Annotated in this window: 50 protein-coding genes, 2 tRNA genes, 3 rRNA genes and 1 other RNA gene (2 of these 56 running past the window's edge); 5 read left to right on the plus strand and 51 right to left on the minus strand. The window is 34.9% G+C overall.

The annotated features are described in order from the left end of the window. From ftsH to gltB, 47 genes are all read right to left on the minus strand, one after another. Positions 1–872, minus strand: the start of a protein-coding gene (ftsH, locus tag ssp1_RS10950) for an ATP-dependent zinc metalloprotease FtsH (RefSeq protein WP_002451745.1). It extends 1,186 nt beyond the left edge of the window; only the first 872 of its 2,058 coding nucleotides appear in the window; its start codon is at positions 870–872; its stop codon lies beyond the left edge, outside the window. A gap of 264 nt (positions 873–1,136) precedes the next feature. Further along, on the minus strand, positions 1,137–1,673 hold the full coding sequence (hpt, locus tag ssp1_RS10955) for a hypoxanthine phosphoribosyltransferase (RefSeq protein ID WP_002451744.1): 537 nt from the start codon (positions 1,671–1,673) through the stop codon (positions 1,137–1,139). Positions 1,674–1,676: 3 nt separating this feature from the next. Then, the gene (tilS, locus tag ssp1_RS10960; RefSeq protein WP_075778444.1) at positions 1,677–2,975 is read right to left on the minus strand and encodes a tRNA lysidine(34) synthetase TilS; all 1,299 of its coding nucleotides are present in this window, start codon (positions 2,973–2,975) and stop codon (positions 1,677–1,679) included. Between the two features lie 165 nt (positions 2,976–3,140). Then, positions 3,141–3,548, minus strand: coding sequence for a S1 domain-containing RNA-binding protein (locus ssp1_RS10965; RefSeq protein ID WP_002451742.1), 408 nt, complete (start codon positions 3,546–3,548; stop codon positions 3,141–3,143). 102 nt (positions 3,549–3,650) lie between these two features. Further along, a complete protein-coding gene (divIC, locus tag ssp1_RS10970) occupies positions 3,651–4,049 on the minus strand; it encodes a cell division protein DivIC (protein ID WP_002451741.1) in 399 nt (132 codons plus the stop codon). 20 nt (positions 4,050–4,069) lie between these two features. Further along, on the minus strand, positions 4,070–4,336 hold the full coding sequence (locus tag ssp1_RS10975; protein WP_002451740.1) for an RNA-binding S4 domain-containing protein: 267 nt from the start codon (positions 4,334–4,336) through the stop codon (positions 4,070–4,072). Then, on the minus strand, positions 4,333–5,523 hold the full coding sequence (locus ssp1_RS10980; RefSeq protein WP_075778445.1) for a MazG nucleotide pyrophosphohydrolase domain-containing protein: 1,191 nt from the start codon (positions 5,521–5,523) through the stop codon (positions 4,333–4,335). The genes ssp1_RS10975 and ssp1_RS10980 overlap by 4 nt, the downstream gene beginning before the upstream one ends. Beyond that, positions 5,520–7,049, minus strand: a complete 1,530-nt coding sequence (locus ssp1_RS10985) for a polysaccharide biosynthesis protein (protein WP_002451738.1) — start codon at positions 7,047–7,049, stop codon at positions 5,520–5,522. The genes ssp1_RS10980 and ssp1_RS10985 overlap by 4 nt, the downstream gene beginning before the upstream one ends. Next, positions 7,039–10,548, minus strand: a complete 3,510-nt coding sequence (gene mfd / locus ssp1_RS10990; protein WP_075778446.1) for a transcription-repair coupling factor — start codon at positions 10,546–10,548, stop codon at positions 7,039–7,041. The genes ssp1_RS10985 and mfd overlap by 11 nt, the downstream gene beginning before the upstream one ends. Continuing rightward, positions 10,545–11,117, minus strand: coding sequence for an aminoacyl-tRNA hydrolase (gene pth, locus ssp1_RS10995; RefSeq protein ID WP_002451736.1), 573 nt, complete (start codon positions 11,115–11,117; stop codon positions 10,545–10,547). Before pth ends, mfd begins: the two co-directional genes overlap by 4 nt. Before the next feature lie 236 nt (positions 11,118–11,353). Further along, positions 11,354–12,016, minus strand: a complete 663-nt coding sequence (locus ssp1_RS11000; protein ID WP_049425336.1) for a 50S ribosomal protein L25/general stress protein Ctc — start codon at positions 12,014–12,016, stop codon at positions 11,354–11,356. Positions 12,017–12,168: 152 nt separating this feature from the next. Further along, a complete protein-coding gene (locus tag ssp1_RS11005; protein ID WP_002451734.1) occupies positions 12,169–13,134 on the minus strand; it encodes a ribose-phosphate diphosphokinase in 966 nt (321 codons plus the stop codon). 103 nt (positions 13,135–13,237) lie between these two features. Then, a complete protein-coding gene (gene glmU, locus ssp1_RS11010) occupies positions 13,238–14,602 on the minus strand; it encodes a bifunctional UDP-N-acetylglucosamine diphosphorylase/glucosamine-1-phosphate N-acetyltransferase GlmU (RefSeq protein WP_075778447.1) in 1,365 nt (454 codons plus the stop codon). Between the two features lie 309 nt (positions 14,603–14,911). Further along, on the minus strand, positions 14,912–15,223 hold the full coding sequence (spoVG, locus tag ssp1_RS11015) for a septation regulator SpoVG (protein WP_002451732.1): 312 nt from the start codon (positions 15,221–15,223) through the stop codon (positions 14,912–14,914). 72 nt (positions 15,224–15,295) lie between these two features. Next, positions 15,296–15,670, minus strand: coding sequence for a RidA family protein (locus ssp1_RS11020; RefSeq protein WP_002451731.1), 375 nt, complete (start codon positions 15,668–15,670; stop codon positions 15,296–15,298). A 16-nt stretch (positions 15,671–15,686) separates the two neighbouring features. Beyond that, complete coding sequence (purR, locus tag ssp1_RS11025; RefSeq protein WP_002451730.1) at positions 15,687–16,511, minus strand: pur operon repressor; 825 nt, start codon at positions 16,509–16,511, stop codon at positions 15,687–15,689. Positions 16,512–16,525: 14 nt separating this feature from the next. After that, positions 16,526–17,374: a 4-(cytidine 5'-diphospho)-2-C-methyl-D-erythritol kinase gene (ispE, locus tag ssp1_RS11030; RefSeq protein WP_075778448.1), complete on the minus strand. Its 849-nt coding sequence runs from the start codon at positions 17,372–17,374 to the stop codon at positions 16,526–16,528. A gap of 300 nt (positions 17,375–17,674) precedes the next feature. Beyond that, positions 17,675–17,938, minus strand: a complete 264-nt coding sequence (gene veg, locus ssp1_RS11035) for a biofilm formation stimulator Veg (RefSeq protein ID WP_002451728.1) — start codon at positions 17,936–17,938, stop codon at positions 17,675–17,677. A gap of 99 nt (positions 17,939–18,037) precedes the next feature. After that, positions 18,038–18,928 (minus strand): 16S rRNA (adenine(1518)-N(6)/adenine(1519)-N(6))-dimethyltransferase RsmA, encoded by an 891-nt coding sequence (rsmA, locus tag ssp1_RS11040; protein ID WP_075778449.1) that lies wholly within the window; start codon positions 18,926–18,928, stop codon positions 18,038–18,040. 4 nt (positions 18,929–18,932) lie between these two features. Then, the gene (gene rnmV, locus ssp1_RS11045; protein ID WP_002451726.1) at positions 18,933–19,481 is read right to left on the minus strand and encodes a ribonuclease M5; all 549 of its coding nucleotides are present in this window, start codon (positions 19,479–19,481) and stop codon (positions 18,933–18,935) included. Positions 19,482–19,624: 143 nt separating this feature from the next. Beyond that, positions 19,625–20,401: a TatD family hydrolase gene (locus ssp1_RS11050; RefSeq protein ID WP_002451725.1), complete on the minus strand. Its 777-nt coding sequence runs from the start codon at positions 20,399–20,401 to the stop codon at positions 19,625–19,627. A 27-nt stretch (positions 20,402–20,428) separates the two neighbouring features. Then, on the minus strand, positions 20,429–22,399 hold the full coding sequence (gene metG, locus ssp1_RS11055; protein ID WP_075778450.1) for a methionine--tRNA ligase: 1,971 nt from the start codon (positions 22,397–22,399) through the stop codon (positions 20,429–20,431). A gap of 229 nt (positions 22,400–22,628) precedes the next feature. Beyond that, complete coding sequence (gene rsmI / locus ssp1_RS11060; RefSeq protein ID WP_049425329.1) at positions 22,629–23,468, minus strand: 16S rRNA (cytidine(1402)-2'-O)-methyltransferase; 840 nt, start codon at positions 23,466–23,468, stop codon at positions 22,629–22,631. A gap of 1 nt (position 23,469) precedes the next feature. Continuing rightward, on the minus strand, positions 23,470–23,718 hold the full coding sequence (locus ssp1_RS11065) for a GIY-YIG nuclease family protein (protein WP_002451722.1): 249 nt from the start codon (positions 23,716–23,718) through the stop codon (positions 23,470–23,472). Next, on the minus strand, positions 23,711–24,436 hold the full coding sequence (locus ssp1_RS11070) for a tRNA1(Val) (adenine(37)-N6)-methyltransferase (protein WP_075778451.1): 726 nt from the start codon (positions 24,434–24,436) through the stop codon (positions 23,711–23,713). The genes ssp1_RS11065 and ssp1_RS11070 overlap by 8 nt, the downstream gene beginning before the upstream one ends. Positions 24,437–24,532: 96 nt before the next feature. After that, positions 24,533–24,880 carry a DNA replication initiation control protein YabA gene (gene yabA, locus ssp1_RS11075; RefSeq protein WP_049425327.1) on the minus strand — a complete coding sequence of 116 codons (348 nt, stop codon included), beginning with the start codon at positions 24,878–24,880 and terminating at the stop codon, positions 24,533–24,535. Between the two features lie 16 nt (positions 24,881–24,896). Continuing rightward, positions 24,897–25,700 (minus strand): PSP1 domain-containing protein, encoded by an 804-nt coding sequence (locus ssp1_RS11080; protein WP_075778452.1) that lies wholly within the window; start codon positions 25,698–25,700, stop codon positions 24,897–24,899. Next, positions 25,701–26,627 carry a DNA polymerase III subunit gene (locus ssp1_RS11085; RefSeq protein ID WP_075778453.1) on the minus strand — a complete coding sequence of 309 codons (927 nt, stop codon included), beginning with the start codon at positions 26,625–26,627 and terminating at the stop codon, positions 25,701–25,703. A 125-nt stretch (positions 26,628–26,752) separates the two neighbouring features. Continuing rightward, positions 26,753–27,082 carry a cyclic-di-AMP receptor gene (locus tag ssp1_RS11090; RefSeq protein WP_002451717.1) on the minus strand — a complete coding sequence of 110 codons (330 nt, stop codon included), beginning with the start codon at positions 27,080–27,082 and terminating at the stop codon, positions 26,753–26,755. Between the two features lie 34 nt (positions 27,083–27,116). Continuing rightward, positions 27,117–27,728 (minus strand): dTMP kinase, encoded by a 612-nt coding sequence (tmk, locus tag ssp1_RS11095; RefSeq protein WP_002451716.1) that lies wholly within the window; start codon positions 27,726–27,728, stop codon positions 27,117–27,119. A 2-nt stretch (positions 27,729–27,730) separates the two neighbouring features. After that, entirely contained in the window at positions 27,731–29,068 is a 1,338-nt protein-coding gene (locus ssp1_RS11100) for an Orn/Lys/Arg family decarboxylase (RefSeq protein WP_075778454.1), read from the minus strand. Positions 29,069–29,112: 44 nt separating this feature from the next. Next, positions 29,113–29,640 (minus strand): GNAT family N-acetyltransferase, encoded by a 528-nt coding sequence (locus tag ssp1_RS11105; RefSeq protein ID WP_075778455.1) that lies wholly within the window; start codon positions 29,638–29,640, stop codon positions 29,113–29,115. Between the two features lie 557 nt (positions 29,641–30,197). Further along, a 5S ribosomal RNA gene (gene rrf, locus ssp1_RS11110) occupies positions 30,198–30,312 on the minus strand. Positions 30,313–30,382: 70 nt separating this feature from the next. Beyond that, positions 30,383–33,304, minus strand: a 23S ribosomal RNA gene (locus ssp1_RS11115). Positions 33,305–33,470: 166 nt separating this feature from the next. Beyond that, a tRNA-Ile gene (locus tag ssp1_RS11120) sits at positions 33,471–33,547 on the minus strand. A 95-nt stretch (positions 33,548–33,642) separates the two neighbouring features. After that, positions 33,643–35,195: ribosomal RNA gene (locus ssp1_RS11125) — 16S ribosomal RNA — on the minus strand. The 16S, 23S and 5S rRNA genes sit together here with 1 tRNA gene alongside, the layout of an rRNA operon. A 472-nt stretch (positions 35,196–35,667) precedes the next feature. After that, a complete protein-coding gene (gene recR, locus ssp1_RS11130; protein WP_002466890.1) occupies positions 35,668–36,264 on the minus strand; it encodes a recombination mediator RecR in 597 nt (198 codons plus the stop codon). A 4-nt stretch (positions 36,265–36,268) separates the two neighbouring features. Next, entirely contained in the window at positions 36,269–36,586 is a 318-nt protein-coding gene (locus tag ssp1_RS11135; RefSeq protein WP_002451946.1) for a YbaB/EbfC family nucleoid-associated protein, read from the minus strand. Between the two features lie 89 nt (positions 36,587–36,675). After that, positions 36,676–38,376 (minus strand): DNA polymerase III subunit gamma/tau, encoded by a 1,701-nt coding sequence (gene dnaX / locus ssp1_RS11140; protein ID WP_107536074.1) that lies wholly within the window; start codon positions 38,374–38,376, stop codon positions 36,676–36,678. A gap of 70 nt (positions 38,377–38,446) precedes the next feature. Further along, positions 38,447–38,977, minus strand: coding sequence for a GNAT family N-acetyltransferase (locus ssp1_RS11145; RefSeq protein ID WP_049425478.1), 531 nt, complete (start codon positions 38,975–38,977; stop codon positions 38,447–38,449). Between the two features lie 157 nt (positions 38,978–39,134). Then, an RNA gene (gene ffs / locus ssp1_RS11150) (signal recognition particle sRNA large type) lies at positions 39,135–39,404 on the minus strand. 91 nt (positions 39,405–39,495) lie between these two features. Then, positions 39,496–40,230 (minus strand): trehalose operon repressor, encoded by a 735-nt coding sequence (gene treR, locus ssp1_RS11155; RefSeq protein ID WP_075778039.1) that lies wholly within the window; start codon positions 40,228–40,230, stop codon positions 39,496–39,498. A gap of 25 nt (positions 40,231–40,255) precedes the next feature. Beyond that, a complete protein-coding gene (treC, locus tag ssp1_RS11160; RefSeq protein ID WP_075778040.1) occupies positions 40,256–41,893 on the minus strand; it encodes an alpha,alpha-phosphotrehalase in 1,638 nt (545 codons plus the stop codon). A gap of 75 nt (positions 41,894–41,968) precedes the next feature. After that, complete coding sequence (gene treP / locus ssp1_RS11165; RefSeq protein ID WP_075778041.1) at positions 41,969–43,405, minus strand: PTS system trehalose-specific EIIBC component; 1,437 nt, start codon at positions 43,403–43,405, stop codon at positions 41,969–41,971. Between the two features lie 280 nt (positions 43,406–43,685). Further along, positions 43,686–43,778, minus strand: a tRNA-Ser gene (locus tag ssp1_RS11170). A gap of 52 nt (positions 43,779–43,830) precedes the next feature. Beyond that, entirely contained in the window at positions 43,831–45,294 is a 1,464-nt protein-coding gene (locus tag ssp1_RS11175; protein ID WP_049425207.1) for a glutamate synthase subunit beta, read from the minus strand. Between the two features lie 15 nt (positions 45,295–45,309). Continuing rightward, the gene (gene gltB / locus ssp1_RS11180; protein WP_107536075.1) at positions 45,310–49,806 is read right to left on the minus strand and encodes a glutamate synthase large subunit; all 4,497 of its coding nucleotides are present in this window, start codon (positions 49,804–49,806) and stop codon (positions 45,310–45,312) included. Positions 49,807–50,006: 200 nt separating this feature from the next. On the opposite strand from gltB, the gene gltC reads away from it, so the two are divergent. The 3 genes from gltC to ssp1_RS11195 all read left to right on the plus strand — a co-directional run bounded on the left by gltC (position 50,007) and on the right by ssp1_RS11195 (position 52,875). Beyond that, positions 50,007–50,882 (plus strand): glutamate biosynthesis transcriptional regulator GltC, encoded by an 876-nt coding sequence (gltC, locus tag ssp1_RS11185; RefSeq protein WP_037552498.1) that lies wholly within the window; start codon positions 50,007–50,009, stop codon positions 50,880–50,882. A 119-nt stretch (positions 50,883–51,001) separates the two neighbouring features. Further along, positions 51,002–52,114, plus strand: a complete 1,113-nt coding sequence (locus ssp1_RS11190) for a YibE/F family protein (protein ID WP_107536076.1) — start codon at positions 51,002–51,004, stop codon at positions 52,112–52,114. Beyond that, on the plus strand, positions 52,111–52,875 hold the full coding sequence (locus tag ssp1_RS11195; protein ID WP_002451936.1) for a YibE/F family protein: 765 nt from the start codon (positions 52,111–52,113) through the stop codon (positions 52,873–52,875). The genes ssp1_RS11190 and ssp1_RS11195 overlap by 4 nt, the downstream gene beginning before the upstream one ends. 50 nt (positions 52,876–52,925) lie before the next feature. Here the strand turns inward: ssp1_RS11195 and ssp1_RS11200 are convergent, their stop codons facing one another. Both ssp1_RS11200 and ssp1_RS11205 read right to left on the minus strand, forming a co-directional pair. Further along, entirely contained in the window at positions 52,926–53,390 is a 465-nt protein-coding gene (locus tag ssp1_RS11200) for a GNAT family N-acetyltransferase (protein ID WP_002451935.1), read from the minus strand. An 11-nt stretch (positions 53,391–53,401) separates the two neighbouring features. Continuing rightward, entirely contained in the window at positions 53,402–53,788 is a 387-nt protein-coding gene (locus tag ssp1_RS11205; protein WP_075778950.1) for an NUDIX domain-containing protein, read from the minus strand. Positions 53,789–53,980: 192 nt separating this feature from the next. On the opposite strand from ssp1_RS11205, the gene ssp1_RS11210 reads away from it, so the two are divergent. Further along, positions 53,981–54,250 carry a hypothetical protein gene (locus ssp1_RS11210; protein ID WP_002451933.1) on the plus strand — a complete coding sequence of 90 codons (270 nt, stop codon included), beginning with the start codon at positions 53,981–53,983 and terminating at the stop codon, positions 54,248–54,250. Between the two features lie 291 nt (positions 54,251–54,541). Further along, the gene (locus tag ssp1_RS11215) at positions 54,542–56,038 is read left to right on the plus strand and encodes a glycosyltransferase (RefSeq protein WP_075778951.1); all 1,497 of its coding nucleotides are present in this window, start codon (positions 54,542–54,544) and stop codon (positions 56,036–56,038) included. 46 nt (positions 56,039–56,084) lie between these two features. Here ssp1_RS11215 and ssp1_RS11220 read toward each other — a convergent pair whose 3' ends face one another. Beyond that, positions 56,085–57,014, minus strand: coding sequence for an NAD-dependent epimerase/dehydratase family protein (locus ssp1_RS11220; protein ID WP_107536077.1), 930 nt, complete (start codon positions 57,012–57,014; stop codon positions 56,085–56,087). A 153-nt stretch (positions 57,015–57,167) separates the two neighbouring features. Beyond that, a protein-coding gene (locus ssp1_RS11225; protein WP_075778953.1) for a LysM peptidoglycan-binding domain-containing protein crosses the window boundary here: on the minus strand, positions 57,168–57,671 show its 3' portion. It continues 495 nt past the right edge of the window; the window shows 504 of its 999 coding nt (coding positions 496–999); the start codon falls outside the window, past its right edge; the stop codon is at positions 57,168–57,170.

Raw genomic sequence — 57,671 nt, forward strand, 5'->3', positions numbered from 1 at the left:
AATTGGTTCAATGTTTGTTCACGTTCGTCGTGTCCACCACCGACACCAGCACCACGTTGACGACCTACTGCGTCAATTTCATCTATGAAAATAATACATGGAGCATTTTTCTTAGCATTTTCAAATAAATCACGTACACGGCTAGCACCAACACCAACAAACATCTCAACAAAGTCTGAACCACTAATTGAGAAGAATGGTGCACCAGCTTCACCTGCAACTGCACGTGCAAGTAATGTTTTACCAGTACCTGGAGGACCTACAAGTAAAACACCTTTCGGAATTCTAGATCCCATTTGCTTGAATTTCTTGTTATCTTTTAAGAAATCTACTATTTCAACAAGTTCTTGTTTCTCTTCATCTGCGCCTGCAACATCTGAGAAACGAACACGGCGTTTACTACTATCGTACATTTTAGCTTTGGATTTACCAAAGTTCATCATACGACCACCGCCGCCTCCACCTTGGGCTTGGCTAAGGAAGAAAATAAATAATAAAGCAATGATTAAAACAGGAATTAATGTTGTTAAGATACTAACAAATACACTTTGTTCTTCTTCTTCTTTAACTGTAAATTTCAATCCATCTTGTTTCTTAGCTGTATCAGTGATTTTTTGCAAATCTTTTTCATTATTAAATAATATTGTTGATGAATAATCTTCACCATTTTTTGTTTTACCACTTACCATGTATACATTTTGCTCAGGTTGGATTTCTAATGATTTTAAATCGCCTTTATCCAATTTATTAACAAATTGCGTATATGTAAGCTGTTTTGGCATATTTCCATTACCATTTAAGAAAGAAAACAGGCCAAATATGATAACGCCTATAATTGCGATAACTAGCACATTGCGAAACGCTTTCTGCATGTGACATTTCCTCCTACTTCCAATAATAAAACTAACAAAAATTGTAACACAATACATCTTTAGCAGGCTACTATTTCAACTTTAGTATTGGTTTAACAATTTTAGTCAATTTCCACTATAGAGATTTTTATTTTTCTTAATATCGTGACTGCAAAATATCTCATTCAATTATATTTTTACGATTTAAATCGAGTCTACACTACATTGTTGTTGAATCATAGCAAAATACATCGCGTCCAATGTATCGATTAAATTCGATTTATCTTATGAATACACTTCCGGTTTTAACGTGCCAATATAAGGTAAGTTTCTGTAATGCTCACCATAATCTAATCCATATCCGACTACGAACTCATCTGGAATTTTTTTACCAACGTATTTAGCTTCAATATCAGCTTTTCTACGATTTGGTTTGTCTAATAAAGTAACAATTTCTAATGAGTTGACTTTACGAGATTCTAATAGTTCAGTGATAGATTTTAATGTAGTACCAGTTTCTAAAATGTCTTCTATGATGAGTACATCTTTATTTTCAATTGATGAACCTAAATCTTTAATAATTTGAACTTCCCCAGTAGATTCGGTACCACCGTGGTAACTCGAAACATCCATAAAATCGATTGATAAGTGTGTATCAATGCGCTTAATTAAGTCAGCCATAAACATAACTGACCCTTTTAAGATACCAACACAAACAAGTGGTTTACCTTGGTAATCTTTAGTTAACTGTTGTCCTAAATCCTTACAAATCGCTTGAATCTCTTCTTCACTTAATACGATACTTTTTATATCCTCGTGCATTTGTTATTCATCTCCAATATTTCTAATATTTATATAATGTTTATAGTCTTTATTCATAAACAATTGACCTACAGCAATTATTTTACCTTCTGCATTGATAACAACTGGTAAACGATTTCGTTCAATAGCATCGATTTTTTTATCAATTAACAATCGACTTACTTTTTTATGTTTGCCAGTATAACCATTTAATAAAAAACGATCGCCATTTTGACGTTGTCTTATTGTTAATGGGAACTGATTGAATGGAAAGTCAGGTTGTATTTCAATCTCATAATCACCAAAACGATATGTATGAGGTACTTCGATGACTTGTGTTGAATTCACGTCGCACATTTCTGTATTAGCCATTATTATTAATGTATCATATGCAATTTGAATTATCCATTTATCTGTTATATCAATTATGAATTGTGATTTTTGACTTGAAATTTGATTAAACCATGATTGATACATTTTATCAGATATCGCTTTAGACAATGCTATCTTTTCAAATAATTGATCAAGTACATGTACCTTCACGTTATCTGTTAATCGATTAAATTGGTCTCTTGGAATCACTATTTTATCTAGATTCTCTGAGACTCGTACTACTTCTTTGATAAAGTGATGCGCCGATTTTCTAAGTGTAGCTAATTCTTGATCATGCCATGATTTTAATTTTAATAAGTGTGCTACGTCTAGTTGTTGATTATCCATTACTGCTGGTATGATACGATTTCTTATATCATTTCTGACGTATACATTGTTATGATTAGATACATCTTCAAAAAATGGAACGTTATATTGATTTTGATAAGATTTGATTGTAGCTTTTGAGATGTCTAGCATCGGACGAACAAGTTGATAACTGACGCGTTGAGAAGTATAAGCAATGCCTAAATGGCTACGTGTGAATCTACCTGTAAATAATCTATAAAAGATGGTTTCAATTTGATCATCTCGATGGTGTGCAGTTAGTAGCACACTGGCCCCAAGTTGTTTCATAATATAATCAAACCACTCGTATCTGTATTGGCGAGATATGTTTTGAATACTGTTCCCCGCTTCAACCGTTTCAGATAAATCTAGTCGTTTGATATAATACTCGATTCCATGTTCTTCACAATATGTTTTAAAAAATGCCTCTTCTTCTATGGATGCTTGTCTTAACCCGTGATTGATATGAATACATGTCAATTTACTATATGTATGTTGATATTCATTTAATAAAAGATGCAGTAAACACATACTATCTATACCTGTTGATACCGCTAAAACAATATGATCCTGTTTGGACCACCCTGTAGCATTAAGTTCCATCTTACCTCTCACCTCCAAGCATTTAAATAACCTATCATCAATACATTGTTACAATAAAAATAGACTGCTCCTTCATCAAGAAACAGTCTTAGGTTGTCTGTTATTCAAAGTAATTAGCAATACAAAAGCTATGTTAAGTTATTGCAACAGACTTGGTTTATGAAATTAACGTCTTGAACCTTTACCACCACGTCTAGATTCAGTTTGACGTTTAATAGAAGTTAATTTATCTTCACTATCTTTTAAGAAGTTACTTAATTTCTTTTCAAAGTCTTCGCCTTTTGGAGCTGGTTTACTTTGATGTGATTTATTATTGTGCTGTGGTTTACGTTGTGGACGGTCTTTCGCCTTTTTGATTGAAAGGCTAATTTTGCCATCATCCGCGATTGAAAGTACTTTAACCTCTACTTCATCACCTAAAGATAAATGATCTTCCACATTTTCAACATAGTTGTCAGCCACTTCACTAATATGGACTAAGCCACTTTTTCCTTCAGGTAACTCAACGAATGCACCGAATTTTTTAATACCAGTGACTTTACCTTTAAGCTTATTTCCTACTTCGATTGACATATTCTAAATAAATCCTCCCGATTTCATTCGATTTTAACTTTATTATATTCCTGTTGAAGCAATTTCACAATGCTATAATGCGATTATTTTATTTCTCTTTAATTAATTATTCTCATCTGAAGATTTAGCCTTAGAGGATTTATTATCATTTGGCAATCTGAAAATCACTTCACCTTTATTACTTAAATAATAATCATCTCGTGCCACTTTTTCGATATAATCTTTATCATTCAAATTATTTAGTTTTTCTTTCAATGCGATTTCTTCGTCTTGTTGTTTTTGAAACTGCTCTTCTTTATGTTTTCGCTCCACTGCATCTTTTTCGTTGCTGTGTTTTTGGAAGACAAGCATAATGCATAATAAAATGATAATCGCAAGCATGATACCACCAAACAATGCGATTCTTCGACGTACAACACGCATCATTTTACGTTGTCGTTGTTTTTTTTGGTTCTCTTTCGATGTATATTGATTACCGATATTTTCAACTTTATTATTCATAGCTTGTCACCTCACTTTGTCTATTCAGATTCATTAATACGTTCTTCTTTGACTAATTCATACATACCTTTAGCATTTTCTTTAGATGCATGTTCATTTAATCCTGTTACATTAACGGTTACAAGTTTTTGGCCGAAACGAATAACGAGTTCATCTCCAACTTTAACATCTGTACCTGCTTTTGCTACATTACCATTAATCGTAATACGTCCTTGGTCACTAATTTCCTTAGCTAATGTACGACGTTTAATTAATCTAGACACTTTTAAAAATTTATCTAATCTCATTGATGAGTCTCTCCTTGCTCTAAAAATTGTTTAAGAGCCACTTCGTCAAAATCTTTATTTTTTGTTTTATCATACAATGACATGAAATGGTCTGCAAATACTTTCTCGAATTTCACACGAGGTTTTTTACCTTCATTAGATTTAGCAGTTGACCAAATTGTTTTTAAATCCTCTATGGATTCTGCAGATTCATCACTAAATATATGTGGATGACGACGAATCATTTTAGCATTTAAACTTGCGACTACTTCTTTTATATCAAAATAGCCTTCCTTTTTGCCGATACTAGTATGCAATAATACCTGTAAAAGTATGTCTCCTAATTCTTCCACCATGTGCCAATCGTCTTCATTATCGATAGCCTCAAACAGTTCAAATGTTTCTTCTAACAGATAACGTTTTAATGTTTGATGTGTTTGAACTTTATCCCAAGGACAACCTTTTTCATCATCAACAAGTAAATCAATCGTTTGTTCAGCAAAGTTAAAGTCATTATATAGTGATTCATCTGCTACAATTTTAGGCACAAAGACACTTGTTAAATTGTTGAACGTAGTGTCAAAATGATCTAACTCGAATAAAGGACATTCAGTTACTTGTGCATCACCACTACGTGCACCTGTAACAATTTTGACCATATGATCATCGGGATAGCGTTCCATTAACGTCAACTTGATATCTGCTGCTACCATTGCACTATATACTTGAGTTATCAACGTATTAGTGCGAACATTTAGTTTCGATTCTTCTAACGCGGTACCATCTAGTAATGTGAAACCATCGTTAGGTTCTACTGCAACCGCTTCGAATACATCATCAATGAAACTTTTCCCACCTAATACCTTCACTTCTATATCATCATTCTGAGCATGATACGCCATTAACTTAGCAGTGGTCGTTTCAGCGACACGAGGATGCCCTGGCACAGCGTATACAATATTCGATTGTTGTGCTTTATTAATCAACTGTTCGACAATGTTATCGTAAACAGCATCAAACTGCTCATTCGCTTCGTATATATCATCAAAGCTCTCAAAATCAATTTCATCTTTAAGTGACTCAATGACAGGGTGCTCGAGCGTTCGTGCATATATTTTGTCTTGCTTTTGAATAAATCGATATATACCTAAAGGCAAATCATCGATATCATAGTTTCCTAAACCAATAATCGTAATTGTATGCGTCATGAACGACTTCCTTTCTTAAAGTGATATAACTTGTCTCCTAAAGGTAAAAATTTCAATTCCCTATAACTTAGGACATTAAAAATACCGACGTATATCATAAATACACTTACACCAACTATGGCACTAATTAATAAAGAAATTAATCCAATTAAACGTCCACTAGACGGTAAGATAGTCATCATCAGTTGAACAATAACTGACATTATAAACAACCCGCCCACTAATTTTATAATAAATTTACTCATTTGATTAAAATGATAAGATTTCAAGACGGCATGGTGAAGTATACTCGCAAAGATAATTAACGATAATACTGTACTTATACTAGCGCCTAAAATGTGAAGTTGATAAATGAAAACTATGTTGAATATTGCCTTAGATAATAAACCAACTATAAAACCAATCACTATCGGTTTAATTTGATTGAGTACTTGCAATAATGCAATATCCATCATAATCAATGATACACCAATAACCGTTAACATATAAACGCATAACGTTACTGTCTCACTATCAGTCTTGAAAAACACTTTATTCATAAGAGGTAAGACATTTATCAAACCTATACCTGCGGCTGAACTAATCAATATAGTTATTTTTAATGAAGCGTTAGCATATCTATTCATTTGAATCGATTGCTTATTTTGAATAGCTTCGGTTAATAAAGGAATTAAGACAAAACTAAACGTTGTTGTTACAATTAATCCCATTTGAATAAAGGAAGCCCCTCTATCATATACACCTTTTTGTTTGATAGCCGATTCAAAAGGTAGTCCTGTCATTTTCAAAGTACGGATGACAGTAAAACTATCTGCGACTTGCCACAAAATAACAATCAACTGACTTAAAGCAAAAATAAGAATAGCAATCAGTAACTGGGTCCATTGAATTTTTGCTACTTTAGCATTCCATTTTAATTTAAACGGACGTTTAGATACCAAATATAGCGTTGAGCCTAAAAAGCCGATTGAAGAAGCAATGATTGATAATGAGCCAGCTTGATATATAGTCCATTGTTGTGTCAAAAATAGGAAAATAGCCACCATAATAAATCCTACTCGAATCAATTGTTCTATAACCTGGGAAATAGCTGGTACGTTCATATCCTGTCTGGACTGAAAATATCCTCTTAATACACCTAACACACCTACAAATACGAAACTAAAGCTAGCCATTCTAATCATAGGTGCTAAATGTCCATCACCCATTAAGCGTGAAATAATGCCTGCACACCCAAATACAATCAAACATATGCCTAAGCCTACACTTTGTATAATAAGTAGCACTTTAGAGTAGTATTCTGAACGGTGGTCCATACCTAAGTTTTGCGTCACTGCACTTGGAATAGCATTCATAGATAAAATCAAACCTAAAGCTACAATAGGATAAACCTGTTGATACGCATACAGACCTTCATCTCCAAGTATATTTTGATAAGGCACTCTATAGATTGCACTTAATACTTTAACGATGACTAACGCAAGCGTTAATATCACTACACCATTAAATGCTGATTTATGTTTCATCTTTAATACTCATACTTTCTTCAATACATTTCACTAAGAATTTTAAGTTGTCTAGCCATTGTTTAGATTTAGTGAGCGTCACTTTCATTGCACCATTCTCTACGCCAACTTTCATCGTTCTTCCAAGTGGTTGTGTATTTTTAAATAACGCCTCTCCATCAATATCAGCAGTAGATGTCTCAGATAAGAAGATTTGAATTTGTTTACCCATATCTTTAATTTTTGTAATACCTGCATGCAGTGCATGGGTTTTAATTTCTACTATGTCTAATAAACGTTCAACTTCAGTTGGATAATCATTAAATCGATCTATTAATTCATCTTTAATATCCATGAGTTGTTCTTCTGATTCTACTTTACGTAATTTCTTATAAATTTCTATTTTAGCTTGTTCATTTTGAATATACTCCGCTGGTAAATAAGCATCTAAATTCAGTTCAACCTCTACGTCCGGTATATCTGGTGTTTCCTCTTTGATACCACGTTTCTCATTAACTGCTTCTTCAAGCATTTGAGAGTATAAATCGAAACCAACCGAATCGATAAATCCATGTTGTTGTTTCCCGAGTAAATTACCAGCACCTCTAATATTCAAATCGCGCATAGCTATTTTAAATCCTGAACCTAATTCGGTAAATTCTTTAATGGCTTGTAGTCTTTCTTCAGCTGTTTCGTTTAACACCTTATTTGCAGGATGAAGGAAATAAGCATATCCTATTCTACTTGAACGACCAACGCGACCACGTAGTTGATACAATTGACTTAAACCGAATCGATCCGCTTCTTCAATAATCAATGTATTCGCATTTGGTACATCGACACCAGTTTCAATAATTGTTGTAGTAACTAAGATGTCGTATTCATGATTAATGAAACTGAGCATTGTTTCTTCTAAATCTCGTTCAGTCATTTGCCCATGTGCCACTGCAATGTTGGCATCTGGCATTAACATTTGAAGTTGCTCTCTCTTTTCATAGATGGATTGAACTTTATTATATAAATAGAAGACTTGTCCATCTCGAGATAATTCACGTTCTAATGCTTCTTTTATAAAGTTGGTGTTTTGCTCTAAAACATAAGTTTGCACTGGGAAACGATTTTCAGGTGGTGTTTCGATAACTGATAGATCACGCACACCAAGCATACTCATATGCAATGTTCTTGGTATTGGCGTAGCTGTTAACGTTAACACATCTACATTATTTTTTAGCGTCTTAATTCTTTCTTTATGACGCACACCAAAACGTTGTTCTTCATCGACAATGAGTAAACCTAAATCTTTGTAATGGATATCTTTGCCTAATAACTTATGTGTTCCTACAACAATATCTACATAACCGGATTTAAGTCCTTCTTTAGTTTCTTTCACTTCTTTAGTTGAACGGAATCTACTAATCAATTGAATTTCAACAGGAAAATCTTGCATACGTTCAATTAATGTTTCGTAATGTTGTTGAGCTAGTATCGTAGTAGGTACAAGAAACGCGACCTGTTTACCTTCCATGACAGCTTTGAAAGCGGCACGAACAGCAACCTCAGTCTTACCATAACCGACATCCCCACATAACAAGCGATCCATTGGACGTTCGCGTTCCATGTCACCTTTTATTTCTTCTATGGATTTACTTTGGTCTGGCGTTAGCTCATATGGGAAATCCAATTCAAACGTAGACTGTTCTTCAGTGTCTGGACCAAATTGATAACCAACTGACATTTCTCTTTGTTTATATAAATCGATTAACTCATCTGCTATATCTTCAACACTTTGTTGAACTTTAGCTTTCGTCTTTTTCCATTCAGTGCCACCTAGTTTATTTAAACGAGGCGATTTGTCTTCGGAAGCCACATATTTTTGAACTTGATCCATTTGATCAACTGGAACGAACAATTGGTCTGTACCTTTGTACTGTAACTTAATATAGTCTCTATGTTGTTCTCCAACTTCTAAAGTTTCTACGCCTAGATATCGTCCTACACCATGATGAACATGAACCACATAGTCTCCAACATTTAAATCTTGGTATGACTTAATTTTTTCTGCATTCGACATTGTTTTAGTACGTTTACGTTGCTTTTTCTGCTTGGTCTTGAATAATTCTCTTTCTGTTATAACCACTAATTGCATATAAGGTAATTCAAAACCTTCAGACAGACTACCTTCGACAACAACTGCTTGACCACTTGTTGAAGCCTGATCAATATGTGTTACAACGGGTATATGCATTTCATTAAGCATAGATTGTATACGCTCAACCTTCGTCTCTGTTTCGACTAAGACTACTATCGCATAGTCATTATGGATAAATCTTTGGAACTCAGAACGCATGATGTCATATTGACCATAGAACTGTTGTACTGGTTTACAAGAGAATTTAATAATATGGTCTAATTCCACAGGCATAGAAGAAGTGAATAGCGTAAAATAAGCCACCGGTCGTTCATCTAATAAAGTTTCAAAGCCATCATATTGCATAAAACTTTGACCAATAAACCCATTACCACTTTCAATCAAGTTACTAATAAAATCATCAACTTCAGTCGTTAACGTTTCTTCTGTTTCTTTAATACGATTATATTCGTCAACAGCTATCACAACATCATTTGCAAAATAATCAATAATTGTTGATGGTTGATCATACATAAATGCCACCAAACGTCGTAATAATTGATGATCAAAGAACGTAGATTCAAAAAGTTTGAAACTTTCATATGTCTCTTTTAAGTCATTTCTCACAGATTTTTCAATTTTGGGTCTTGTATCTTCATAAGCGGCTTTTAATTGTGTTTGTAAATGACTAATCACTTCATCAGTTATAATATAGTCACTTGCTGTAGTAATATCTACTGATTCTAAGTTATCGTTAGAACGTTGTGTTTCCACATCGAAATCACGAATTGAATCTATTTCTGTATCAAATAATTCAATTCTAACAGGAGATCCAATTAAGGGATAAATATCTATAATGCCGCCTCTAAGCGAGAATTCACCAATGTGAGAAACAACACTTTCCCTACGATATCCCATATTAACTAATTTATTGAGAAAATCGTCAACATCAATATCATCACCGACATTCAATGTCATTTGATGATTGCGCCACATTTCTACTGGTGTTAACCACTTTTTCAATCCATTTAATGGAACAATAAATAACCCTTTTTCTCCATGAGCAAGAGCAGTTAGCGTTCTAACACGCTCGCTCATAAGTTGAGGGCTTTGTGTAGAAAATTCTTCGGTCATAATATCTTGAACTGGATATTTATAAATTTCTTCGCCGCTGACATATTGTAATATATCCGCTTCAATTTTATCAGCTTGATACAGATTATTAGTTACTAACAGCATTTGCTTTTGATCAGCTAAATATTTTTCAGCAATAATGGTTGCTTTTGCTGATGGTGATAGACCCGTAACTAAAATATTATCTTGGCCAAAAACCTGGTCTAATTCCTGAAAGCGTTTATCTTCTTTTACATAGTTAGAAATAACTTGTCTCAATTCACTTCACCATTATATTCATTCATCACATTGTCAAATCGAGATGTTTCTATAAATGATTCTACGGCATTAGCTGAATGTTCAATGACTTTCTCCATTGTAATCATTTCTTCTTTAGAAAAGCGTTGAAGTACATAATCAGGAACAGACATACCATTCGTTGGTCGACCAACACCAATACGAATTCTCTTAAATTGATCAGTGCCAAGCATTTTTATAATTGATTTCATACCATTATGACCACCTGCACTACCTTTTTGACGTAAACGTACTTGACCTTGTTCTAAATCTAAATCGTCATATAATACAATCAAATCATCTACATCAACATTGTAGTAATCCATTAATGGTGCAACAGCTTCACCTGACAAGTTCATCATTGTCATAGGTTCAATAAGCAGAACTTTGTCACCATTCATTCTTTCAATAGTATATGCGCCTTTGAATTTTTGTTTGTCTAATGTGAAACGATGTCGTTCTAGTATATAGTCAATGACTTCGAAGCCAATATTGTGTCTTGTTAATTCGAATCGTTTACCAATATTGCCAAGACCTACAATACATTTCATATGTCGTTACCTCCATGTTTATTCTTTATTTATTAAGTGACCTTTTTAATCTACATAATCATTGATCCAATTCATCTGTTAATCTAACGGATGCTTTACATCAAAATATCTTAGTCACAAATTTTATAATCATTCCCTATAATAACACAAAAAGCACTATGCTTATTAATATAAGCATAGTGCCCGTTAAGAAAGTTAAGAAACTTTATAAGACCTTATTCATTAAAATAATAATCTTATTCTTCTTCTTTATTTTCTTCTTCTTCGTCGTCTTTTTCTTCACCAACACGTTCAGGTTCTTCAGTAGCTGCTTCGCCTTCCATAGCTTCTACTTCTTCTTCAGTAGGCTCATCTGTTGGAGGTACTACAGTTACGATAGAATCTTCTGGTTCGTTTTCAATAGTGAAGTCACCAGATACTTTAATATCAGAAACTGAATAGCTATCGTTGATATTTAATTCAGTGATATCAACTTCAATTACTTCTGGGATATTATCTGGAGTTGCAGTAACTTCTAAGTTGAATAATGGTTGTTCAACTACGCCGCCTTCTTTAGCGCCTACTGCTTCACCAACTAATTGAACCGGTACTTCTACAGTACGTTCTTCAGTCATGTTGATAGCTAAGAAATCGATATGAGTGATTTGGTTTTTCAATGGATCATATTGGTAATCTGATACCATTACTTTGATTGATTTAGAACCAACACCTAATTCGATAACACCGTTACGTCCTACTTCACGGATAACTTTGATAAATTCAACTTCATCAACTTTAACTGAAGTATTTTTTGTTCCGTAACCATATACAACTGCAGGTACTTTACCAGCATTTCTTAATTGTTTAAGGTCAGAACGTGTTTGTTTACCTTGACGGATGATTGACTTTAATGAAGTCATTCTATTTCCACCTTTCATTTTTCGCTCTTTCACGAGCTCCTCACTTACCCATCAACATCATTCGTTGCTTGCAAGTGTTTATTTATTCGTATAATCACGAACGAATGTATTATACACGCTTATATCACTTTCGTCAAACTCATTTAACAATTTTAGTCAAATAATACACTTACTGATTCTCTTTCATAAACTCGGATAATGGCTTTACCGATTAAACCAGCAACTGAAAGTTCTTTAGTATTTGTAGGTTTGCGACTTTCTTCTAATTGAATTGAATTTGTTACGATTAGTTCTTTAATTGCTGAATTCTCAATACGTTCTTTAGCTGGACCTGATAATACAGGGTGTGTACAACATGCATATACTTCTTTAGCACCTTTGTCTTTTAATGCTTGTGCTGCTAACGTAATAGTACCAGCTGTATCAATAATATCATCAATAATGATGGCTGTTCTACCTTCAATATCGCCCACAATATTCATTACTTCGGCTACGTTTGGTTTTGGACGACGTTTATCAATAATTGCAATTGGAGTTTTTAAAATGTCTGCCAATTTACGTGCTCTTGTTACACCACCATGGTCAGGAGAAACAACAACACATTCTTCTGGGTTAATGGCAGGATCATTTTGGAAATGTTGCGCTAAAATAGGTACGCCCATTAAATGATCAATTGGAATATCAAAGAAACCTTGGATTTGAGGTGCATGTAAATCTAAAGCAATCATGCGATTTGCCCCTGCAGTTTCTATTAAATTGGCTACTAATTTAGCAGTAATCGGTTCACGACTACGTGCTTTTCTGTCTTGACGAGCATACCCATAATAAGGTACTACGATGTTAATATTTGCCGCTGATGCACGTTTACAAGCGTCAATCATAATAAGTAATTCCATTAGATGTAGATTAACTGGGTATGAAGTAGGTTGGATAATAAACACATCGCAACCACGAATACTTTCTTCAATATTGATTTGGATTTCTCCATCACTGAAACGCTTAACAGAACACTTACCTAATTCAATCCCTACATGATCTGCAACTTCCTGTGCTAAAGGTTCATTACCTTTGAGTGAAAAGATCTTTAGCGATGAATTCTTATATTCATTATTTAACATTTATAGTCCTCCAATTATTTACTTACACAACTACTATTATATAGAAAATTAAACTTGATTACTATGCCAAAGTCTAAATACTAATTTTACATATTCATTTCAGCTATTTATTTTTGTTGCTTAAATAACCATCTTTATTAACTTGTCTTGCTCGTGCCAGTGCTAAACTTTCATTTGGGATATCATCAGTGATTGTTGATCCTGCTGCTATAAGCGAATGATCTCCAACTGTTACCGGTGCAATTAAGTTTGTATTACATCCAATAAACGCATCTTTACCAATCACAGTTTTGAACTTATTTACACCATCATAGTTAACAGTAATAGAGCCACAACCAATATTTGTACGTTCGCCAATAACCGCATCACCAATATAACTTAAATGTGATACTTTAGCTCCGTCTTTAAGTTCAGCTTTTTTCACTTCTACAAAGTTGCCTACTTTAACCTCTGCACCTAGTTGAGACCCTGGTCTTAACTGTGCAAATGGACCAACATTCGTGTGCTCGCCCACTTCCGAATTGTTGATTACTGATTGTTTAATATGTGCATGAGATGCAATCACACTATTATTAATTTCTGAATACTGTCCAACTGTAACTTCTTCTCCAATTACAGTTGAACCATTAATTCTTACGCCAGGTTCAATGATTGTATCCATACCAATTTTTACATCTGGTCCAATAAATGTGCTATCTGGATCAATGATTGTCACACCATTTCTCATATGGAATAAATTAATACGTTTTTGTAACGCTTTTTCAGCTTGACTTAACATCACTCTATCATTCACACCCATAATCTCTTCGAAATCATCAGTGTGATATGTACTTGCTCTACCATTTTCATTAATAATTAAAGAAATCACATCTGGTAAATAATATTCTCCTTGTGCATTATCATTCTTAACTTGTTCTAACTTTTCAAATAAAATTTTGTTATCGAACGCAAAGATTCCAGAACTTATTTCAGTAATTGCCTTTTCTTCTGTGTTAGCATCTTTTTCTTCTACAATTCGTAATAAATGCCCTTCGCTATCTTTGACAATTCTGCCATAGCCTGTTGGATGGATTGCTGTAGCAGTTAGAACTGTTGCTTGAGACTGAGATGATTCATGTCTCTCGATTAAAGATGTAAGTGTTTCTGATGTAATAAGCGGTGTATCACCACACACAACTAGTGTTGTTCCCTCTTTATTTACTAAATGAGATTGTGCCATTTTTACTGCATGTGCTGTCCCAAGTTGCTCTTCTTGAAAACTATAAAGTGATTGATTACCTAATGTTTCTTTTACACTTTCAGCACCGTGACCAACAATTGTAATTAATTGGTTCACACCTGATTGTTGAACATTTTCAACCACATGTTCTATCATAGTTTTGCCAGCGATCTCATGTAGCACTTTGTATTTTTTTGATTTCATTCTAGTGCCTTTACCCGCTGCCAATATTATTGCATGTCTTTGCATGAATGCTAACCCTCCATTAAATATACACTTCGTTATTATTATAATTTAACCGCTATCACTCTTTCAACATATAACCTACCAAGTCATAAGCACCAATTCTTACGATTGTTCTACATTTTTAATATATCCATGATGACTCGATTTATATAGGTTCACTTTTATTACTTTTGACAAATTACTTTCAAAATTTAAGAAGTCAATTCAACATAATTCGAGGGGGGATTAGGGGCTCATTTAAAAGATGATGAAAATGTAAAAACAGAGTCAACACATTCTGTTATGTCGACTCTGCAATGTAATTTTTTATATTTAAGCTTCGTTAGATTCATCAGACTCGCCTGATGTAGCGTTTTTATCTGGAATCACTTCATCAGTTTCATCATATACTTTCATCACTGCATCTTGAATCTCTTGTCTCATTTCTGAGTTGATTGGATGCGCGATATCGCGGAATTCACCATCTGGTGTGCGTTTACTTGGCATTGCGACGAATAGACCTGAATTTCCTTCAATCACACGTAAATCGTGGATTACGAATGCCTCGTCTAGCGTGATAGAAACAAGTGCTTTCATTCTACCATCTGTATCTATTTTTCTAAGTCTTACATCTGTCACTTTCATGTAGTGAGCCCCCCTAGTATATCTTTGTTTTATTAGAAGCTTGACAATTGCTTAAAAGAAAAATTATATCCTTTATTTAACTTTACTAATCAATTCAATTTCTACTTTAACATCTTTAGGTAGTCGCGCTACTTCGACACAACTACGCGCTGGTTGATGTTTATCAAAATAATTTCCATATACCTCATTTATATATTGAAAATCATTCATATCAGAAATAAAAATAGTTGCTTTAACAACATTTTCTAAATCTGAACCTGCTTCTTTAAGTACCACAGATAAGTTTTCTAAAACTTGTTTAGTTTGATCTTTTACATCATCACTTACAATTTCCCCTTCTAAATTAAGTGGAATTTGACCTGATGTGTATACTAGACCATTTACTACTGTAGCATGTGAATAAGGTCCTAATGCTTCCGGTGCTTTGTTTGTGTTAATAATTTCCATGATGTGATTCGCTCCTTTAAGAAAATTTAGACAAGCTGTTGCCTGGCTCTACTTTAAATTTCTGATTATATTCATCGACATCTGATAGTCTTACCAAGGAAGTATAATCTTCTATTAATCTTTGCTTTACTTCTTTCGATTCTACAAGTACTGATACCCCTTTTACGTGTGCTTTAAACTCATTCATTAAATTCATAACACCGTTGATTGAGCCACCTGCTCTCATAAAATCATCAACAACGAGAACATTAGAATTCTCAGCTAATGTGCGTTTGGATAATACCATCGTTTCTATCTTTCGAGATGAACCTGAAACATAATTAATAGAAACCGTAGATCCTTCAGTTACTTTATTGTCTTTTCTAATAACCACTACAGGTAAATTTAATACGTTTGCAACTGCATTGGCAAGCGATATACCTTTAGTAGCAATCGTTACAACAGCATCTAATTGTTCATCCATATATATACTTGCTATCATCTTACCTACTTTGTTTAATAATGTAGGATTACCAACCAAGTCAGATAAGAATAAATATCCACCAGGCAGAAGTCTATCTTTTTCATCTAATAATGAGATAACTTCATTCACGACTTCTGTTGCTTCTTCTTTACTCATCATAGGTTTATACGTTACCCCACCGCTTGCGCCAGCAGTGGTAATGACCGTACCTAATGCTTCTTTTTGGAAAGTACTTTTAATAATTTGAACATCTTCGCTGATTGACGATTTCGCTTGTTGAAATTTATCTACAAAGAATGTTAATGGAATCAGTTTGTTTGGGTGATTCATCAAATATTGTGTCATAAACACAATCCGTTCACTTCTTTTATATCTCATTATTTCCAACCCTTCTATCCTAATAATCTAACTAAATATACTTCATTACAACAACCATTTACTGCGTTATAAATATTTTTAGCCTGACTTTCTTTTTGTGCCAATCCGTAAACTGTCGGACCACTACCACTCATTAATGCGCCATCTGCACCACATTGAATCATGTTTTCCTTAATCTTTCTGATTTCTGGATGCATCTCCATAGAAATCGGTTCTAATCTATTAGATAAACTTGAGCATAACTTCTTATAATCCGATCGTTTTAAAGCTTCTATACAATTTTGAGTAAATACTTCATGCGTGAAATTTAAATCCAAAGCTTTAAATACGTCCGGTGATGAGATACCTAAATTAGGCTTAGCTAAAACAACCCAAGCAGAAGGAGGCTTGTTCAAAAAAGTTACTTTTTCACCACGTCCTGTACAGTAAGCAGTCTTATTGTATATACAAAATGAAACATCTGTCCCAATTTGACTACCAAGTGCACATAATTCATCTAAAGATAAATTTAAACTGAATAAGCGATTCATACCTCTCATCGTAGCAGCAGCATCTGCTGAGCCACCTGCTAAACCAGCCGATACTGGAATATCTTTATCAATTGTAATCGTCACACCTTGTTTCAAATCATATACCTTTGTCATTAGTTCAGCAGCTTTATATGCTAAATTTTTATGATCGTCAGTTACAAAGTTGTGTTCGATTTCAACAACAATCTTCTTATCATCTCTTTTTTGAAAAGATAATCGATCGTTTAAATCTACAGTAGTCATTATCATTTCAATCTCGTGATATCCATCGTCTCTTTTAAAAAGTGTATCGAGCGTAAAATTTATTTTGGCAGGTGCCGTTTCATATATCATTTTTCCGCCCTCTCTTCGTAATCTTAATAAGATGATTTTAACATAAAGGGATAAAAGATTTGATAGATAATGTTCATTTTTTCACAAATAATTATATCATTCATTATTGGAATATAATAAAAAAGTATTAAATTACAGTATGTATGTTATTAATGTGTTTTTCCTATAGTTCTAAAATTTATTTATCACTTCAAAAGTATAAAAAAAGAGTATTGAACATGTTGCTCAATACTCACCTTAATATAATATAAAACTTAAATTGATAGAGTAGATACATCTACATCTATGTCATATGTCTTATTAGTGTGCAATTGCTTCTTGATGATTATCTTCTTCAAATGAAACTTGTACGTTCTCAGTTAACACATCAGTGTATGTATAAGATACTCTTTCGAAGTTATGCTTGTCTTGATCAAGTTCAACGACAAATACTGATGGGTATGTTTCTTTTAAAACACCAGAACGTTCGATTGTTTTCTTACGACCACCATTGGCTTTAAGTACAATACGATTTCCTAAATGACAATCAATAGAATTTTTGATGTCCAAAATTGATTTTGGCATATTGCTCCACCTCGCTACAAGTGTTATATTACCATGTTTATAGCGATTTTGTCAAATAAAACTAAAATTTTATCAAGGTAATTAGGGTTTGTCAACAATTTAATTTATTAATTCTGGGAAATTATTTAATTCTTTGTAAAGTTGAGCGAAATCTTGAATTGACAATGTTTCGCCTCTTCGTCTAGGGTCGATATTCGCTTTTTCTAACCAACTTAGTATACTCTCTTTATGTTGTTTTCCCTCTTTAAAGAAATTTTGATAATTATTATTAATAGTCTTTCGTCTTTGTGCAAATGCAGCTTTTGCTAATTTAAAGAATGCTTCTTCATCATCGATATCTACTAACGGTGTTGATCTTTGCATTAATTTAACCACTATAGAATCTACATTAGGTGGTGGCATAAATACGGTTTTAGGCACTGTTAGGACTTTACTTGTTTCAGTATAATACTGCGTCACAATCGATAACGAGCCATAAGCTTTTGTACCCACCTCTGCATTTAAACGCTCTCCAACTTCTTTTTGCATCATCACGACATAACCATCTATTGGTATGTCTTGTTGCATTAAATTGAGTAGTATAGGTGTCGTTATATAATATGGCAAATTAGCCACAACCATAATTTTATCGCAGTCTTTTAAGTGTTCATTTACTGCTGTAGCGATATCGGCTTTTAAAATATCTTCGTTAATAATTGTGACATTATCGTATGGTGCTAATGTGTCCTTTAATACTGGTATTAGTCGATGATCGATTTCAAATGACATTACTTTTTTAGCATGTTTAGCTAATTGTTCGGTTAACGAGCCCATACCTGGCCCTACTTCTATTATGGCTGTAGTTTCATCAATATCACTAGCATCGATGATCTTATTAATAATATTAACGTCTACTAGGAAGTTTTGTCCCAAACTTTTTTTGAAATCAAATCCATATTGGTCTAATAATGCTCTTGTACGAGATGGTGTAGCTATATCTTTATGCTCCATATCTTTATTCACTTCCCTTATTTTCATTTAATGCACGTCGTACATCTTCTTCTGTATATCCAAAGGCATTCAATTTTTTCAACAGTTGCTTACCATTAGAATGCCCAATATGTAATTTTCGACCTAGAATTTCTCGTCGTCTACGAGCATCATGCCCTATAATAAGTCCTAATTCGATTAATACATTTTTATCAATGGATTCTTCAGCTTCTTCAAAAGGGGAACTAACATGCATGAGAGCTTCTTTGATATCATCTACATGTGCATGTTCAACACCTATTTTCCCCCTTTTATTTTTAGCTTTTTCTCTGTCTATATATGCGTGTTTTACCCCAGGCACACGGTCTTTGATCGTATTTCTTATTTTGTCACCAGGAAAATCTGGATCGGTTAAGATAATAACGCCTCGTGTTTCTTGTGCCTGCTTGATAACTGCTATCACATCATCATCAACTGCACTACCATTCGTTTCTATTGTATCGCATTCAACCGCAGATTTAACACGTTGTGTATCATCCCTGCCTTCTACGACTATAAATTCATTTATTTTCATATTTTTAATTCCTTCTTCATTTTAATGAAAATCTTGATTCATCTTATTCTAACAAAATATCATAAATAACACTGCCTTCAGTCTTAATTTAATAAAAAATGAGAAAGATATCCAATTAAATGATACCTTTCTCAATCTAATATTTATGCTTGATTTAAATTAAATAGTCTCTCCGCATTTTCTGTTGTCTGACGACATACCTCTTCATAACTCATATCTCGTAATTCAGCAATTTGTTGTGCAACTAATGTTACACGTTGTGGTTCATTACGTTTGCCTCTATATGGATGTGGTGATAAATATGGTGCATCTGTTTCGACTAATAATCGGTCCATCGGTACATGCTTGGCAACTTCTTTAGGTTGTTTCGCATTTTTAAATGTGACTGGACCACCTAATGAAACGTAAAAGTTTAATTTATTGATGACAACATCAGCAATTTCTGGAGAGGCACTAAAGCTATGCATAATACCTCCAACTTCTTCCGCGTGTTCTTCCATCAGAATATCTATACAATCCTGTGTTGCTTCACGGTTGTGAATAATGATTGGTAATTGTACACGTTTAGCTAAAGCAATTTGCTTTCTAAAGACTTCTTTTTGAACATCAGCAGGAGACTTATCCCAGTGGTAATCTAATCCCATTTCACCAATGCCAATAATTTTAGGATGTTTTGATAAGTTTTCTATCCATTCTAATCTTTCTTCAGTACAATCGATGGCGTCTACTGGGTGCCAACCGATGATACCATATACAAAGTCATATTTATCAATCAATTCCATTGTACGTTCAATAGTTGGTGTATCAAAACCAACAACAAACATACGATCAACGCCATCTTCTCTCGCACGAGTGATGACATCATTTAAATCTTCATCATATTGCTCATCGTTCAAATGAACATGTGTATCAATTAACATGATTATCCTCCTAGTTTAAAAGCATGATTACTTGATGACTGCACCATTTGGAATAGCATTTGGCAAGCTAATCAATGTTAACACACCATCTTTTTCGGCTGATAAAATCATGCCTTCAGATTTTTGTCCCATTAGTTTCGCAGGTTTTAAGTTAGTTACTACAGCAACTTTTTTACCGATAATATCTTCAGGACGATAGAATTTCGCAATACCAGAAACAATTTGTCGTTGTTCATTATCTAAATCTACTTGAATTTTTAGTAGCTTATCTGATTTCTTAACATTTTCAGCATCAATCACTGTCGCAGCTTTAATTTCTACTTTATCAAAGTCTTTAATATCAATCATATCTTTACTTGGAACGTCTTCTTTTTCATCAGATTTTGGTGGTTGCATTGACTCTTTGATATAAGCAATTTCCGCTTCAGTATCCAATCTAGGGAATATTGGTGTTGGCTTAGTTATTACAGTGATAGGTTCTGTTAAGGATCCATATGTCGCTAAACTTGAGAATTCCATTAACTCTGGATTATTAATATTTAATTGTTTAAATATTTCTTTTGGTGCATGTGTAATAAATGGACGCAATAATACAGTTGCAAAACGGATGTTTTCAACTAAGTGTGCCATCACATTACCTAACATATCTTTTTGACTTTCATCTTTCGCTAAAACCCATGGTGTTGTCTCATCAATATATTTATTAGTACGGCTAATAAATTTCCAAACTGTTGATAAAGCAACTGAGAATTGTAAACTCTCCATATTTTCATGGAATTCTTTAACTGTTTCAAGTGCCATAGCTTCCATGTCTTCGTCTAATTCATGTTTAGGACCTTGATATGCAGGAAGCTCACCTTGGAAATATTTATTAATCATTGAAATTGTACGGTTCACTAAGTTACCTAAATCATTAGCTAAATCATAGTTTGTACGTTCAACAAACGCTTCTGGTGTAAACACACCATCTGAACCAAATGGTAATTCTCTCATTAAATAATAACGTGTAGCATCTAATCCATAACGATCAATTAATACATTAGGATCAACAACATTACCTTTCGACTTACTCATTTTACCGTCTTTCATTAGAATCCAACCATGTGCAAAGACCTTCTTAGGTAATGGTAAATCTAATGCCATTAATAAAATTGGCCAAATAATTGAATGGAAACGCACGATTTCTTTAGCCATCAAGTGGATATCTGCTGGCCAATATTTGTTAAATAACGTTTCATCATCTGATAAATAACCTAGAGAAGAAATATAGTTCACTAATGCGTCTATCCATACATAAACAACATGTTTAGGGTTTGAAGGCACACTAACGCCCCAGTTAAATGATGTACGTGAAACAGCTAAATCTTCTAAACCTGGTTTAATAAAGTTGTTAATCATTTCATTTTTTCTTGAAGGTGGTTGAATAAAATCAGGATTTTGATCATAGAATTCAAGTAAGCGATCAGTATATTTCTTAATATTAAAGAAATAACTTTCTTCTTTTACCAATTCTACTTCATGACCTGAATCAGGACTTTTTCCTCCAACAATTTTGCCGTTTTCATAAACAGGTTCAACTAATTGTGACTCTGTATAGTATGTTTCATCTGGTACTGAATACCATCCCTCATACTCACCAAGATAAATGTCGCCTTGTTTTAATAAACGTTCGAATACTTTTTCAACAACTTGCTTATGTCGTTCTTCTGTAGTTCGAATGAAATCATCATTTGAAATTTCTAGTTTATCCCATAAACTTTTGATTCCAGCGATCATCTCATCTAAATATTCTAATTCTGTTTTACCAGCTTTTTGAGCTTTTTCTTGAATTTTTTGACCATGCTCATCTGTACCTGTTAAATAACGAACATCGTATCCTTGCATGCGTTTATATCTAGCAATCACATCACCTGCTACAGTTGAGTATGCATGCCCAATATGCAAGTTACCACTTGGATAATAAATTGGGGTTGTTATATAAAATGTATCTTTAGCCATCAAAGGTCCTCCTCGTTTCTTACATGTTAAATGATATCTAAATTTATTTTGCTTTTCAATTGTGTACCGTTCTTACTGTACCTTACTCATCACAATACGTTATTACTATCAATTGTTTATTATATTATCTTTACTACAATACCATAATTTAAGGCATTATGGGGGGTGAAAATCTGTATTAATTCACTCGATACAATGAACTTTGCTCAATTCTTAAACTTATGCAACTTTAATCAACTTGATGATAAATATTATATATTTCACTAGTTTTACTTTGACGATCTTCTGCAACCATTTTAATCGCTGCTTTAGGTTTAATATTTTTTTCTTTGATATAGTAATCGACATGTTCTTCGATAGACATATCATCAAACCATGCAGTAGAAATTTCAGCTTCAGCACCTTCAATTAAAATGACAAATTCTCCTTTTAATGGAATCTCATTATTATGTAACATGGTTAATAATGTATTCACATCTGCAGTTACAATTTGCTCAAATTTCTTTGTCAATTCTCGCCCTAATGATACTCGTCTTTGAGAATCTATTTTGCCAATCACTTTTAGCGTATCGGTTACTCTATGAGGTGACTCATATATAATAAGTGTACTACTTTGATACATTCGTTCTGATAGGATATTTTGCTTTTCTTTATCTTTTCTAGGTAAAAATCCTAAAAATGTATACGTAAATGATGGGAGACCACTTGCCATTAATGCTGTCAAGCCTGCATTAGGCCCTGGTATCGTTTCTACTTTGATGTCATGTTGACGTGCCTCTACTACTAATTCATACCCTGGATCACTAATCAATGGTAAACCTGCATCCGAAACTAATGCAATATCTAGTCCAGACAATAACTGTTCAATCATAAATGATGTCTGTTGGTCTTTATTGTGCTCGTGATAGGATTTTAGTGGCGTCTTAATATCATAATGATTACATAATTTACGTGTAACACGTGTATCTTCACATGCGATTAAATCTACTTGTTGAAGTGTGTCTATAGCACGATATGTAATATCGGCTAAATTGCCAATTGGTGTTCCTACTAAAAATAATGTAGTCATACTATCCCTCTTTAATCAATTTTAGTTTCTTTTGTCGTGTGAAGGTCTTAATTTCATACTCTCTTTTTAACGCTTCCGACTTAGTAGAATATGTTTCTTGATAAACCAACTCTACCGGACGTCTTATTTTTGTATATTTAGCACCTTTACCTTCATTATGTTTCGCCACACGTGCCTGTATGTCTTTAGCATAACCTGTATAGAGGCTTCCATCTTTACATTTTACGATATATACAAAATGATTATCCATAATATATACCCTTCATTTCTTTTGAGTACGTACCATCTTCTTGATAAATATAAAATGGCTTTGTAATATCTAAACCTTGGTTCCCCGACTTTCTACCTTCTATTAAAATCGTTTGTGCGTCTCTATCATGCTTACTATAAACAAATGTTAATCGCTTTGGCTCAATATTAGCACGTCTCATTTCAGTTAGTACATCCATCATTCTTTCAGCTCTGTGTACCATATATAATCTTCCGCCTTGCTTTAATAAATGCCTAGCAGCCATTAAGCAATCTTCTAATTTACATAAGATTTCATGTCTAGCAACTTTATGCGCTTCTTTTTGATGTTGATGCAACTGATTATCTTTGAAATATGGAGGATTGCATGTAACAACCGTATATTGTGAAGGTTTGAAATGATGATATACCTTTTTAACATCCATTTGATGCATGAGTAATCGATCATCTAATTGATTATACTTAAAACTTCTCTTCGCCATATCCACAAGTTGTTGTTGAATTTCGATACCTTCAATAGTCTGGCTACCTTTATGAGAAAGGAGCAGTGGTATAACGCCGTTACCTGAACATATATCGATAATTTTGTCTTTTTTTCTAATTTCGGTAAAATCCCCTAACAACAAAGCGTCAGTTGAGAATGAAAACACATCATCATTTTGGATGATTTTCAAATCTTCTTTAATTAGTAAGTCTAACCTCTCATTATCCTTTAACATTTATCTTTCTCCTAAAAAAGGGACGTTGTTATAACGTAGTCTCTATCATCGTCTACTCATAACACATCCCTGTCTTCTTTCTTATATCAACATTGTTTAATCGCTTAATACATTTAAACAAAGCAAACAATCTTCGCCCTGTCTATGTTTGCCAAATAACTCACCTTTGCAAATATGAAATCCTTCTTTATATAACATAGCTAAGTTATCTTTACTAGGCAGTGGCTTCTTCACATGTTTCGTCTGGTGTGGGTGAACAGTTTCAGAATTTGAACTTTCGCTCTTATCCATTAATTGTTTTAAATTATCATTTTCTACTTGAAGCGCTACATTTTCTTCAACCAATGCTACAGCTAAATCTTTTAAATCCAACATATCTTGATTAAGCTGGTTCATGTTTGTTTCTAAGCGCATTAATTTTTCAAATAATTCATTACGATTCAAAGGTGGTTAAACCTCCTTAATTAAATGCTTCAATTTCTTCCATTTTGTACTCTAATGGTTGTTCCATACCATCTATTTTAACTTGCATCGATATATCCAAGATATTTAAACCGACTACTTGGCCATTACCATCAGGTGTTTCAATTGAGTCACCTACATCTGGTAATTGAGCACGTGCTTCTTCATAATAATCATTTTCATATTTTAAGCAACACATCAAACGTCCACATGCACCCGAAATTTTAGCAGGGTTAAGTGACAGGTTTTGGTCTTTAGCCATTTTAATAGACACAGGTTCGAAATCGCCTAAGAAAGTCGAACAACATAAAGAGCGTCCGCATGGCCCTATACCACCTAATAATTTAGCTTCATCACGCACACCAATCTGTCTCAGTTCTATTCTCGTTTTCAAATTTTGCGCTAATACTTTAACTAACTTTCTAAAATCAATACGATCGTCAGCAGTAAAATTGAAAATGACTTTTGATTTGTCTAATGTATATTCGCAATTAACTAATCTCATATCCAATTCCTGCTGTATTACTACCTCTTTACATAGTGCAAGTGCCTTCTCAGCATCAATTGCATTATTATAGTAGATGTCTATATCTTGTTGTGTCGCTATTCTCATTACTTCTTTTAATGGAAGTGAAACATCACCGTCATCTACAGTTCTCGTAGGCATTTTTACTAATCCTATTTCTATACCTCGTTTTGATTCCACTACTACCCAATCGCCCATTTCAATTTGTAAATCTTTAGGTGCATAATATTCTAACTTTCCAGCTTTTTGAAACTGGACACCTATTACATCTGGCATCTATCTCACACCTTTAATCACTATTTGTTCGAATACAAGTGTTGGGTTTACATTTTGATTTAACTTTTTATGTGCCTCTGTTAATTGATCATACATCAATATAAGTTGGTTATATGTTAAATGCTTTGCATACTTTTCTATCTCAACACTCAAATCACTATATATATATTCGCTATTTACTTCTACTTTTGCGTGCATGATATCCTCAAAAAATCCATTCACTGCAGATAATGTTAACAACTGTAATTTACGATTTTTCGCCTGTTTTAACAAATCGATAATCCCAATTAATGCCATCGAACGATTCGTTAATAACAACTCACACCATCTTATAATTGTCTTTCTCAAACTAGTAAGGTCATATTCTTCATTTAATGATAATGCAGTCTCTGCTTGCGTCGTATATGTACTTAACATCTCCGCCACAGGACGTGTCAAAGACTCATCAACTAAGTAATTGATAAACTGACCTTTATCAATAGGTTTAAAATAGACATGTTGACATCTCGAATGTATGGTGTCTAAAATCTGTTCTGGTTTAGTTGATAATAAAATAGCTATCGTATTTTGAGGAGGTTCCTCTAAGAATTTTAATATACTATTTTCACCTTGAACAGTTAATTTTTCGAAATCTTCTACTATATATACTTTATAATTACCTTCTATCGGTAGTTGATTCATATGATGAACAAGTTGTTCGATCTTTTCTTTTTTTATAGTAGTTTCTTCACTAGAGACATACATAAAATCAGGATGATTCAACGTACTTACTTTAACTTCACATTGTTCATCGTTGTTACATAAGATGAGTTTAGCAAAATTAATAGCGACCTTTTGCATTGATTGTGCGTCATCGCCCTCAAAAAGATAAGCATGTGACAATTTATTCGACGCATAAGCATTAGCTAATTGTTGTTGTTCATCCATCTGGATATCTCTCCTATATCTACTTATATAAAAAGACTGCTAAAAGAGCAGTCTCAAATTGTTAAATACTGTATATCACAATTCATCAATAAACTAATGTCTCGTGCAATAAACATTAGTTACATTTAAAATTGATGGAAGGCTTCAATAGGCATTACGAATACCGTTGCACCGCCAACTTCTACTTCTACTGGATAGGGTATGTAAGAATCTGCACTACCACCCATTGGAGTAATAGGAGACACAAGTTGTTCTCTATTACCACAAGTATTGTTTATAACTGATAATAAATCGTCTACACGGTCATCATTAACACCACATAAGAACGTTGTATTACCTGCTTTTAAGAAACCACCTGTTGTTGCTAATTTTGTTGCTCTAAAATCATTTTTGACAAGTTGGTCTGAAAGTTCTTGGCTGTCTTGGTCTTGGACGATTGCTATAATCATCTTCATTTCTATAACACCTCTTTCATCTATTATATCACATTTATTTTAAATATTTGATGATAGATTGATATGCGGCTAATACAACTTTATCAATTGATTGATCTGCATCTATCTGAACAAAACGCTCTGGCTCATTATGTATCACTCGATGATAACCCTCAATGACTTTTTCATGAAAATCAATATCTTCTTGATCCAAGCGATTCTGATCTCTTTGATTACTGAGGATTCTTTCACGCCCTACTTCAGCAGAAACATCTAAATAAATCGTTAAATCTGGATATAGTCCATTAATTGCAAATTCGTTTAAAGCTTTCACTTCTTCAATTCCAATACCTCTTGCATATCCTTGATATGCTAATGAACTATCAATGTATCTATCACAAAGAACAATTTGATTGTTTCTCAAAGCAGGCATCACTTTTTCTACTAAATGTTCTCGTCTCGATGCCGCAAAAAGCATTGCTTCAGTTCTAATATCCATTTGATTGCCTTCTAGTACGACTTTTCTTATCTCTTCGCCTGTTGGAACACCACCAGGTTCACGGGTAGATATAACATCATAGTGCTGAGCTAACTTTTCAGCCACTGCTTTTAAAACGGTTGTTTTTCCTGAACCTTCTGGCCCTTCAAATGTTATAAATGCTGACATTTTTATTCATCCTTAATTAATATTTGATTATCTTTTATTCCTTCAACTTTCATATTTGAATGTTGATATTGATTTATTAATTTTATCATATTTAAAGTGATTTTTTCTCCTTTAAACAGAATCGGCACACCAGGTGGATAAGGTACAATGTGACGGGCCAACAGTTTTCCTGCTGAATGACGAATATCAATCCATTTAACTTTGTTATATACCATAGGTGAAAACATGCCACTTTCTGTCATAAGCTGTGGGTATATCAACAAATCTTCCTTTACATGCGGAATGACCATGCTTTGAATTTTATTTATTAATATCTCAAAAGGATATTTATCTTCTTTATGCCATAACGGTAATACAAATAAGATTTGAAAATCATCTGCTAACTCTACAAATATATGTTCATTCTCAAACCATTTTTGAATGTCATATCCAGAATAACCTGGGTAAGAAATCAACATTTTTAATGGGTCATCAACTTCTTTAACAACAAATCCTTTACGATTTAAAACATTCGAAAGGGTATGTCTTTTTTCAAAAAATATTCCACTATCATAATTTTGATAAAATGTTTGTGCTAACTCCAAACTTGCCATGACTAAGTATGATGGGCTAGACGTTTGAAAGTAAGATAAATATTGTTTGATGTTTTCTTTATAAGGTGCATCTTTATGTATAAATAACACCGACCCCATAGTAAGTGCAGGTAATGTTTTATGATAAGACTGAACAACATAATCAGCACCATAATTTAATGTAGAATCAGGAAATCCATCTAAACCGAAATGTGCACCGTGTGCCTCATCAACGAGTACTGGAACATTATTAGAATGCAATAAGTCTATATCAGTTTGAATTGAGTAAGTTTCTCCATAATAATTGGGATAAGTCATAATCGCTAATTTATGTTGACTCAAATCTAATCCATTAAAGTTAGGAGCTATATAATGATGAGATGTTGAACTTACCTTCATGTTTGTTAAAGTCGCTTTTTGATTCGCTAATTCCAATCCATGAAAAACTGATTTATGTACATTTCTAGGTATCAAATAGTTTCCTGACTCATAAGCCAAGCCTTGGATTACAGATAAAATCCCAGAAGTAGTTCCATTAATTAATAGATAAGCATCGTAATCTCGATGTTTATTAAATTTTGTCATGCTTTCTAAAATGATATCTTCGGGATGATGCAAATCGTCCAAGCCACTAATTTCAGTCATATCCATTTTCAGATCCAATGATTCTAGCTGGCCTATAGTCATATTTTTGTGACCAGGCACATGCATGGAAATACTTTGTTGTGATATTAATTCATGTAATTTTTTAGATATTGGTAAACTCAAATCATCACTCTCTTCACTTTTATAATCGTCTTATCTAACCTAGACTATCTTATATGAGATAAATCATCATCTTGTTGATTAACCCAATTTCGTTTTAATAGTCCCATGACATAGCAGTCTCTATATTCTCCTCTTGTATAGAAGTGTTCTTTTAATTTTCCTTCAATTTCAAAGTTATTACTTTTATAAATATGTACTGCTTTCTCATTACTTACATCTACATATAGATAAACTTTATGCATGTTAAGCACTAAAAACGCATAATCTACTGCCATCTTGAACGCTTTTTTTGCATAACCTCTATTCGCAAATTGCGGGTCAACAATAATCAATACTTCGCAAGTTCTATGTATAAAATTAATTTCTAATAACTCAACAACACCAATGGATTGTTGATCCTCTTCAATAACAAATCGTCTTTCTGATTCATCTAAAATATGCTTTTGGTATAGCGATTCTAATTCACTCAATGATTGATATGGCTCTTCAAACCAATAAGACATAATTGAATATTCATTATTCAAATTATGTAAATATTGCAAATCTGTTTTTTCTAAAGCTCTAATAATCATTTTAAAGCACTCCTTTAAATACGATAGTATTGGACTTTGTTTTAAATGTAAATCATTTCAAGCTTTTTGACATTAAATTTAATCATTTAGTTAAGTGTTAGAACATAAAAATGAGGCTACTAAGGCCTTGAGGTATTTATCATTAATCAAACAATTTAAATGTCGCTATTTTAAATCAAACGAAAAAGTTATATGCTCTTAATTACTTAACCAACTCGTTGCATTTGCTCTGCGTTGACTTTCTTTTTTGGGCATAAAAAAAGAGACCTTGCGGTCTCAATGCGGCTCATCGCATCCTATTATTTGCCTGGCAACGTCCTACTCTAGCGGAACGTTAGTCTGCTACCTTCGGCGCTAAGGAGCTTTTTCAACTTGAGAGAAATGCGCTTATACTTCTTCATTTTCATCTCTCCCTTACTCACTTAGCTCGACTAAGCTCGTTGCGCTCATTCTTCAATTCATCGTCTAAGCGCATTTGCTCTGCGTTGACTTTCTTATTTTTGGGCATAAAAAAGAGACCTTGCGGTCTCAATGCGGCTCATCGCATCCTATTATTTGCCTGGCAACGTCCTACTCTAGCGGAACGTTAGTCCGACTACCATCGGCGCTAAGGAGCTTAACTTCTGTGTTCGGCATGGGAACAGGTGTGACCTCCTTACCATTGTCACCAGACAAATTGAATGTATTATACATTCAAAACTAGATAGTAAGTAAAATGATTTTGCGTCGCAAAACATAAATTTTGATTAAGTCTTCGATCGATTAGTATTCGTCAGCTCCACGTGTCACCACGCTTCCACCTCGAACCTATTAACCTCATCATCTTTGAGGGATCTTATAACCGAAGTTGGGAAATCTCATCTTGAGGGGGGCTTCATGCTTAGATGCTTTCAGCACTTATCCCGTCCATACATAGCTACCCAGCTATGCCGTTGGCACGACAACTGGTACACCAGAGGTATGTCCATCCCGGTCCTCTCGTACTAAGGACAGCTCCTCTCAAATTTCCTACGCCCACGACGGATAGGGACCGAACTGTCTCACGACGTTCTGAACCCAGCTCGCGTACCGCTTTAATGGGCGAACAGCCCAACCCTTGGGACCGACTACAGCCCCAGGATGCGATGAGCCGACATCGAGGTGCCAAACCTCCCCGTCGATGTGAACTCTTGGGGGAGATAAGCCTGTTATCCCCGGGGTAGCTTTTATCCGTTGAGCGATGGCCCTTCCATGCGGAACCACCGGATCACTAAGTCCGTCTTTCGACCCTGCTCGACTTGTAAGTCTCGCAGTCAAGCTCCCTTATGCCTTTACACTCTATGAATGATTTCCAACCATTCTGAGGGAACCTTTGAGCGCCTCCGTTACCTTTTAGGAGGCGACCGCCCCAGTCAAACTGCCCACCTGACACTGTCTCCCACCACGATAAGTGGTGCGGGTTAGAAAGCCAACACAGCTAGGGTAGTATCCCAACAATGCCTCCACGTAAGCTAGCGCTCACGTTTCAAAGGCTCCTACCTATCCTGTACAAGCTGTGCCGAATTTCAATATCAGGCTACAGTAAAGCTCCACGGGGTCTTTCCGTCCTGTCGCGGGTAACCTGCATCTTCACAGGTACTATGATTTCACCGAGTCTCTCGTTGAGACAGTGCCCAAATCGTTACGCCTTTCGTGCGGGTCGGAACTTACCCGACAAGGAATTTCGCTACCTTAGGACCGTTATAGTTACGGCCGCCGTTTACTGGGGCTTCGATTCGTAGCTTCGCAGAAGCTAACTACTCCTCTTAACCTTCCAGCACCGGGCAGGCGTCAGCCCCTATACATCACCTTACGGTTTAGCAGAGACCTGTGTTTTTGATAAACAGTCGCTTGGGCCTATTCACTGCGGCTCTTCTGGGCGTTAACCCTAAAGAGCACCCCTTCTCCCGAAGTTACGGGGTCATTTTGCCGAGTTCCTTAACGAGAGTTCGCTCGCTCACCTTAGAATTCTCATCTTGACTACCTGTGTCGGTTTGCGGTACGGGCACCTGTTATCTATCTAGAGGCTTTTCTTGGCAGTGTGAAATCAACGACTCGAGGAAACAATTTCCTCTCCCCATCACAGCTTGACCTTATGAGTGCCGGATTTGCCTAACACTCAGTCTTACTGCTTGGACGTGCAATCCAATAGCACGCTTCGCCTATCCTACTGCGTCCCCCCATCGTTTAAAACGATACTAGGTGGTACAGGAATATCAACCTGTTATCCATCGCCTACGCCTGTCGGCCTCAGCTTAGGACCCGACTAACCCAGAGCGGACGAGCCTTCCTCTGGAAACCTTAGTCAATCGGTGGACGGGATTCTCACCCGTCTTTCGCTACTCACACCGGCATTCTCACTTCTAAGCGCTCCACATGTCCTTGCGATCATGCTTCGACGCCCTTAGAACGCTCTCCTACCATTGTCCTACGGACAATCCACAGCTTCGGTAATATGTTTAGCCCCGGTACATTTTCGGCGCAGTGTCACTCGACTAGTGAGCTATTACGCACTCTTTAAATGATGGCTGCTTCTAAGCCAACATCCTAGTTGTCTGGGCAACGCCACATCCTTTTCCACTTAACATATATTTTGGGACCTTAGCTGGTGGTCTGGGCTGTTTCCCTTTCGAACACGGACCTTATCACCCATGTTCTGACTCCCAAGTTAAATTGATTGGCATTCGGAGTTTGTCTGAATTCGGTAACCCGAGAAGGGCCCCTCGTCCAAACAGTGCTCTACCTCCAATAATCATAACTTGAGGCTAGCCCTAAAGCTATTTCGGAGAGAACCAGCTATCTCCAAGTTCGATTGGAATTTCTCCGCTACCCTCAGTTCATCCGCTCACTTTTCAACGTAAGTCGGTTCGGTCCTCCATTCAGTGTTACCTGAACTTCAACCTGACCAAGGGTAGATCACCTGGTTTCGGGTCTACGACCAAATACTAAACGCCCTATTCAGACTCGCTTTCGCTACGGCTCCACATTAGCTGCTTAACCTTGCATCAAATCGTAACTCGCCGGTTCATTCTACAAAAGGCACGCCATCACCCATTAACGGGCTCTGACTACTTGTAAGCACACGGTTTCAAGTTCTCTTTCACTCCCCTTCCGGGGTACTTTTCACCTTTCCCTCACGGTACTGGTTCACTATCGGTCACTAGAGAGTATTTAGCCTTAGGAGATGGTCCTCCCAGATTCCGACGGAATTTCACGTGCTCCGTCGTACTCAGGATCCACTCAAGAGAGTATATATTTTCGACTACAGGATTATTACCTTCTTTGATTCAACTTTCCAGATGATTCGTCTAATATATACTTTTGTAACTCCGTATAGAGTGTCCTACAACCCCAACAAGCAAGCTTGTTGGTTTGGGCTCTTCCCGTTTCGCTCGCCGCTACTCAGGGAATCGATTTTTCTTTCTCTTCCTCCGGGTACTAAGATGTTTCAGTTCTCCGGGTCTGCCTTCTGATATGCTATGTATTCACATATCGATAACATGACATAACTCATGCTGGGTTTCCCCATTCGGAAATCTCTGGATCAACGCTTACTTACAGCTCCCCAAAGCATATCGTCGTTAGTAACGTCCTTCATCGGCTTCTAGTGCCAAGGCATCCACCGTGCGCCCTTAATAACTTAATCTATGTTTCCATCCTACAGGAAACGCGTTATTAATCTTGTGAGTGTTCTTTCGAACACTAGCGATTATTTCTTATGAATTCAAGCTTTAAAACTCTAATTCACTCGGTTTTGCTTGGTAAAATCTATTTTACTTACTTATCTAGTTTTCAATGTACAAATAAATGAATGGTGGGCCTAAGTGGACTCGAACCACCGACCTCACGCTTATCAGGCGTGCGCTCTAACCAGCTGAGCTATAGGCCCATCACGTTGAATGTTATATAAACATTCAAAACTGAATACAATATGTCAATGTTATTCCTTCATCTTCTACGAAGATGTTCCGAATATATCCTTAGAAAGGAGGTGATCCAGCCGCACCTTCCGATACGGCTACCTTGTTACGACTTCACCCCAATCATTTGTCCCACCTTCGACGGCTAGCTCCATAAATGGTTACTCCACCGGCTTCGGGTGTTACAAACTCTCGTGGTGTGACGGGCGGTGTGTACAAGACCCGGGAACGTATTCACCGTAGCATGCTGATCTACGATTACTAGCGATTCCAGCTTCATGTAGTCGAGTTGCAGACTACAATCCGAACTGAGAACAACTTTATGGGATTTGCTTGACCTCGCGGTTTAGCTGCCCTTTGTATTGTCCATTGTAGCACGTGTGTAGCCCAAATCATAAGGGGCATGATGATTTGACGTCATCCCCACCTTCCTCCGGTTTGTCACCGGCAGTCAACTTAGAGTGCCCAACTTAATGATGGCAACTAAGCTTAAGGGTTGCGCTCGTTGCGGGACTTAACCCAACATCTCACGACACGAGCTGACGACAACCATGCACCACCTGTCACTTTGTCCCCCGAAGGGGAAAACTCTATCTCTAGAGCAGTCAAAGGATGTCAAGATTTGGTAAGGTTCTTCGCGTTGCTTCGAATTAAACCACATGCTCCACCGCTTGTGCGGGTCCCCGTCAATTCCTTTGAGTTTCAACCTTGCGGTCGTACTCCCCAGGCGGAGTGCTTAATGCGTTAGCTGCAGCACTAAGGGGCGGAAACCCCCTAACACTTAGCACTCATCGTTTACGGCGTGGACTACCAGGGTATCTAATCCTGTTTGATCCCCACGCTTTCGCACATCAGCGTCAGTTACAGACCAGAAAGTCGCCTTCGCCACTGGTGTTCCTCCATATCTCTGCGCATTTCACCGCTACACATGGAATTCCACTTTCCTCTTCTGCACTCAAGTTTTCCAGTTTCCAATGACCCTCCACGGTTGAGCCGTGGGCTTTCACATCAGACTTAAAAAACCGCCTACGCGCGCTTTACGCCCAATAATTCCGGATAACGCTTGCCACCTACGTATTACCGCGGCTGCTGGCACGTAGTTAGCCGTGGCTTTCTGATCAGGTACCGTCAAGATGTGCACAGTTACTTACACATTTGTTCTTCCCTGATAACAGAGTTTTACGATCCGAAGACCTTCATCACTCACGCGGCGTTGCTCCGTCAGGCTTTCGCCCATTGCGGAAGATTCCCTACTGCTGCCTCCCGTAGGAGTCTGGACCGTGTCTCAGTTCCAGTGTGGCCGATCACCCTCTCAGGTCGGCTACGTATCGTTGCCTTGGTAAGCCGTTACCTTACCAACTAGCTAATACGGCGCGGATCCATCTATAAGTGACAGCAAAGCCGCCTTTCACTATTGAACCATGCGGTTCAATATGTTATCCGGTATTAGCTCCGGTTTCCCGAAGTTATCCCAGTCTTATAGGTAGGTTATCCACGTGTTACTCACCCGTCCGCCGCTAACGTCAAAGGAGCAAGCTCCTTATCTGTTCGCTCGACTTGCATGTATTAGGCACGCCGCCAGCGTTCATCCTGAGCCAGGATCAAACTCTCCATAAAAAATTATGATGTTTGATTAGCTCATAAAACTAAATTAATTGTTGTAACTTTCGTTACATTATTGGAATTAACGTTGACATATTGTCATTCAGTTTTCAATGTTCATTTCTTTTACCGACAATAATTAATTATACGCCTTATTAACTCGAAAGTCAATAACTTTTTAAAATTAATTTTTGAAGTGATTTGTGTTGTTTTCGCTTTGTTTCGCTCAACAAATATATACTATACAGACATTCAAAACTTTTAACAACAGTAAAATTTACACTTTCTTTCCTGTGTAAATCTCTTGGTGTGTCTGATTTCGTATAATATAATAAACGTTATTATAAAAGTTCGTTTTTTGGATGATTTTTTTGATTTACATCGTAATTCACTTCTAAAATCTCACTATATACAAACTTTAACTTTTTTTACATTTTATTAAACAAAAATTAAAAAACACTGACACGTTACGCATCAGTGTTTTTAACTACATTTCAGTTCTACCAGCTATCGCTTTAGATAATGTTACTTCATCTGCATATTCTAAATCTCCGCCTACAGATAATCCTTGTGCTAGACGAGTTACTTTAATGCCTATTGGTTTAACAAGACGGGAAATATACATTGCTGTTGATTCGCCTTCAAGATTTGGATTCATAGCGAGTATTAACTCTTTAACTTCATCATTTTTCAAGCGTTCAACCAATGCTGGTATATTTATGTCCTCAGGGCCTATACCATCCATAGGTGATATCGAGCCATGTAGAACATGATACAAGCCTTTAAACTCTCTCATTTTTTCCATTGCTATGACATCTTTATCATCTTCAACAACACAAATAACTGAGCGATCTCTTTGTTTATCTTCACAAATATAACAAGGATCTTTTTCAGTTATATGTCCACACACACTACAATAGGTAAGTTCACGCTTTACATCTACGAGCGCTTTCGCAAATTGAACGACGTCATCTTCTTTCATATCTAATGTGTGAAATGCCAGACGTTGAGCGGTCTTAGGACCAATGCCTGGCAATTTCATAAAACTATCTATAAGTTTGGATATGGGTTCTGGATAATGCATCTTATCACATTCCAGGGATATTTAAGCCTTGAGTATGTTTACCTAAGCGTTCTTGTGTTAACTTATCAGCTTTGTTCATCGCTTCATTAGTAGCTGCTAATACTAAGTCTTGTAACATTTCAACGTCATCTGGATCTACTGCATCTTCTTTGATTTGTACATCTACTACTTCTTTGTGTCCAGTAACAGTTACAGTAACCATGCCGCCACCAGCTGTACCTTCAACACGTTCATCTTTTAATTTTTCCTGTTCTTGTTCCATTTTCTTTTGCATTTTTTGCATTTGTTTCATCATTTGTTGCATATTTCCGCCACCGCGCATAATCTATTTCCTCCTTGTAATTCCTTGAATTCTTTAAATAATAACTTTGTTTATATTATACATACGAATATTAGCCTTGTCATGTGTAGCTAATCATCTATCATATGTACTGTTTCTTCTCCAAATAAATCTTTCGCCTTTTGTGCTACATCTTCTTGTTCTGGCTCAGTTTCTATTTTTTCCGCTTCATTATGTTGATCCTGTTTTCTGTTTTGAAGATATTCTGCTCTTACACGTAACCATTGATCTGAGGGAACACCCACTACTTTGACAGTTTTATTAACGATATTACAGACTACACTTTCTATATTGTTACGCTTTTCATCGTCTTTATTAACAATTTCACAGTGAATCTCTTCTTCAAATTTCACTAACACATGATCTTCGCTTGCTGCTACTGGTTCTGAATTTTGAAGTAAACTTACTAAGGACTTTTTATCATTGTTTTTAGCATGATCAATAACTTCTTGCCAATGATCTTTGAGTAGTTTGATATCATCTTTATTGGCTTTATCTAACACTTTAGCAATTTGTTGCATAGAAAAAGCATTTTTTGAGCGTTGTTGACTTCTAACTGGTTTTTTCGGTGATTGCGTCTGTCCTGATGCCGATACACCTTGCGATTTTAATACTTTCAATTCCTGCTCTAATTGTTCCATACGCTGTAATAAAACGTCATTATTAGGTTCTGTAGCAACTTGTGTTGTAGCAACATTTTGCACTGTTTCTGGTTTAGCTTTAATCATTTCAGCTAATTTTACCAACAGTACTTCGAAATGCACGCTTTGATTCACACTAAAACGTATAGATACTAATGTGTCATTGATAATATCAATCATGCGATATAAGGTATCCAAGTCAAAATGAAGAAGTGCGTCATATTCGACTTCTTGGTTAGATGTTTTATTCATAATTGTATCTCTGACGAAATAAATCATATCATTTATTAAACGATTGACTTCTTTTCCTTCAGTAACAAATTGATGATACCTCGTAAATGATGCCTTAACATCGCCTTTAACCACATCTTTAAATAATTTATTTAACGATGCTTCATCCACACTACCTGTAACATTTAACGCGTCTTGTAATGTTAAATGTTCATCTCCAAAAGCAATGGCTTGGTCCATAATACTTAACGCATCTCGCATACCACCTTCAGAGGCCTTAGCAATAAATTCTAGCGCCTCATCATCGTAAGGTAATGACTGTGAATCAGCCACGTATTTCAAACGTTCGACAATTTGTTCTAAACTGATAGCTTTAAAATCAAATCTTTGCGCTCTTGAAATAATAGTTGGTGGGATTTTGTGAGGTTCAGTCGTAGCTAATATGAAAATTGCGTGTGCAGGTGGTTCTTCTAATGTTTTTAATAACGCATTAAAAGCACCTGTCGTTAACATATGAACTTCATCAATAATATAAACCTTGTATTCGGATTCACTTGGTGCGTATTTAACTTTATCTCTAATATTTCTAATCTCATCAACACCATTGTTACTCGCAGCATCTATTTCAATCACATCAGAATTAGTGCCTTGAGTGATACCTTTACAAATTGCACACTCATTACATGGTTCCCCGTCTGTACTATTTGTACAATTTATAGCTTTAGCAAACACCTTAGCAATACTTGTTTTTCCTGTCCCTCTAGGGCCGCTAAATATATAGGCATGGGATTGTTTCCCTTTAGATATCGCATTTCGTAAAGTTTTAGTTACGTGCTCTTGTCCGACGACGTCATCAAAACTTTGAGGACGATACATACGATATAACGCTTGATAATTCACCTTAGCACCTCCGTTTGCAATTACTCTCTATTATATCATTTGTGCTAGCCTGTTCATCAATAAAAATTCTTTAACGCATAATACTTGGATATTTTACTTGTCCAATTGGTTGGTCTGTTAAATTATCCCATAGAAACTTCACTAATAAAGGCTGCGTGACATCTTCATCCTTAGAATATAAATTATAGTCATTTGCTAATTGATAGCCTAATTGAGTAAAGTATGATGTTTCTCGATCAACTACAATAGTAGTGTACCCTTCTGACTTCGCACGTTCTTCAACAGCTTGGACTAGTGCTTTACCTAATCCTTGATTTCTTAATTCCTTTTTTACTGATAGTGACGCGACAGTCAAAGCGGTATATGTTTTCTCTTCTGAAATCACTCTGACTTCGACAAGCATGATATGTCCAATCACTTCATTTTGTTCGTTCTTCGCTATTACTTCTAACTCATAATTATAGTCATCTGACTTTCTTAATGTTTTAACAAGCGCTTTTTCCTGCCAACTTGCTTCCGGTTGTTCATCGTAATTTGCTTCAATACTATTTAATGATTCTTCATAATCCACTTCTGTTAAGGTACTCAAATAGATTTGCATCTTTACACCACCATTTACGTCATTAGCTATTTCGTTTGTTTTATCGTTATAACTTTATCAAATTATGTCACATTTATCTATTTATATAAAAAGAGAGCGACTCATCATACAAGTCGCTCAAATCTATATTCGATATTATTATTTATAAATTTAAAAACCGTGCACCTTTGAATCGAACGTATATCACAAACGTTACCGAAGTCGTTAGCTAAATCTCGGCTACCCTACGGCACATATGAGAGTCCACTTAATGCTGCTTCCGTCAGGACCTGACATGATTCATGGGTTCATATTGCATAGGACCGAAATCTTCAAACACTACGTGCTTCGGGCAGACTTCACAAAAATACGCCCTCAACAAAGGAATTAAGTCTCGCATAAAGCGGATTTCGAGTACAGGGAACCGCTACCTCCCCACCTAGCACGGTAAGATTTATAATACTATAATTACTATTATGTTTGCAAGCTTAAAATCTTACAACTATAAATATCTATCATAAATTCGTTCAGCTTCGACTCTATTGCAATAAATTTTCTCGACGTCTTGAAAACTCCTTAAATTTAAATTCAGTCGCAAGATGTTTAGATATATTATATTGAAACTGTGTCGTATCCTTTAAATATACTGTACTTCGCACTGTCGCTGTATAAGGAGGGTTAATATCGCCAAACATCTCATAGTCTAATCTTGAAAATGGTTCAAAAGTAATAGATTTACTTGAGTAACTGATATCTAGCTCTAAATCATTTTCTAAATAGTTATATATAGATTGTTTCGCAACGCTATTAGGAATAGATGTAACTACAGATTTCAAGAAAAAATCTTCATCTAAGATTTTCACCTTGTCTTGAATTGAACGTGCGCGAATAACATGAAGCAATATATCATCATTTTTTAATCCTAATGCTAACCTTACTCTTTCATAATCGCCTGCATTAACTTCTTCGTTAACAATAAGTTCAGTATGGTGTTTCAAGCCTAATTGATCTTGTACTTCTTTGAAACTAATCAACTCTGAAAACGGAAATTCAGTGATTCCTTGGTATATAACAACAGACCCTTTTCCTCTAATCTTTTGAATCATGCCATCATTCGCTAACAGCTCCAGCGCTTTACGAACCGTTTCTCTAGACGTCCCATAATTAGATACCAATTCATTCTCTGACGGTATTTGATCACCATATTGGTATTGTTCTGATAAAATCTGATTTTTTAACTGTTCATAAATAGTAATGAATTTCTTTTGAGTCATGTTGAGATCCTCTTTTTACATAAAATTACTTCGCCGTTTCAACCACAATTGCACCAAAGCCTGACATTTGACGTTGCTCTAATATTCCATTTTGAATAATTACATCACCTGAGACATCTAAATCTTCAGGTAATAATACAGGTTCTTTAGAGAAATTAGCAATAACCAACCAAGTTTGATTGCGATAATGACGACGATATACAAATAATTGTTCGTGTTCCATATACATCGGTTCAATATTACCATAAGTTATTATATCGTGATGATGTCTTAATGAAATCAATGTTTTATATGTGTGTAAAATAGACTCAGAATCTTTCATTGCTTGTTCCACATTAATATGGTGATAGTTCTGAGGAATAGAAATCCAAGGTTCTCCAGTTGTAAAACCTGCATGATTTGTTGCATTCCATTGCATTGGCGTACGAGAGTTGTCACGTGATTTTTGATCTAATATTTCTAAAATTTCTTGCTCGTTGTATCCCTGATTTTTCAAATAATCATAAGCATTTAATGATTCTACATCTCTATAAGCATCTATTGAATTGAAATGAGGGTTGGTCATACCAATTTCTTCGCCTTGATAAATATATGGTGTCCCTTGTAGCATGTGTAGTGAGATGGCTAATGTTTTAGCGCTTGCTTGACGTAAAGATTCAGAACTATCATCCCCGAAGCGTGAAACTACACGTGGTTGGTCGTGATTACACCAGAATATCGCATTCCAGCCACCACCTTCATATATACCTAATTGCCAATCCATCAATATTTTTTTAAGTTGTTGAAAATCCATACTACCCTTAGCCCATTTTTCACCGTCAGGATAATCTACTTTTAAATGATGGAAATTAAATACACTACTCAATTCTTTTCTTTCTGGATTAGAATATTTAATACAGTGATCAATGGTAGTAGACGACATTTCACCGACAGTCATCATATTCTTATTACCAAATGTATGTTGATTCAATTCATGTAAATACTCATGCACTTTGGGTCCATCCGTATAAAACTCTTTTCCGATTTTGTCAGAGTCCTTAAATTCACCTTTGGAAATAAGATTGATCACATCAAACCGGAAACCATCCACACCAAAATCAATCCAATAATTGACAATTTGATAAAGGGCTTGTCTAACTTCTGGATTATCCCAATTTAAATCTGCTTGAGTAACATCAAATAAGTGTAAATAATAGTCATCACTTTTTTCATCATATTGCCATGCATTACCTCCGAATTTGGATTCCCAATTTGTGGGCGGTCCATCCTCTGAATGTCTAAAGAAATAATAGTCTCGATAAGGACTATCTTTAGATTGAATGGCTTCCTTAAACCATTGATGTTCTGTTGATGTATGGTTAATCACAATATCCATCATTACTTTAATATCTCGTCGATGAGCTTCTTTCACTAAAACTTTAAAATCTTCTAAAGTACCAAATTGTTCATTAATAGTAAGATAATTACTAATATCATACCCATTATCGTTCATAGGCGATTCATAAATTGGCGTTAACCATATGTAATCTACGCCTAGAAAATGTAAATAATCTAGTTTCTCAATAATACCTTTTAAATCACCCTCACCATTGCCTGTCGTATCATTAAATGATTTGGGATATATTTGATAAACAACTGATTTTCTCCAGTCTTGTTCACTCATTGTTAAACCACCTTTATGTATTATATGAAAATAAAAAGCGCTCAGAGGTTTAATCAACTTGAACGCTTTACTTTTTTATGAATTAGATGTGTCGACCATCTTTTTAGCTTTTTGATTACTAAATCTTGAAAATACTATTGTTAACACAGCTGGAACAATTGTCGCAATTAATGTAGCTGGAAGATAGATCCACCAAAATTCACTTTTGATTGAGATAAATGCAGGCCAACCACCTACACCAACACTACCTAATACTTTGTGAGCACCAATGAAAGCACCTAGTACACTTGAAGTTAGAATGGCCGCAATAAAAGGATATTTTAATGGTAAGTTCACACCAAATAAAGCTGGTTCAGTTACGCCTAATACACCTGAAATACCTGAAGTAAACGCAAGTCCTTCTTCTTTAACCATTTTCTTACGTTTATAGACAATCCATGCACCAAATGCCGCTGAACCTTGGCAAATATTTGAAATCGCTAGAATTGGCCATAAATATGTACCGCCTAAACTACTACCCATTAATTGGAAATCAACGGCTAAGAACATGTGATGTAAACCTGTTATTACAAGTGGTGCATATAATAAACCATATAACGCGCCACCTAACCAGCCTGCATGTTCAAATACATAAGTCACGCCATTTGTAATGCCTGTGCCTAATATTAAGGCAATAGGTCCTATAACTATAAACGCTAAGAAACCTGTAATCAACAATGCTACCGGTCCAACTACGAGCATCTTAATAGAATCATGTACAACTTTGTTTAGTACTTTCTCTAATTGAGCTAACACATATGTTGCTAATAATACTGGTAAAACTTGTCCTTGATAATTAAGCTGCTTAATTTCTAAGCCAAATAAATTCCAAGTTGGTATATGCCCTTTACCAATATCATATTGTGATACAAGTTGCGGATGCATTAAGATAAGCCCTAAAACCAATCCTAAAATTGGACTTCCTCCAAATACACGCATACTACTCCAACCAATTAAAGCAGGTAAGAAAATGAAAGCGGTACTTGCGATGACATTAATTATATTTGAAATGTCCGCAATTTGTGGGTACATGTCTATTAACTTTTTAGGACCAAATAACCCTTCCATAGTTAAAATGTTATTGATCCCCATTAATAACCCAGCTGTTACAATCGCTGGTAAGATTGGTATAAATATATCCCCCAATAATTTAATCAATCTTTGAATTGGATTCCCTTTTTTAGCTGCAGCTTGTTTAGCGTCGTCTTTTGAAGCTTCTTCTGCTCCTGTTTCTGCTACAAATTGTTTATAAACTTCATCTACCGTTCCCGGCCCAATAACAATTTGATACTGATGATCTGCTTTGAATTGTCCTTTTACTAATGGATTATCACTCAACGCATCTTTATCTACTTTATTATCATCTTTTAATACTAACCGTAGTCTTGTTACACAGTGTGTCGCAGTATCTAGGTTCTCCTTCCCCCCAATTGCATCTACAATGGCTTTTACATCTTGTTTTTTTACAGCCATAGCCCTCACTCCTTTGTTATCTTACACAAAGTATAACTTGTCTAGACAAGTTATGTAAAGGCTTTCAACTAAATTCATATAATCTTTTACTTCAAAGACACAAATGAGTCACGTTTCAATTAAAAACTGCCCCTTTATTAGGCATATAAAACTGTCAGCACTGCGTTGTTCAATTCCGTCTTAACGTCGCTATATAAAAAGGCAAATAAAAAAGGCAAATACTCATCATAAAATGAATACTTGCCTTTTATATCTATTAGTCTTGGATTTAAAATTCTAATGGCGGAGGAAGAGGGATTCGAACCCCCGCGGCCCGTTAAGGCCCTGTCGGTTTTCAAGACCGATCCCTTCAGCCGGACTTGGGTATTCCTCCATTGAACACAATAATTATCATATAATAGTGTTCATTAAAAGTCAATTCTTTTTTACACTAGAATTTCTTGGTTTAAATACGTTTCAACTGCATCAGCTACGGCTCTACCTTCTTTAATAGCCCATACAACAAGACTAGGTCCTCTTCGTGCATCCCCAGCAGCAAAGATCTTCGAATGATTCGTTCTAAAGTCTTTGTCATTAGCCACAATTTTGTTTCGTTCGGTTTTAATACCAAATGATTGTGGAATGGTGATTTCAGTACCTATAAAGCCAATGGAAAGTATAACTAAATCTGCTGGCCAAAATCGTTCTGGTCCATCTTCCATCACCGTACCGTCTTCAGTCTCTCTTAATATTTGTGTATAAAGCCCTCTCACTTTCCCAGTATCGTCCACATCATATCTCATTGTTTGAACACCATATGCACGTGGCTCTTTACCAAATTTCGCTTCACATTCTTTATGTGCATAATCCATTTTGAATACTGGTAAGGCAAGTGGCCACGATGTATTGGTTTCAAAAGTGATTTCTTCAGGAAGTTTCGTAAACTTATTGAACTGCACAATGGATTTACAATTTTCACGCAACGCTGTTGCCACGCAATCTGCCCCCGTATCTCCTGCACCAATAATAATGACATTCTTATCTTTAGCTGAGATAGTTACTTCGTCAATTTCACCAGTTAAAAATCGTGTTTGTTCTGTTAAATAATCCATTGCAAAGTGAATACCATAACCCATACGTCCCTCTAACGGTAAATCTCTAGCATTCTGTGAACCTGTGCATAAAATAATAGCATCATATGTTGATTCTAAATCTTCACGACTGATATCGACACCAATTTCAATGCCAGTTTTAAACTGAATGCCAGCTTCTTTCATTAATTTAATACGACGTCTTACCACATCTTTATCTAATTTCATGTTAGGAATACCATACATCAATAAGCCACCGGGTTCCTTAGCTCGTTCATATACTGTGACCTTATAGCCTCTATGGTTAAGTTCATCAGCTGCTGTCAACCCAGCTGGTCCACTTCCTACGATAGCAACACTTTGCCCTCTATCCGCTTCAGGATATTTTGGCTTAACCCATCCATTTTCATATGCTTCATCAATAATTGTACGTTCAATTCCTTTAATAGCTACTGAATTCCGATTAATTTTCATCACACATGATTGTTCGCATGGTGCTGGACATACACGTCCAGTAAATTCTGGAAAATTGTTCGTTTCACTAAGTCTATCGTATGCTGCTTTAAAATCTCCTCGATAAACTAAATCGTTCCATTCCGGAATATAGTTGCCGATGGGGCATCCTATCGTTTCAAAACCATAGGATAATCCACTTTGACAAAAAGGTGTACCGCAGTCCATACATCTCGCCCCTTGAGTAGATGCATCTTCCTTTGTAAAACGTTGTTGAAATGCATGATGATTTGAAAGACGATCAATCAAAGACAATTCTGCTAATGCTTGCTTTTCATATTTCATAAACCCTTTAAATTCGCCCATGATAATCCCTCTTTCTTAATAAACTACTGCTGGTTTTAATGTCTCATCAACACTTGAACTGTTATCATTAAATGCCGCTAACATAGCATCGTCTTTTCTACTATGTTGACGTAATTGAATATCAATTTTTTGCATCATTAATTTATAATCTTTAGGTATCACTTTGACAACTAGATTTTTTATGTCATCGAAATGTTGTAATATATCTTGCGCCTTTGAACTATGTGTATATTTCACATGACTCTCAAGCATTTTCTTAATAAACTGCATTTCTTCGTCATACATAACTTCACTAAATTCCAAAGTATTAAGTGCATGTTGCGTCTTAAATTGACTGATATCACTTGGAAATACATAACTTACGCCACCACTCATACCTTGACCGAAGTTCTTTCCTACATCGCCAAGTATTAATACGTGGCCGCCTGTCATATATTCAAGTCCATGATCACCAATACCTTCAACTACCACATCGGCACCACTATTTCTAATACAGAAACGTTCTCCGGCTTTACCATTAATAAAAGCTTTACCTTTTGATGCACCATAGAAGCATACGTTTCCTGCTATGATTTCATTTTCACGTAATGAATTAGGTGCTTGTACAATGACTGTACCACCTGACAAACCTTTACCGACATAGTCATTGGCATCTCCATTATGATGTATCGTTAATCCTTTTGGCGCAAAAGCAGCCAAACTTTGACCAGCATGGCCATCCGTATTAACATAAATCGTATCTTCTGGTAATCCTTTTTCCCCATATTGTTTAGCAATCGCACTACCAGTAATCACGCCAACATCACGTTGAACGTTCTTAATGGTATAACTTCCTGAAAATGCATGACCTGCCTCTATACTTTGTTTGGCATCTGGATATAGATAATTCAAATCAAAACCTTCATCTAATTGGTGATTCTGTGCTATTTCCTTAGTATTAGGACCATCAGCTATGTTGATTAATCGTTCGATTTCAACAGATGCTGCTTTTGTTCCTGGTTTAATATGAGAAGAACGTTGTAATAAGTCTGTTCGTCCTACTAATTCTTCAACTGTTCTCAATCCTAATGATGCAAGTATTTCACGTAATTCTTCTGCAATAAAATACATAAAATGTACAACATGTTGTGCTTTTCCTTTAAATAAAGCACGTAAATCTTTGTTTTGAGTAGCAACTCCTACTGGACATGTATCCTTATGACAAACACGCATCATAACACATCCCAAAACCACTAAAGGTGCTGTTGCAAATCCAAATTCTTCCGCTCCAAGCGCACATGCATACGCTACATCTTTACCAGTAAGCAATTTACCATCTGTTTCTAACTTTACTCGACTTCGTAAATCATTTAATTTCAAAGTTTGATGTGTTTCAGCCAAACCTATTTCCCAAGGCACACCCGCATGTTGAATACTAGTTTTAGGCGAAGCACCTGTTCCACCGTCATAGCCACTGATGACAATTTTATCTGCAAACGCTTTTGCTACCCCTGATGCAATGGTTCCCACACCTGTTTTCGACACTAATTTAACAGCAATATCCGCTTCTTTATTTGCATTTTTCAAATCATGAATCAATTGCGCTAAATCTTCGATAGAATATATATCATGATGCGGTGGTGGTGAAATGAGACCGATACCCGGCGTAGATCCTCTTGTTTCGGCAATCCACGGATATACTTTAGAACCAGGTAATTGACCACCCTCACCAGGTTTAGCACCTTGTGCTACTTTAATCTGTATTTCCTTTGCATGTTGTAAGTAGTCATTCGTTACGCCAAATCTTCCAGAGGCAACTTGTTTAATTGCGCTAATTTTATTACTACCGTCTTTTTGAGGTTGATAGCGTAAAGGATCTTCTCCACCTTCACCACTGTTACTTTTACCTCCTAGACTGTTCATCGCTTGCGCCAATGTTTCGTGTGCTTCAGCTGATATAGATCCATAACTCATTGCACCTGTGTTAAAACGTTTAACAATTTCAGAAGCAGGCTCAACTTTTGATATATCAATAGGTTTACAAGTCTTAAATTCTAATAAATGACGAATAAAATCTTGGCGCTGTTGATTAACCGTATCGGAATATTGTTTGAATAAGTCATAGTCATTATCACGACAAGCATGCTGTAATAAGAAAATTGTTTTAGGATTATAAGCATGATGCTGTCCTTGTTGTCTCCATTGGAAAGTACTACCAGACGCTAAATAATCTGAATGCGACTCTTGTCTTGCTTTATTTTCCTCATCAATTTGTTGAATGTTAATACCAGAGATTTTAGATTGTGTCCCTGTAAAATATTTATCAATAACAGTTTGTGATATCCCAACCGCTTCAAATATTTGTGCACCTTGATAACTTTGAACTGTTGATATTCCCATTTTAGCCATTACTTTAATAACACCTTCTGATAACACGTTTGTATACGTTTCGACATTCGATGTTACTGTACCATGTAATTTGCCATCATTTGTGAGTTGTTCAACCGTTCGTTGAGCTAAATATGGCACGATTGCGTTTGCCCCATAACCTAGTAAGCATGCTACGTGATGCACTTCACGTGTCTCACCAGATTTTGCAACTAAACTTGTTTCCATACGTAAACCTTCGCGTATCAAACATTGATGAACATGGCTCATTGCTAGTAACATTGGCATGGCAAATCCTGATTCTGACGCTAGCAAACTATCGTCTAATACGATAATTTCAGAACCATTTTTCACATATTGAATCACTTCATCAGATAATCGTTTCAAACTAGTCTCTAAATCATCATGATATATAGTTGAAACATAAGTCGTTTTAAACTTCTCAGTATCAATAGCTTCTAATTGAGCCTCTGTTAATACTGGTTTTTTAAGTTGAACACGATGAAGTACTGCTTTATCAGGTTTCAATAGATTGCCTTCGCCACCTAAATAAGACATTTCACTTGTGACAATTTTTTCTCTGTAAGCATCAATAGGTGGATTAGTAACTTGAGCAAATAACTGTTTAAAATAATTAAATAAGCTTTCAGGTCTATCATTTAATACTGCAATAGGTGCATCATATCCCATAGCACCAATAGGATCTTTCTTCTGCAAAACTAAATCAACGATATACTTATTCATTTCTTCTTTTGTATACGCAAATTGACGTTGTAGTTTAAATAATGTTTCATCATCATATTCAGTTGAACTGTATTTCACATGATCTATATGCGCTTCATATTTTTCTGTTTTTAGCCACTCTGCATACGGATGTTCACTAGCAATTTCATATTTCAATTCATTGTTTTCAACAACTTTATTCTTCTTAAAATCGACTAATAATAATTTTCCAGGATTTAATTGCCCTTTAAACGCAACCTCTGATTCATCAACATCTATTACGCCAACTTCAGAAGAAAAGACGATGAAATTATCTTTCGTGATGGTATATCTACCAGGACGCAAACCATTACGGTCTGTTAATGCGCCTATCTTATCCCCATTACAAAATGAAATCATTGTAGGTCCATCCCATGGCTCCATTAAGTAACTATAAAATTCATAAAACGAACGTACATCTTTGTTATTCGATTTGTTATAGAGCCATGGCTCTGGTATTAATAGCATGGCAGCTTTTTCCGGTTCCATTGCCAAAGATAAAAACTCTAATGCATTATCAACGATTGATGAATCACTACCATCTTCATCAACGATACGATGTATTTTATGTTGATCCTCACCAAAAAGTGTATGTACTAATTTATTTTGACGTGCACGCATCCAATTAACATTACCTTTAATTGTATTAATCTCACCATTATGCATAAGTAGTCGATTAGGATGTGCACGTTTCCAACTCGGAAATGTATTTGTACTAAATCTTGAATGTACTAGACCAAGTTTCGATTGATAGGCTTCGTGTGTTAAATCTAAATATAGCCCTTTAATTTGATCAGAACGTAGCCATCCTTTATAGACAATGGTTTTGTGAGATAAGCTTGTAAAATATAATTCTATCCCTTCTTGTTCAGCGTAATATTCTATTTGCTTTCGAGCTAAATAAAGTTGTTTATTTATATCTTCAGCGTGACGAATATCGATAAACACTTGTTGAATAAAAGGCATCGTATCCGCTACATGCTGTGCAACTGCCTCTTTATTAACTGGTACATCACGATAACCTATGACACCGAGACCTTCACCTTCAAAATAGTGACTCAACACCGTCTCATGCTTACTTCCAATCACACGTTCTTTTGAAAAAAATAGCCCTACTGCATATTCACCTTCATTGGGTAGTGGTAAATCATGCAACTGTTCAAAGAATTTAAAGGGAATTTCGGTCATGATACCTGCACCATCACCAGTCATTCCATCAGCACTGATACCACCTCTATGATCTAATCTACATAACATTTCTAATGATTTTTCAATGACATCGTGTGATCTAATGTTATCCATATTAGCGTAAAAACCAATACCACAAGCATCATGTTCCTCACGATAATCGTATAATCCCTTTTTTAGCTTCTCATTATACATGATGCACACTCCCTTTTAGAATTTTCTGACAATTAATATTTAGTAATCATTAATATAATGTAATTGTTTCATCTGTTCAATATATAAATTAGATAATATTTATCTAAAAATTAGAACAATTAACAACCAAACTGTTATAATAAGTGTCAAATGTAATGTTGGATAAGTTGCAGAAGTAGCTAAAAGTGAGGATTGAAATGATGGAAATCAAACAACTTAAATATTTTGTAGAAGTAGCTAAACGAGAACATATTTCTGAAGCTGCATTAGAATTAAATATTGCCCAATCAGCCATAAGTCGTCAAATGACTCAGTTAGAAAAAGAATTAAACGTTAACTTATTTAAAAGACAAGGACGAAATATCTTATTAACATCTGAAGGCAAACAACTATTAACGGAAGCCACTAAAATATTGGATCAATTAGATCAAACAATACAATTATTTCAACATCAACAGACATTAAGTAATCAGAAGATATTTTTATCCTATAGTGAAAGTGAAGCTTCCCATAAATTAGGTCGCCTCATTCAAATCTTTGAAGAACAATCAGAAAGTCAAGTTATCCCTAATTTGAGTCAAGACAATGACATTTTGGATAACGTATTAAAAGGAGAAATAGATATAGGGATCCTTGAACTGACTGATGAAATTAAGCAACATTCTGATTTAAATATGACTGCTTTATTCGAAGAACATTATAATTTATATACTAACAAGAGAGACCCTATCGCCTTAACACTGCAACCTCATTTATCTCAATTGCATTTACAAAATGTCTTTTGTCTAACCGTGTTACCAAAATCAATTAAAGAAAAATTACCTTCAGACATACGTACAATATCAGATAAACAATTAGCTCAATACCTTTTAAAAAAAGAAAGAGGTGTTTTGATTACACCTCAAAATATTTCTTTAGATAGTCCTTCAAATGAATGGATTAAAATACCTCTCAGTCACACTGAAATAAAACGTACGATTTGTGTGATTACTAAAAAAGGAAATCATAAACCCGATTTACCTGTTGCTTTACAAACGATACAAGTATTGTTTAATAAAACATCTACGTACCATTAAATATAAGGTCAAGTTAGGATTAACAGTATTCAAAAGGTCGCTTCGGTTTATTTTTGAAATCTAATTTAATTAAGCGTATAATCATTCTATTATTTCATAGAAGAATTGGGGTTTATTGAATGCAATTCAATACTTTTTTCAAAAATAAATTTTATTGGGTCGTTATGGCATTCATCATCATATTTTTAGGTTTATTTATATTCACTTTCTTTAATGAAAAATGTTATCAAATGCCTATCGGTAAAATAACAGATGTTCAAAGATTGAGCACACAACATGTATCTGACGATCAACATAACAAAGACATCAAATACAAAGACCGACTTACCGTTAGAATATTAAACGGTAAATTTGAAGGTAAATCAACAACAATCACTAACGAGTTTGTTAAATCACAAGTTGATTCAGAACGTTTTACTAAAAACGATAAAGTTTTATTACATATTTCTAAAAATCCGAGCGACGCCGATATCATTGAGAAAAAGCGCGATGGATTAGTCGTTCTTATCACAGGCATTTTCTTCATCACGATATTAATTGTAGGCAGACAAGTAGGTTTACAATCGATACTTTCACTCATCTTGAACTCAATCGCAGTTTTAGGTGCGATTTATATTCATTATCAAATGCCAAATACGAGTTTATTCACATTGATGGTTATAGCAATGATTGTTTCAACAACATTGACTCTATTACTAGTTACAGGCTGGCGAATGCGAACACTGATTACCATTGTTTCTACACTTGTAGGTACGTTTCTTTGTATAGGTATCGCTGAGTTAGTTATACGATTCACTCATGGCAATGGTATTAAATATGAAACAATGAGTTTTTTAACCTTACCACCGAAAGAGGTCTTTTTAGCTTCAGTATTAATTGGTTCACTTGGAGCTGTTATGGACGTTGCAATCACTATTGCTAGTGGGATGAATGAGATATTGCAACGAACACCTCAAATTAGTATGAGGAGATGGGCCCTAGCAGGTAGACATATTGGCCAAGATATTATGGGGACGATGACAAACATTTTATTATTCTCTTATTTATCTGGTAGTTTACCTATGTTTCTCATATATTTAAAAAATGCCAATACCATTACATATACCATTTCTATGAATTGGTCATTAGAAGTTGCTCGTGCATTGATAGGGGGTATTGGGATTGTTTTAACCATCCCAACCACTATCGGTTTAATGGAATTATGGCTTAAAATGCGAGGTGAAAATCGATGAGTGCAATAACAATATTAGGCTTGATATTACTAGTGCTGATGATTATTTTCGGAGGTAAAAAAGGACTCGTGTCATTTGCGACATTATTTTTAAACTTCATCGTTTTAGTCATTAGTATCTTAATGATTATTTTTGGTGTACCGATATATATCACAACTATGATATTCTGTATCGTTGTCGCAGCATGTAATCTATTCGTGTTAAATGGGTACGATGTTAAAACACAAGCCGCATTTATAGGTACAATCATCACAACGCTTATATTAATTCTAGCTATATATATTTCAGTGAACGTAGGCCATTTACAAGGCTTCGCGACAGAACAACAAGACGAAACATATGTATACTCTATGAATATCGGCATCGATATGGTTCAATTCATGATATTTACTATTGTGCTTGCTGTGATCGCTGCTGTCATTGATTTAGCTATCACCATCAGTTCACCCATGTATGAATTAAATGATACTAACCCAAATTTAAGTCAACATCAATTATTTCAATCAGGCATGCGTGTAGGTAGAGAAATTCTAGCAACATCTGCAAACACTATATATTTAGCTTATTTCGGAGGCCAATTGACATTATTCTTTTGGTTCTTCAAATTAAATTATTCATTTGGTCATATTATCAACTCGAAAATCTTTGCCCAAGAATTTATTTCAATTCTATTCGGAGGTATTGCTGTTGCTATTAGTATTCCTATCACAGCTTGGGTAACTGCTTTTTTAATTAAAAGACAATCAACTGCTATCAAATAAAATGAAGCAGCATATAAGGAGGTTGTTACAAACGTCCTATATGCTGCTTTTTATAATGGATATGACATTACATACACAGGCTTCCCTATCATCGTTGACTCACCTATATGATAATATCCAGCTTGTTCATATAAATGGATGGCTCTTGGATTATCGATGTTTACAGTCAATACAATTTCATTGATATGTGGATAGAAATGCTTTATATAAGTACTCAGTTGATGGATGACATGTTTCCCTACACCTTTACCCCTGTATCGTGCATCAACAGTAAATGATCTAAAGAAAATCGCTTTTGGATTAGTAGAATATGGTGCTGGTCCATCTCCTTCATGTAAAGTGAAAAATGCAACACACTGTTGTCCTTCCATAACCAATGTTGGATATCTATTTTCATTCGTTTTAGCAGACTCCAAGTTTTCCAACGGTGTTTTTGTATAGCGTGAATCTTCTTCAGAGAGTTGTATTGATTGAACAGCTTCAAAAAATTGTGGTTGATATGCTTTTATTTCCATATTGTCTCCTTTTATTGACCTGACATTTCTTTTATCCAAGTTAAAACTGCTGGTGCAATATACTCTGAATCATTTTTATCAAACCACTTAATATCAGTAATTTCATTATGCGTATGTATCTTATCCCAATTAATTGATACTGTTGCTCGATAGCCATTTAACTCTGTTAACATATTTTCTTGAGGATATGCTTTTCCAACGACTGTACCTATATAAGACAATTCTTTATCTGACAGTTCTAGCTTTAATTCTTCTTTCAATTCTCTTTTTAAAGCTTGTAATTGTGTTTCTCCTTCATCAATTTTACCACCCGGGAAATAATATTTTTCACGATGACGTACTTGTACAAGTAATATTTGATCTTCTGTTTCCTCTACTAAGCAAACACATTTAATCATAACTTAACTCCTTTCTGCAAATACTTCTAACATCAAAATATATTTAGTTTTATGTTATCATAATTTCGCAAAATCTTTCTCCTCATCATTTTATAAATTTTAGTGTATAATCAATAGAATATGGGTAATCAATATTAATAACTATGTTTGAATTGGGATAAAGTAACACCCAAATGCATTGGAGGTAAAATAATGGCAAAAAAATCAAGCGCAACACGCTTATCAAATTTATTCGGAATCGCAGGATTTATTGTTGATGGCTATAATGGTATTAAATATGATGCTAAAAATAAGCAACTCGTATACTTATCATTGGGCCTAAGTACATTAGGTACATTATTAGATTTTTATGTATCTATTAAATCTCCTTATAAATTCCGTAAATTAGGTGCATTAGTATCATTCGCTATTAATGGTGCACGTTTATTTACAAGCTTTAGAAAAGTAAAAAATGAATACTAAACATATTCTTTTTATATAAATTAAGATAGTAATAGTCTGAGTTCTCATGTGAGGATTCAGACTTTTTTAATTAAACCTTTAACCTCATCACACTCAAAATCACACGTTGTTATATGTGGTATGTTCATAAAATTTATAAATACTTCAATTCTGTAGATTTATAAATATCAAAATATTTGTAATTCTTATTCATAGACATTAACATGACAATAATTCAAAGTTATTATGTTTCATATTTCACAAAGTATAAATTAACGAATCGCTGCGGTATTACTGAAAGGAGTTTACCAAATGATTTACACGATTACATCCACCTTACCTCCCTCACATGGCGGTAGAACCCAAGCTTTATTAAGAAGGATTAAATTGATAGATGAAGAATTTAATGTACCCACTAAAATTTTGACGACAAACTATAATAGAAACTATCCAAATATTTATAAAACATTTTTAGAAGAACATAAAGTCACTAAAAACATAGAATTCGAAAACATTTATGAATGGTTAACAAATTATAAAATTTACGACGTACCCAAAACAAAATTCTTCAATAAACCAAAATACAATAAAATACCAAAACGTATTTCTGGACTTAAAGCTAAAAAGAATACTCAAAATCATGAGATACATTATTATCAAGATAATCAATTAGTGCGTTACAGAAAATATTTCAATAATAATTCAATCTTACGTTACGAAGATGTCATTGCTCCTGAAACTGGCTTGAAAACAAAACGAAGTGAATATAATTCATATGGTTATTTGCATAGAATTATTAATTATTATGAAAATTCTACAAAGAAAAGCCAAGAAATGATGTATTATCCAAACGGTGAAATGTACTGCGAACGTCATTTTAAAGACAATAAAAAAAATAGCGTCAATTTAGTTAAACTGTTCAAAGATGGAAAAGTATATCAAACTTTCTCCGATGACAAGGCATTCGCACAATATTATTTCGAACATAAATTCAAAGATGGAGACATTGTTTTCAGTGATGCAAGACTTTTAGACGATCCATTACTGGCACAATCACATCATACTCGAAATATACTAGTGTTACACAGCTCTCATTTATCCGGGACTCAAATAAAAAAATCTTTCAAATACGCATTTGAACATAAAGAAAATGTTGAAAAATTTATAGTCTTAACGCAACAACAAAAAGTGGATATTCAAGACATGTATCCTATTCCAGATAAACAATTTGCGGTTATTCCACACTTTATTGAAACAAACAAATCTATTGATAATGAAAATGTTGAAGATCGCTTTGTATTTATAGGTCGCTTTAGTAAAGAAAAACAATTAGATCATCTTTTAAAAGCGTATATAGAATTTCTTAAAAGCGGGCATCAGACAAAATTGGCATTATATGGCAGAGATGAAGATAACCAAAAAGCTATGATGCAGGACATCATCGATGCAAATCAATTAAATAGTCAAGTTACCATTCATAAATATACTTCTAGTCCATTAGCCGAATTTAAAAAATCCAAAGCGTCATTATTAACAAGTAGCTATGAAGGATTCGGACTCACTATTATGGAAAGTATTTCTATGGGGTGTCCTGTTATTGCATATGACGTTATGTATGGCCCTAATGAAATTATCGATCATGCTAAAAACGGATACTTAGTTGAAGCGAATAATATTAATCAATTAGCCAACTATATGACTCAAATCATCGAACAACCTCTCACTAAAGTTGAAAATAATGAAAAACTATATTACTCATCAGCTGTTAAACATTATAAGCAATTACTCGAAGCGTTAAAGGCAATTTAAAAATATCCTCCTCACTTTGTTATTAATGCAAAGTAAGGAGGATATTTTATGATTGATATTCTAAATAAGACTGGATTCCTTTTTCAACAGAATATTGAGGGTTAAATCCTAAACTTTGAATTGGCGAAATATCTGCATATGAATGTTTAATATCTCCAACTCTTTCCTCATCATAAACGTATGGAATACTATAATTAAAATGCTGTTCAAATATGTTGACCATCTGCTTTAAGGTCGTTTGTTTCCCAGTTCCTAAATTATAAACATTGCCATTAACGTTGTCATTGTGTAATACTAACCAACATGCTTCAACTAAATCATCAATATAAATAAAATCGCGCGTTTGCAAACCATCTCCATAAAATGTGAAAGTCTCTTTATGATTAAATTTGTGATTAAGAATTGAAATGACCCCTGAATAATCAGAATATGGATTTTGTTTAGGACCATACACATTGAAGAAGCGTAATGAAACGGTAGGTAATTGATATAATTGATGATAAATTTTAGCGTAGCTTTCTCCAGCATATTTTTGTACTGCATATGGAGACCTTGGATCAATACGTGAATGAATCGCTTTAGGCAACCCTTCTAATTGTCCATAAACGGCTGCAGATGATGCAAACAAGAATCTTTTTACATTAGAATGCTGTAACCTGAGTGTTTCTAAAATATTCAACGTAGCATCGATATTCACTTGGTTAGATCGTCCCGGTTGTTGAACTGTTTCCACGACGCTCACCATAGCTGCTAAATGAATGACATAATCAAATTGTTCTTTTTTAATTAAGTCCGAGACAAATTTCAAATTATTGATATTTTCTTGATAGAAATACTCTTTTTTTACATACGGTATATTTTCAATACGACCAGTTGATAAATTATCAATTACATGTACTTCAATATTATTTTGAATACATTTGTGCGCTATGTGTGAACCGATAAAACCAGCCCCACCCGTAATTAGTGCTTTCATGTTGTTGTCCTCCTAGATGCCTGCACGGTATAAACCATGTAATTACTGTGTGATTTTCTTCTAAAATATAATAATGATTGCTTGATCAATTAAAAAAACTACCGAAAAAGTAATTAAACTTAATCAGTAGTTCTATGTTCATATAAGATGATATTAATGAATATATCTATATGTATTCACTTGATATGAAGGAATTGTTCTATATGTCACAATACCTGGTGACGCTGCCCAGTTCATTTCTGAAACTAAAATACTACCATCACTATTAACTCGCTCTACAAAAGCGACATGGCCATAGTATCCTGAATCACTTTGAGCGATTGAACCTACTGTTGGTTTACCATCAATTGTGTAACCATCAGCTGCTGCTGCGTTATCCCAATTGTTTGCATTCCACCAATATGTGCTAATGCCTTTTCCAATTTGAGCACGACGATTGAATACATGATATGTACATTGTCCCCATGTATATAAGTTTTGGTGATTAAATACTGGTGTATTGTAACCATTATTACTTGAGTTAGCTGTATTTGAGCTACTATTTGATGTAGAAGCAGTACCTGATACCTTTAATTTTTGTCCTGGATAAATAAAGAAATTAGATAATCCATTAAGGCTCATTATTTTTTGATAAGTTGTACCATATTTAGCAGCTAT

The sequence above is a fragment of the Staphylococcus sp. M0911 genome (genome assembly GCF_003491325.1).
Taxonomy (GTDB): domain Bacteria; phylum Bacillota; class Bacilli; order Staphylococcales; family Staphylococcaceae; genus Staphylococcus; species Staphylococcus warneri_A.

Coding starts and splice junctions, on each gene's coding strand:
- ssp1_RS11105 (WP_075778455.1), bottom strand. CDS start 29,640: ATGATTATTAGAGCTTTAGAAAAAACAGATTTGCAATATTTACATAAT.
- veg (WP_002451728.1), bottom strand. CDS start 17,938: ATGCCAAAATCAATTTTGGACATCAAAAATTCTATTGATTGTCATTTA.
- ssp1_RS11090 (WP_002451717.1), bottom strand. CDS start 27,082: ATGAAGATGATTATAGCAATCGTCCAAGACCAAGACAGCCAAGAACTT.
- ssp1_RS11085 (WP_075778453.1), bottom strand. CDS start 26,627: ATGGATGAACAACAACAATTAGCTAATGCTTATGCGTCGAATAAATTG.
- glmU (WP_075778447.1), bottom strand. CDS start 14,602: ATGCAAAGACATGCAATAATATTGGCAGCGGGTAAAGGCACTAGAATG.
- ssp1_RS11145 (WP_049425478.1), bottom strand. CDS start 38,977: ATGCAAATCTATTTGAGTACCTTAACAGAAGTGGATTATGAAGAATCA.
- tilS (WP_075778444.1), bottom strand. CDS start 2,975: ATGGAACTTAATGCTACAGGGTGGTCCAAACAGGATCATATTGTTTTA.
- ssp1_RS11215 (WP_075778951.1), top strand. CDS start 54,542: ATGATTTACACGATTACATCCACCTTACCTCCCTCACATGGCGGTAGA.
- gltB (WP_107536075.1), bottom strand. CDS start 49,806: ATGTATAATGAGAAGCTAAAAAAGGGATTATACGATTATCGTGAGGAA.
- hpt (WP_002451744.1), bottom strand. CDS start 1,673: ATGCACGAGGATATAAAAAGTATCGTATTAAGTGAAGAAGAGATTCAA.
- tmk (WP_002451716.1), bottom strand. CDS start 27,728: ATGTCAGCATTTATAACATTTGAAGGGCCAGAAGGTTCAGGAAAAACA.
- ssp1_RS11195 (WP_002451936.1), top strand. CDS start 52,111: ATGAGTGCAATAACAATATTAGGCTTGATATTACTAGTGCTGATGATT.
- ssp1_RS11175 (WP_049425207.1), bottom strand. CDS start 45,294: ATGGGCGAATTTAAAGGGTTTATGAAATATGAAAAGCAAGCATTAGCA.
- treP (WP_075778041.1), bottom strand. CDS start 43,405: ATGGCTGTAAAAAAACAAGATGTAAAAGCCATTGTAGATGCAATTGGG.
- ssp1_RS11050 (WP_002451725.1), bottom strand. CDS start 20,401: ATGTTAATTGATACACATGTTCATTTGAACGATGAGCAATATGATGAA.
- rnmV (WP_002451726.1), bottom strand. CDS start 19,481: ATGAAAATAAATGAATTTATAGTCGTAGAAGGCAGGGATGATACACAA.
- ssp1_RS11190 (WP_107536076.1), top strand. CDS start 51,002: ATGCAATTCAATACTTTTTTCAAAAATAAATTTTATTGGGTCGTTATG.
- ssp1_RS10985 (WP_002451738.1), bottom strand. CDS start 7,049: ATGAAACATAAATCAGCATTTAATGGTGTAGTGATATTAACGCTTGCG.
- rsmA (WP_075778449.1), bottom strand. CDS start 18,928: ATGGAGCATAAAGATATAGCTACACCATCTCGTACAAGAGCATTATTA.
- ssp1_RS11020 (WP_002451731.1), bottom strand. CDS start 15,670: ATGGAAATTATTAACACAAACAAAGCACCGGAAGCATTAGGACCTTAT.
- divIC (WP_002451741.1), bottom strand. CDS start 4,049: ATGAATAATAAAGTTGAAAATATCGGTAATCAATATACATCGAAAGAG.
- gltC (WP_037552498.1), top strand. CDS start 50,007: ATGGAAATCAAACAACTTAAATATTTTGTAGAAGTAGCTAAACGAGAA.
- ssp1_RS10965 (WP_002451742.1), bottom strand. CDS start 3,548: ATGTCAATCGAAGTAGGAAATAAGCTTAAAGGTAAAGTCACTGGTATT.
- ssp1_RS11205 (WP_075778950.1), bottom strand. CDS start 53,788: ATGATTAAATGTGTTTGCTTAGTAGAGGAAACAGAAGATCAAATATTA.
- ssp1_RS10975 (WP_002451740.1), bottom strand. CDS start 4,336: ATGAGATTAGATAAATTTTTAAAAGTGTCTAGATTAATTAAACGTCGT.
- recR (WP_002466890.1), bottom strand. CDS start 36,264: ATGCATTATCCAGAACCCATATCCAAACTTATAGATAGTTTTATGAAA.
- ssp1_RS11000 (WP_049425336.1), bottom strand. CDS start 12,016: ATGACTTCATTAAAGTCAATCATCCGTCAAGGTAAACAAACACGTTCT.
- pth (WP_002451736.1), bottom strand. CDS start 11,117: ATGAAATGTATTGTAGGTCTTGGCAATATTGGTAAACGATTCGAATTA.
- ssp1_RS11080 (WP_075778452.1), bottom strand. CDS start 25,700: ATGCCAGATGTAATAGGTGTCCAGTTTCAAAAAGCTGGAAAGTTAGAA.
- ssp1_RS11210 (WP_002451933.1), top strand. CDS start 53,981: ATGGCAAAAAAATCAAGCGCAACACGCTTATCAAATTTATTCGGAATC.
- ssp1_RS11005 (WP_002451734.1), bottom strand. CDS start 13,134: ATGTTAAATAATGAATATAAGAATTCATCGCTAAAGATCTTTTCACTC.
- ispE (WP_075778448.1), bottom strand. CDS start 17,374: ATGATATATGAAACGGCACCTGCCAAAATAAATTTTACGCTCGATACA.
- ssp1_RS11135 (WP_002451946.1), bottom strand. CDS start 36,586: ATGCGCGGTGGCGGAAATATGCAACAAATGATGAAACAAATGCAAAAA.
- spoVG (WP_002451732.1), bottom strand. CDS start 15,223: ATGAAAGTGACAGATGTAAGACTTAGAAAAATAGATACAGATGGTAGA.
- metG (WP_075778450.1), bottom strand. CDS start 22,399: ATGGCTAAAGATACATTTTATATAACAACCCCAATTTATTATCCAAGT.
- treR (WP_075778039.1), bottom strand. CDS start 40,230: ATGACTCAAAAGAAATTCATTACTATTTATGAACAGTTAAAAAATCAG.
- rsmI (WP_049425329.1), bottom strand. CDS start 23,468: ATGACTACATTATTTTTAGTAGGAACACCAATTGGCAATTTAGCCGAT.
- ssp1_RS11070 (WP_075778451.1), bottom strand. CDS start 24,436: ATGTTAAAGGATAATGAGAGGTTAGACTTACTAATTAAAGAAGATTTG.
- purR (WP_002451730.1), bottom strand. CDS start 16,511: ATGAGATATAAAAGAAGTGAACGGATTGTGTTTATGACACAATATTTG.
- ssp1_RS10980 (WP_075778445.1), bottom strand. CDS start 5,523: ATGACGCATACAATTACGATTATTGGTTTAGGAAACTATGATATCGAT.
- ssp1_RS11200 (WP_002451935.1), bottom strand. CDS start 53,390: ATGGAAATAAAAGCATATCAACCACAATTTTTTGAAGCTGTTCAATCA.
- ssp1_RS11220 (WP_107536077.1), bottom strand. CDS start 57,014: ATGAAAGCACTAATTACGGGTGGGGCTGGTTTTATCGGTTCACACATA.
- treC (WP_075778040.1), bottom strand. CDS start 41,893: ATGAGTGAACAAGACTGGAGAAAATCAGTTGTTTATCAAATATATCCC.
- ssp1_RS11065 (WP_002451722.1), bottom strand. CDS start 23,718: ATGGATAATCATTTTGTATATATCGTAAAATGTAAAGATGGAAGCCTC.